Genomic DNA, 57,671 nt, shown 5'->3' with positions numbered 1-57,671 from the left:
CCACCACATCACCCCCGCGGTGATCGCCAGCGCGGCGCCGACCGCGCAGGCGGCGGCGCCGAGCTTGAGTCCCTGCCTGAACAGCGAGAACACGCCGCCGATGAGGAACAGCCCGATGAACACCATGACGATGGCGATCGTGTTGTCGGTCACAGCACGCCCTTGGTGCTCGGCACGCCCGTGGCGCGCGGGTCGAACTCCGACGCCTCGCGCAGCGCCCTGGCCAGCGCCTTGAACTGGGCCTCGACGATGTGATGCGCGTTGCGGCCATAGGGCACGCGTACGTGCAGGCAGATCGCCGCCTGGGCGACGAACGACTCCAGGACGTGGCGCGTCATCGTCGTGTCGTAGTCGGGCCCGATCATCGGCGCCATGCCCTCGGGCTCGGTGTGCACCAGGTAGGGCCGGCCCGACAGGTCGACGGTCACCTCGGCGAGCGACTCGTCCAGCGGGCACGACGCATTACCGAACCGCCTGATGCCCGACTTGTCGCCCAGTGCCTCGCGGAACGCGGAGCCCAGCGCGAGCGCCGTGTCCTCGATCGTGTGGTGCGAGTCGATGTGCAGGTCGCCCTCGGTCTTGACGGTCAGGTCGAACAGCCCGTGCTTGCCGAGCTGCGCCAGCATGTGGTCGAAGAAGCCGACCCCGGTCGAGACGTCGACCCGGCCCGTGCCGTCGAGACCCACCTCGACCAGGACCGAGGTCTCCTTCGTCGCGCGCTCGACGCGACCGACCCGGCCCACCGGCCCACCTTCGTCGGGGCTGTGAGCCGCAGAAGCGCCGTTTCCGTTGGTTGGCTCGCTCACAGCAGGACTCCCTCCAGGGCGGCGCGGAACGCCGCCATCTCCTCATCGGTGCCGATCGACACCCGCAGCCATTCTGGCGGGCCCACCTCGCGGATGAGCACACCGCTCGCCAGCAGGGCCTCCCACACCTTCCGCCGATCGGTGAAACGCCCGAACAGCACGAAGTTGGCGTCTGAGTCGGCGACGGTCAACCCCTTACCGCGCAGCCAGGCCACGATGTCGTCGCGCTCCTGCCTGAGCGCGTCGACCGTGGCGAGCAACTCGGCGCGGTGCCGCAGCGCCACGCGGGCCGCCGTCTGCGTGAGCGTCGACAGGTGGTAGGGCAGCCGCACCAGCAGCAGCGCGTCGATCACGGCCGGGTGCGCGGCCAGATAGCCCAGACGGGTGCCCGCCATGGCGAACGCCTTGGACATGGTCCGCGTCACGATCAGCCTCGGGTGCGCGGGCAGCAGGGTGAGCGCCGAGGGCGTGCCTTCCCGAGCGAACTCCGCGTAGGCCTCGTCGACCACGACCATGCCCTTGGCCGCGTCGAGCACCCGGCTGATCGTCTCCATCGGCAGCGCGGTGCCGGTCGGGTTGTTGGGCGAGGTCAGGAACACGATGTCGGGCCGGTGCTCCTCGACCGCGGCGACCGCCTTGTCCGGATCGAGCGAGAAGTCGGCCTCACGGGCCCCCGAGATCCACTCCGTGCTGGTGCCGGTGGTGATGATCGGGTGCATCGAGTAGGACGGCTCGAAGCCCAGCGCGGTGCGCCCGTAGGAGCCGAACGCCTGCAGGATCTGCTGAAGGATCTCGTTGGAGCCGTTGGCCGCCCAGACCTGGTCCTTGGTCAGCCCGTGACCCAGGTAGCCGGCCAGATCGGTGCGGAGCGCCTCGGCGTCCCTGTCGGGGTAGCGGTTGAGCTCGGCCGCGCTGGCGCGCACCTCCTCCGCCAGGTCGGCGACCAGGGCCGGGGAGGGCGGGTAGGGGTTTTCGTTGGTGTTGAGCCTGACGGGCACGTCGATCTGCGGAGCGCCGTAGGGCGTGCGGCCCCGCAGGTCGTCGCGGATCGGCAGGTCGTCGAGCGTCACGTCAAGATTCACGCGGGGATTCACGCGGGGATTCACGCGGGGATTCACTGGGCCTCGTTTCGCGATGGGACCTGCCAGTCGAAGCGGGCGCGGATGGCGGCGCCGTGCGCCGGGAGGTCCTCGGCGTCGGCCAGCACCGTCACGTGCCCGGCCGCCTCGGCCAGCGCCTCGCGTGTGTAGTCGACGACGTGGATGCCGCGCAGGAACGACTGCACCGACAGGCCGCTGGAGTGGCAGGCGCAGCCGCCCGTGGGCAGCACGTGGTTGGAGCCGGCCAGGTAGTCGCCGAGGGACACCGGGGCGTAGGGGCCCACGAAGATCGCGCCCGCGTTGCGGACCCGCGCCGCGACGGCCGCCGCGTCGGCGGTCTGGATCTCCAGGTGCTCGGCGGCGTAGGCGTCGACGACCTTGAGGCCGTCGTCGATGCTGTCGACCAGCACGATGCCGGACTGCCGGCCGCCGAGCGCCTCGGTGATGCGCTGGGCGTGCTTGGTGACGCCGACCTGGCCCGGCAGCTCCTTCTCCACGGCCTCGGCCAGCCGGGCGCTGTCGGTGACCAGCACGGCCGCGGCGATCACGTCGTGCTCGGCCTGGCTGATCAGGTCGGACGCCACGTGCACCGGGTCGGCCGTCTCGTCGGCCAGGATCGCGATCTCCGTCGGTCCCGCCTCGGAGTCGATGCCGATGCGGCCCTTGAGCAGGCGCTTGGCGGCGGCCACCCAGATGTTGCCGGGCCCGGTCACCATGCTCGCGGCCGGGCACTCCTCGGTGCCGTAGGCGAACATCGCCACCGCCTGGGCGCCGCCCACGGCGTAGACCTCGTCCACGCCCAGCAGCGCGCAGGCCGCCAGGATCGTGGGGTGCGGCAGCCCGCCGTGGTCGCGCTGGGCCGGGCTCGTCACGGCGAGCGACTCCACGCCCGCCTCCTGGGCCGGGACCACGTTCATGACCACGCTCGACGGGTAGACGGCGCGCCCGCCGGGGACGTAGAGGCCCACGCGGTCGACCGGCACCCACCGCTCGGTCACGGTGCCGCCCGGCACGACGCGGGTCGTGACGTCGGCGCGGCGCTGGTCGCGGTGGACCAGCCTGGTGCGCCGGATCGCCTCCTCCAGCGCGGCCACGACCTCGGGCCGCAGCTCCCGCAGCGCCGCCTGGATCGTCTCCTGGGGAACTCGGGCCTGCTGGATCTCGACACCGTCGAATTTGGCGGTCAGCTCCCGTACGGCTGCCGCCCCGCGATGGCGGACCTCGTCGCAGATGGGCCGCACCTTTTCCAGGGCGGCCTCGACGTCGAGCTCGGCGCGGGGCAGCACGTCGCGCAGGTTCGCCGGGAGGGAACCGCGCATGTCAATACGGGAAATCACCCACCCAGTTTACGGAGTCCCCTCCCTGAATCCGGTTCTGTCCAGCATCCGGGACGGGGGCGGGTCGTCCCGAATGCCCCACTCTGGGAGTTCCCGAGCGCCACACCATGCTCGGCTTTAGGTGCATTTGTCCTGATATTACGAATCTAGTACGCCAGCGGCATAAGGCCCGGACAGCCGTCTCCCGGCTTGACCATCTGCAGACCCCCGCCCCCAGGTGCCGATCTTGCCGCAGGGGTATGCCAGGGGTCATGGCGCGGCTGCCCGTCTATGCGCCGATGCTGGCTCAGCTCGGCTCCCTGCCGTCGGTACGCGGGGACAAGTGGGCCGTCGAGATGAAATGGGACGGCGTACGCGCCCTCGTCTACCTGGAGGACGGCGGCGTCCGCCTGCTGTCGCGCAACGGCAAGGACGTCACCGCGGCCTACCCCGAGCTGCAGCTGATGGCGGGCGCCACCGGCGGGCGGCCGGCGGTCGTCGACGGGGAGATCGTGGCCTTCGACGACGCGGGACGGCCCAGCTTCGGCGCGCTGCAACCCCGCATGCACCAGCGCCACCCGGCCAAGGTCGCCGAGCTGGCCAGGGCGGTACCGGTGACGTTCATGGCGTTCGACCTGCTGCACCTCGGCTCCGGCAGCACCATCGGCCGGCCCTACACCGAACGCCGTGAGCTCCTGGAGCACGTCCTGACGCCCGGCTTCCGCTGGCAGGTGCCGGTGTGGTTCCACGACCACGCGGACGGTGCGCTCGAGTCCTCTCGCCGGCTCGGCCTGGAGGGCGTGGTGTGCAAGCGCCTGTCGTCGCCCTACCGGCCGGGCCGGCGCAGTTCCGAGTGGACGAAGGTCAAAAACCTCACGGCCGTCGAGGTGATCATCGGCGGCTGGAAGGCCGGCGCGGGCCGGCGCGCGGGCACGATCGGCTCCCTGCTGCTCGGCGCGCACGACCGGGACGGGCGGCTGCGGTTCGTCGGCCACGTGGGCACCGGCTTCACCCAGGCGATGCTGGACGACCTGTACGAGCGCCTCACCCCATTGGAGCGGCCCGAGTCACCGTTCGCCGCACCGGTCCCCCGCGAGCCCGCCCGCGACGCGCACTGGGTCGAACCGCGCCTGGTGGGCGAGGTCCGGTACGCCGAGCTGACCGGCGACGGCCGCCTGCGCCACCCCTCGTGGCGCGGCCTGCGGCCCGACCGCGAACCGGACGAGATACGCCTGGACACCGGCGACTGGGCCGCCGGCTGAGCCGATCGCTACGCGCCGGCAGCGGGCAGCGGCTCCCGTACGGCGGGAGCGGGGTCCTTCAGCGTACGGGCCAGCAGCCAGGCCAGGGCCGGAAAGACGATCAGACCGGCGAGCGCGACCCGGAGCGAGGTCGCCTCCGCCACCGCCCCGACGAGCGGGCTGGTCAGGCCACCGGCGCTCACCGCCAGGCCGAGCGTGACGCCGCTGGCCGTGCCCAGACGATTGGGCAGGAAGTCCTGGCCCAGCGTCACATGCAGCGAGAACGGCGCGTACAGGGTGATCGACGAGGCCGCGATGAACACGTACGCGAAAGGACCCGGCGCCAGCACCACCCCGGCGATGGCGGGCACGGCGGCCGCGTACGCCAGGCTCATGGTGCGCACCCGGCCCCAGCGCCCCGCCAGCCGGCCGCCGAGCAGCGTCCCCACCGCACCCCCGGCGAACAGCACGAACAACGCCACCGCCCCCGCCGCGCCCCCACCCATGTACAGGGCGACGAACGCGCTCAACCCCACGTACGCGATCGACCGGAAGACGATCACCAGGGTGAGCCGGACGAACGACGGCCAGTCGTCCCGCCCGGCGGAACGGGCGCTCGCCCGAGCCGCCTCACCGTGGCGGGAGAGCGAGCGGATCACGGTGAGCGTGAGCAGCGCGCCCACCACGGCGGGGATGACCAGCAACGGCGAGGCGCCGAGCCCCCACAGCGACAGCAGCGGCGTGACGACGATCGGCGCGGTGGCGAAGCCGAGCGTGCCGCCCAGCGAGAACCAGCTCATCCGCACGTGACTGCCCTCGCTGGCGATCCTGGCCAGGCGGGCCGACTCCGGATGGTAGGCCGCCACGCCGAGACCCGACAGCGCCACCGCCAGCCAGGTGAGGGCGTACACGTCGGTGACACCGCTGAGCGCCACCCCGAGCCCGGCTGTGAGCATGCTGACCGGGATCAGCCACGGCATCCGCCGGCGGTCGGTGAGCGCGCCGAAGACCGGCTGGACGATCGAGGACAGCAGCGTCGCGGCGAGCACGATGCCCGACGCGGCGACGTACCCGTAGCCGCGCTGCGCCACCAGGAAGGGCACCAACGCCGGCACCGCCCCCTGGTACACGTCCACACCGGCATGGCCGACGGCCAGCATCACGACCTTGTTCGCCTTCACCCTCTGATCGTCGCCCCGGGATGACCTGGCCCGCTTCCGATAAAATGCCAACCCATGATGGAAATCCGCCATCTTCCGGAGGCACCCACCGGGATCCGGCCGCTCGCGCCCGGCACCGGGATCGACGCGCACCGCCACGACACCCACCAGATCACCTACGCCTGCCGGGGCGTCCTGTCGGTGACGACGAGCGCGGGCACCTGGGTGGCTCCGGCCAACCGGGCGATCTGGGTGCCGGCCGGTACCGTCCACGAGCACCGCGCGCACGGCGACACCGACCTGCGGCTCGTCGGCCTGCCCATCACCGACAACCCGCTGCGCCTCGACCGGCCCGCCGTGCTCGCCGTCGGCCCGCTGCTGCGCGAGCTGATCATCGCCTACACCGCGGACCCCGGCGACGGCCGAATCGCCTATACCGCCGACCCCAGCGACGGCGGCGCTGAGCGGCAGCGGCTGCGGGCCGTCCTGCTGGACCAGCTCCGCCGCTCCCCCGAGCAGCCGTTCCACCTGCCCACGGCCCGCGATCCCCGACTGGCCGCCGTCTGCGCACTCCTGCACGACGACCCGGCCGACCACCGCACGCTCGCGCAGTTCGGGCGGCTGGCCGGCACCAGCGACCGGACGCTGGCCCGGCTCTGCAGGAGCGAGCTGGGGATGACGTTCCCGCAATGGCGTACGCAGCTGCGCCTGCACCACGCGTTGCTGCTGCTGGCCGACGGGATCGCGGTCACCACGGTCGCGCACCGGTGCGGCTGGGCCACCGCCAGCGCTTTCATCGTCGCCTTCCGGGAAGCTCTCGGGTACACCCCGGGCCGCGCCTTTACAATGTAGATTCGCTACACTGGCGTCCTGTGAGCAGAGCGAAAGCCCAAGGGGGCACTCCGGCCACAGTGGCGCTGACGAAGGCCAAGGCCGAGTTCACCCTTCATCCCTACGAGCACGACGCCAACGCGCAGGCCTATGGCGAGGAGGCCGCCGACGCGCTCGGCGTGCCGCACGAGCGGATCTTCAAGACGCTGGTGGCCGAGGTGGAGGGCGCGCTCGCGGTGGCGGTCGTGCCGGTCTCGGGCAAGCTCGACCTCAAGGCGCTGGCGGCGGCGCTCGGCGGCAAGAAGGCGGCCATGGCCGACGCGGCGAAGGTCGAACGCGTCACGGGCTACGTGGTCGGCGGCATCAGCCCGCTGGGCCAGCGCAAGAGGCTGCCGACCGTGGTCGACGCGTCGGCGCTGGAGTTCGGGACGATCTACTTCTCCGCCGGCAAGCGGGGGCTGCAGATCGAGACCGCCCCCGCCAACCTGATCTCGCTGACGGGGGCCGTCACCGCCGCTATCGGAAGTGCCGGTTGATCCTGTCGCGGCGATGACGCGGCTCCAGGAGATCACGGGGACGCCGCGGTTCCATGACGTCGTCGGGACGCCGAGGTTCCATGACGTCCTCGGGACGCCGGGGGTCTCGGGCGCCCTCGGGACGCCGAGGTTCCAGGGCGGCACCGGGACGCCTTTCCAGGGCGTCACGGCGATGCCGTGGCTCCCGGAAGTCCCGGCGGTTCCATCGCTCCATGAACGTGAAGCGTCCGCGGTGGGTGATCTTCCGGCGCCTGTCGCGGGCGAACCGCTCGTGCTCGTGACGGGCCTTCGCCTCCGCCGCCAGCGCCTCCTTCAGGCCCGGGGTGAAACCGCCGCCGAAGCGGGACATGTCGGGACGGGGAAAGCCCGACGGGGCGGTGTCGCTCAGCGCCTCCTGCATCGAGTCGACCCAGATCGGGCCCGGTAGCGAGGCGCCCTGCACGGAGCCGTAGTACTCGTCGCCGATCTGGACGTTCTGCAGGGGGTAGCGGTAAGCGCCCCTGATGTCCCCGACGCTGACCGCCGCCGCCAGGTCCGGGGTGTAACCGGCGAACCACGCCGAGGTGTAGCCGTTGTTCGTGCCCGTCTTGCCCGCCGCGGGACGGCCGATGCTCTGGCCGCGCATGGTGCCCTCGGTGAAAACACCGCTCAGCACCCAGTTGACCGCGTCGGCCACCGGCCGGTCGAGGGCCTCCTCGCAGGCGGGCGGCACCTGGGTGCGTTCGCCGGCCCGGCCGGTGATCTCCACGATCGCCAGCGGCCGGCAGTACCTCCCCCTGGCCGCGAACGTCGCGAACGCCGCCGCCACCGTCACCGGGTCCATCTCGTTGGCCCCGAGCGTGAACGTGGGCACCTCGCGCAGCGGCGTCCCGTCGGCGCGGGAGATGCCCAGCGCCTTGGCGGTCGTGACCACGTTGCAGAGGCCGACCTTGCGCTCCAGCATCATGTAGAAGATGTTGACCGACTTCCAGGTGCCGGTCTCCAGGCTGTGCGGGCCGCCGGCGCCCTCGCCGGAGGCGTTGTAGATGGTCGTCTTCGGGTCGTTGACGCGCCGGCCCCGGCAGTCGCGATAGCCCTGATCGGGCGTCAGCTCGCCGGGGGTCTGAAACCCGTCCCCGAACCGCCAGCCCTGCTTCAGCGCCGTGGCCAGCGTGAACACCTTGAACGTGGAACCGGCCTGGAACCCCATCCCGCCGCCGTGCGTCATGTCGGCCGGCAGGTTGAAGGTGGTCCTGGCGCCGTTCTTCTTGTTGCCCGGGTTGCGGCCGAAACGCTTGCTCGCCGCCATCGCCATGATCCGCCCGGTGCCCGGCTCGACCATGGCCTCGGCGGCCACCTGGGTGTCGTCGGGGTGCACCCGCTGCCGGATGGCGTGCTCGGCGGCCCGCTGGGCCACCGGGTCGAGGCTCGTACGGATCACCAGCCCGCCCGTGCTCATCCTGGCCTGCCGTTTGGCGGCGGTGTTGCCGAAGGCGGGATTGGTCAGGAGCTCCCGCTGAACGTAATAGCAATAGAACGGGTAGCTGCTCTGGGCACAGCCGCCGGGCTCCGGATGGAGCTTGAGACCGAGGCCGGTCCGCTTGGCCGCGGCCGCCTCCTGCTGCGAGATCGCGCCCACCCCGGCCATCCGGTCCAGCACGATGTCGCGCCGCTGCCGCAGCCGGTCAAGGTGCCGGTCACCCAGCGAGGGGTCGGTCGAGTACGGCACGCGCACGGCCCCGGCGAGCGTGGCCGCCTGGGCCAGGGTGAGGCGGGCGGCCGTGGTCGAGAAGAACCGCCTGGCCGCCGCCTCGACGCCATGAGCGCCCGCGCCGAAGTACGCGATGTTCAGATATTTCTCAAGAATCTCGTCCTTGCGGTACTTCTCCTCCATCGCCAGCGCGTACCGCAGCTCGGTGATCTTCCTGGCCAGGTTGGGCGCGCGGGCCCGGTCGCGCTCGGCGTCAGTTCGGGCGCCTTCCACCAGGATGTTCTTCACCAGTTGCTGGGTGAGGGACGAGCCGCCCTGCTTGATCCCGCCCGCCTGCGTGTTGGTGAGCAGTGCCCGGATCGTGCCCTTGACGTCCAGACCGCCGTGTTCGTAGAACCGGGCGTCCTCGATGGCCACGATCGCCTTGCGCATCACCTGCGCCACCTGATCGAGCCGGACCGTCGTCCGGTTGGCCTCGTAGAACTGGGCGAACTGCTTGCCGTTCCGGTCGAGGAGGCGGGTCACCTGGGACAGCGGCTCCTCACGAGGGGCGGGCGGCAGGTCGACGAACGTCATGGCGACGTTCTTGGCGGACAGGCCCGCCCCGGTCACGACCGGGGCGGCCAGCGCCGCCGCCAGGACCCCGCCGATCGCCCCGGCCACGGCGAGCACGCCGACGGATCTGAGCACAGTCACTCAGTTGATCTGCGGCCGGGAAGCCATCGGCAAACACCGGCCTCGCGCGTCTTTACTGTTGTCTGCGGATATTCAGACCAAGTGACGCGAACTGCTCGAACGGCTGGTGATAGCCGCGCTCGATGTGGTTGACGCCGCGCAGCGTCGAGGTCCCGTCCGCCACCGCGGCGGCCAGCACGGCCGAGAACCCGGCCCGGATGTCGGGCAGCGTCACGTCCGCGCCCTTGAGCTGTGACACGCCCCGTACGACGGCCGAGTGCCTGGCGTTCGTGTCGTGGTAGCGGCAGGCCGGGCCGCCCAGGCACTGGTCGAACACCTCGATCTCGCAGCCCATCTTCTGCAGCGCCGGAACGTACACCAGGCGGTTCTCAAAGACGGTCTCGTGCAGCACCGACATGCCCTGGCTCTGCGTGAACAGCACCATGAGCGGCGTCTGCCAGTCGGTCATGAACCCGGGATGCGTGTCGGTCTGCACGGCCGCCGCGCGCAGCCCCTCGGGCGGCGCGGTGGCGCACAGGTATTCGTCGTTGATGTCGAACTGGGCGCCCATCCTGGCCAGCGTGGTGATCGCGGTGACCAGCCGGTCCTGCGGGCAGCCGTGCACCCGCACCTCGCCGCCGGTGATCAGGCCCGCCGCGAGATAGGAGAACGCCTCGATGCGGTCGCCCGCGAGCCAGATGGAGGCGCCGTGCAGCCGCTCCACGCCCTCGATGACGATCCTGCGATCGGGCGAGAGCTCGATCCTGGCACCCATCCGCTGCAGGAACAGCGCCAGCTCCACGACCTCGGGCTCCATCGCCGCGTTCTTCACCACGGTCTTGCCCTCGGCCAGCACCGCGGACATGAGGATCGTCTCGGTCGCACCGACACTCGGATACGGCAGCTCCAGCCGGGTTCCGTTCAGCCGCTTGGCCTTGGCGAAGATCCCGGTGTCGCCCACCTCGACCTCGGCGCCCATCGCGCGCAGCGCCTCGACGTGGAAGTTCACCGGCCGCCGGCCGATGGGGTCGCCGCCGACCAGTGGCACGAACGCCTCCCCCGCCAGGTGCAGCAGCGGGCCCAGCATGAGGATCGGGATGCGGTTGAGCCCGGTGAACGCGTCGGGCACCCGCGGCCTGATCTCCGGCCCCTGACCGATGCGGATCTCCGTCCGGGTGATCTCCACGTTGATGCCCAGCGCGTCGAGCATCGCCGCCGTGATGCCGACCTCGCCGACCTCGGGGACGTTGTGGATGGTGCTCTCCCCGGTGCCCAGCATGGCGGCGACCATGTGCTTGGACACCGCGTTCTTGGAGCCGCGTACTTCGACGTCACCCCTGAGGGGACCGGAAGGTTCGATCAGCCAGACCTTGTCTTCAATCACGAAGCGAGCCTAGCCGGGAGATACGATCGAGCTGATTAAGACGTAAATGTGAGGGGGAGCGGCGTGGCGAGGCATGTTCGCGCATTTGCGGTTACTGTCCTCATCCTCGCCGCTCTGGCAGTGCTGGCCGGGCTGCTGTGGTCCCACCTGTCCCCCCGCGCGCCGTACCAGGTCACGGCGCAGGGGCCGGTGTTGGCGGACCCCACCACGCAGGCGCTGATCGCCGCCGACGGATGGTACGCGGTGATCACCGGCGGGCTCGGGCTGGCCTGCGGGGCGCTCGCGTGGTTCCTCGGCCGGCGGCACCAGCTCGCCGTGCTGCTGGGGCTCGGCGTCGGCGGGGTGCTGGCGGCGTTCCTCACGCTCTGGGTGGGTTCGACGTTCACGTTCGGCGTGGTGGCCGTGGAGGCCGCGGCCGAGCCCGGGGTGAAGGTCGTCCCCGGGTCGCTGGCACTGACCGCCACGGGCGTGATCGTGTCCTGGCCGCTGGTCGCGGTGGGCTTCTTCGGGCTGCTGGAGGGCATGCACGGGTATCGCGAGTCGCCGCTGCGCAAGCCGTACGGGATCGGCTGACGGCGCCCCTCAAGGGGCCGCTGGTCAGAGGGGCCAGGTCGGCGGACGGACAGGTCCTCGGACGAGCCGGCCGTCGGAAGGGCCGGCCGTCGAAAGGGCTGGTCAGAGGGGCGGGCGGCGCAGGCCGTGCTCGGTGGCCCGCTCGAAGCCGCGGGCCACGCGCAGCACCGTGGCGTCGGCGAACGGCCGGCCGATGATCTGCACGCCGACCGGCAGCCCTGACGGCGTGAATCCGGCCGGGACCGACGCGGCGGGCGCGTGCAGGACGCTGATCCAGTACGCGGAGCGCATCCACGCCAGGTAGTCGGGCAGCTTGACCCCGTTGATCTCGCTCACGTAGGGGTGCTCGACGGGGAACGGCGGCACCTGGCTGACCGGGGCGATCAGCACGTCATAGGTGTCGAAGAAGGCCGCCATGCGGTGGTAGAGGCCGCTGCGCAGGCGTTCGGCCCTGGCCAGGTCGGCGCCGGTGAGCTTGCGGCCCTGCTCGACATTCCAGGTGGTGTTGGCGCCCAGCCCGTCGAGCTCACCGAAGGCGAGCGTGTAGTACCACGCCCGGTAGATGCGAAAGGCGTCGTCGGCGTCCGACAGGTCCAGCTCGACCTGCTCGACGCGCGCGCCCAGTCGCTCGAACACCTCGGGCGCCGTCGCGGTGACCGCCGCCGTCTCGGGGTCCACCGGCAGCCCGCCCAGATCGGGACTCCAGGCCACGCGCAGCCCGGCGACGTCGCGCTCGTCGGGGGTGAAGTCCTCGGTGATCGAGTACGGAGAACGAGCATCGAATCCCGAAATAACCGACATCATCAGGGTCAGGTCGTCGACCGTCCTGGCCATCGGCCCCTGAACGGAGAGCGTGTACCAGGCGGCCTGGTCCGACAGGGCGGGCACCCGGCCTGGCGTCGGCCGTAGCCCCACCACGTTGCAGAACGAGGCCGGATTGCGCAGCGACCCGCCCATGTCGGAACCGTCGGCGAGCGGCACCATCCCGGACGCCAGCGCCGCCGCCGCCCCGCCGCTGCTGCCCCCGGCGGACCTGGACAGGTCGTAGGGGTTGCGGGTGGCCCCGAACACCTCGTTGACCGTGTGGGAGCCGGTGCCGAACTCCGGTGTGTTGGTCTTGCCCACGAGGATCGCCCCGGCCGACCTGAGCCGCTCCACGATCACGTCGTCCTTGTCGGGGACATGATCGGCGTAGATCGGCGACCCGTAGGTGGTGCGGATGCCCTTGGTGTCGACGAGGTCCTTGTGCGCCACCGGCACCCCGTGCAACGGCCCGGTCGCCTCACCGGCGTCGGCGGCCTTGGCCGCGTCGAGCGCCTGCTCGGCGACCAGCGTCACGATGGCGTTGACCTGGGGGTTGACCTGCTCGATGCGGTCGAGGTGGGCCTGGAGCAGCTCGACGGCGCTCACCTGGCGGGTCCTGACCAGGTGGGCCATCTCGGTCGCGGTCAGGTAGTGCGGTGCGGTCACGATCCGATTGTCGCTCACACCCCCCGGCGGTCACGATCCGGTCGTCGACCCCGCGCCCAGGCGGTCACCGTTCCGGTCGTCGCTCACGCGCCCAGGCAGGCGGGACCGAGGAGCTGTTTGAGGTCGCCCATCAGTGCCGCCGACGGCGCCACCCGGAACCCGTCGCCGACCCGCATGACCGTCGCCCTGGACCCGTCGTACACCCGCAGATGCACCTCCGACGTGCCGGGATGCGCGGCCAGGATCTCCTTCAGTCGCCCCACCACCGACGGCGTGCAGCGGGTCAGCGGCAGGCTCACCAGCAGCGGCCCGCGCGGCTCCCGCGATAAGTCGGGCACCGTGACCTCCATCGCGATGATCTTGGCCACGTCCTCCCGCTTGTCGAGACGCCCCTTGACGAAGACGAGCGCGTCCTCGGCCAGGATCGTCGAGCTCAGCTGGTAGGCCGACGGGAAGATCAGCACCTCGATCGCGCCTTCGAGATCCTCGAGCTGGGTGAGCACCCAGGTGTCGCCCTTCTTGGTGCGCTTGCGCTGCAGGCCGCTCAGAATGCCGCCGACCGTGACGATCTGCCCGTCGGCGCGGCTGTCGTCCTGAAGCGCGGCAATGGAGCAGTCGGCCCCCGAGGCGAGGATGTGCTCCAGGCCGAACAGCGGGTGGTCGGAGACGTACAGGCCGAGCATCTCCCGCTCGAACTGCAACAGCGTGCGCTTGTCCCACTCCCCCACCGGGATCCGCACCTCGAACGTCTGGTCCTCGACGGCGCCGAACAGGGAGTCCTGACCGATGGCCTCGTGCTTCTTGATGTCGACGATCGCCTCGACGGCCTGCTCGTGCACCAGGACCAGCCCCTTGCGCTCATGGCCGAGCGAGTCGAAGGCCCCGGCCTTGATCAGCGACTCGATCACGCGCTTGTTGCAGACGGGCGCCGGGACCTTGCGCAGGAAGTCCGTGAAGTCGGTGAAGCGGCCTTTCTGCCTGCGCGCGGCGATGATGCCGTCGACGACGTTGCCGCCCACGTTGCGGATCGCCGACAGGCCGAAGCGGATGTCGGCGCCGCGCGGGGTGAAGTCGAAGTCGGAGTCGTTGACGTCGGGCGGGAGCACCTTGATGCCCATCCGGCGGCACTCGTGGAGGTAGAGGGCTGACTTGTCCTTGTCGTCCTTGACGCTCGACAGCAGCGCGGCCATGTAGGCGGCCGGGTGGTTGGCCTTGAGGTAGGCGGTCCAATAGGCGATGAGGCCGTAAGCGGCGGAGTGGGCCTTGTTGAAGGCGTAGTCGGAGAAGGGCAGCAGGATGTCCCACAGCGTCGTGATCGCCGCAGTGGAGTAGCCGTTGGCCCGCATGCCGCTCTCGAAGGAGGCGAACTGCTCGGCCAGCTCGGACTTCTTCTTCTTGCTCATCGCCCGCCGCAGCAGGTCGGCCTTGCCGAGCGAGAACCCGGCGACCCGCTGCGCGATGGCCATGACCTGCTCCTGATAGATGATCAGGCCGTAGGTCGTGTCGAGGATGTCGGCCAGCGACTCCTCGAACTCGGCGTGGATCGGCGCGATCTCCTGCTGGCCGGTCTTGCGCAGCGCGTAGTTGGTGTGCGAGTTGGCGCCCATCGGGCCGGGCCGGTAGAGCGCGATGAGCGCGGAGCAGTCGTCGAAGCTGTCGGGCTTCATCAGCCGCAGCAGCGAGCGCATGCCGCCGCCGTCGAGCTGGAACACGCCCAGCGTGTCGCCCCGGCCGAGCAGCTCGTAGGTCTTGCGGTCGTCGAGCGGCAGCGTCAGCGGGTCGATCCGCTCACCGGACGTCGCCTCGATCATCTTGAGACAGTCGTCCATGATCGTGAGGTTGCGCAGGCCCAGGAAGTCCATCTTCAGCAGGCCGAGCGCCTCGCAGGCCGGGTAGTCGAACTGCGTGATGATCGCGCCGTCGGACTCGCGGCGCATGACCGGGAGGTAGTCGGTGATCACCTCGGCCGACATGATCACGCCCGCTGCGTGCACGCCGGTCTGCCTGATCAGGCCCTCCAGGCCCCTGCCGAGGTCCATCGCCGCCTTGACGTCGGCCTCTTCGGCGTAGAGCCGGCGCAGCTCGCCCGCCTCGGCGAAGCGGGGGTGACCCTCGTCGAAGATGCCCGCCAGCGGGATGTCCTTGCCCATCACCGCGGGCGGGAACGCCTTGGACACCCGGTCGCCGAGCGCGTAGGGGAAGCCGAGCACGCGGCCGGCGTCCTTGATGGCGGCCTTGGCCTTGATGGTGCCGAACGTGACGATCATGGCGACCTTGTCGGCGCCCCACTTCTCCGTCACGTAACGGATCACCTCGGCCCGCCTCCGCTCGTCGAAGTCGATGTCGACGTCGGGCATGGAGACCCGGTCGGGGTTGAGGAACCGCTCGAAGATCAGGCCGTGCGGCAGCGGGTCGAGGTCGGTGATGCCCATCGCGTAGGCCACCAGCGAGCCCGCCGCCGACCCTCGCCCCGGACCGACCCGGATGCCGTTCTCCTTGGCCCACATGATGAAGTCGGCGACCACGAGGAAGTAGCTCGGGAAGCCCATCTGCTCGATGACGCCCATCTCGTACGCGGCCCGACGGCGATGCTCGTCGTCGAAGCCTTCCGGCCAGCGCCGGTCCATGCCTTCCCAGACCGTCTTACGGAAGAACTCCCGCTCGGTCATCCCCTCGGGGACCGGGTAGACCGGCAGCAGATTCTTGAACGCGAAGAACCCGGTCGGATCGACCCTCTCGGCCACCAGCAGCGTGTTGCGGCAGCCCTCGGCCCACAGGTCGGAGGAGTCGACCGCGCGCATCTCGGCGGCGCTCTTGAGGTAATAGCCGCTGCCGTCGAAGCGCAGCCGGTCGGGATCGGACAGCTGCCTGCCGGTCTGGACGCACAGCAGGGCGTCGTGGGAGGCGGCGTCGGAGGCGTAGGTGTAGTGCGAGTCGTTGGTGACCAGCGGCGGCAGGCCGAGGTCGCGACCGATCGCGCTCAGCCCGTCGCGGACCCGGCGCTCGATGTCGAGGCCGTGGTCCATGATCTCCAGGAAGAAGTTGTCCCTGCCGAAGATCTCCTGATATTTCGCGGCGGCGGCGCGCGCCTCGTCGTACTGGCCGAGCCGCAGCCTGGTCTGGACCTCGCCCGACGGGCAGCCGGTGGTGGCCATCAGCCCATCGGCGTGCTCGGCGAGGATCTCGGCGTCCATCCTTGGCCATTTGCGGACGAAACCCTCGGTGTAGGCGCGCGAGGACAGCCGCATCAGGTTGTGCAGGCCGACCTTGTCGCGCGCCCAGATCGTCAGGTGGGTGTAGTGGCCACCCGCGGAGACGTCGTCGCGCCGCTGGTGCGGCTCGCCCCACAGCACCGGCTGCTTGGTGTGGCGCGACTCCGGCGCCAGGTATGCCTCGGTCCCGATCACCGGCTTGACGCCCGCCGCGGTGGCCCGCCGGTAGAAGTCGTAGGCGCCGTGCAGGTTGCCGTGATCGGTGATCGCGATCGCCGGCATCCCCAGGTCGCCGGCCCGGCCGACCAACTGCTCCAGGCGCGCGGCCCCGTCGAGCATCGAGTATTCGGTATGGACATGCAGATGCACGAACGAGTCGCTGGCCGACATGGAGCGGCGCCTCCCCTCTGAATCGTGGCGTGCGCTCCGACTTTAGTAGCCGCCACCGACAGTCCTGGAGTCGTACAGAACGGGTGTCCTCACCGTGAAGGCAGGTCGCGGCGATCACCGGTCGATTAGGGTACGAACTGTTGCCGGCGTTCGCCATGCGAGGCGGTTAGAACTGTTGTTGGATTTCTTCGACTCGCTTGGTTGCGACGGATGGTAATCGTGGGGTAATTCTCTGTCACAGCCGGGTGCCTGACTGGCGCTCGGTCCCCGCCCCTGTTGGTGTCCGTATCAACGGGACAGCGTCCGGCGGGGCGGTGGCCCAAGAGGCGCACTTCCTCCAGCAGTGCGCAGTCAGGCCCTGACAACGCGGTTCTCACCCACGGTCCGCCCGGCTTGCCGGACGGACGCGGCTTCGGCTTCCACCGGATCACTGCCCGGCATCGGCTGGGTGCGACGAGACTACGCCGACGTCCGTTTTACTGAGGTAAACACAGGGAACCGAAGACGCTTCCTGGCGGAGTTGTCACCACTTGGGGGAGGCCGCGCTGAACGGGACGAATGGGAAGATCGTCCAGATCGCCGCGGCCGCTCTGCTCGGCGCCACGCTCGCTCTCGCGGGCGCTCCCCTGGGTCTGTACACCTCGCTCGCCTGCGCCACCATCGGCGCGGGCTGCCCCGCCGGAGGGCCGTCGCCCGGCCGGCTCCCGGTCCTGACCCGCCTGTCTCCGGTGCAGGCCGCGCAGAGCGGCACGTACGTGGCGCTCGGCGACTCCTACTCCTCCGGCGAGGGTGTGTACGACCGCGCCGCGCGGCCGATCAACAGCGGCGCCGACCGGTGCCACCGCTCGCCGGGCTCCTACGTCCCGCTCGTCGCGGGCGCCCACCGGTTCGGCGGCGGCAGCGCCTTCTGGGCCTGCAGCGGCGCCACCACGCGCCAGCTCTTCTCCGGCCAGTACGGCCAGCAGCCGCAGATCGAGCGCGTGGGCGCGGCCGCCAGTCTGGTGACGCTCAGCATCGGCGGCAACGACGCCGGGTTCACCAGCGTGCTCACCGGCTGCATCGTCAAGCTGCCCTGGTCCTCGGCGTGCGTCGACCAGCAGTCGGAGGTGGCCAAGCGGATCGCGGGGCTGCGGCCCAGCATGACGAAGGTGCTGCGGGAGCTCAGGAGCCGGGCGCCGAACGCGCGCATCATCGTGCTCGGCTATCCCCGGCCGTTCCCCGCCGCGCCCCCGGACGGGGTCGACAACCTGACCGTGGAGGACCAGCGGTGGCTCAACGGCATGACGCGGCAGCTGAACGACGTCGTGGCGCGGGTGGCCGGGGAGTTCGACCGGGAGATCGTGGCGTTCGGGGGGACGGGGAGCGTCGAGTACGTGGACGCCTATGACGCGTTCGCCGGGCACGAGGTGGGACGGCCTGACCCGTACGTGAACGGGCTGGCGCTGAACCTGGACGAGTTCGTCGTCAACAGCCGCAGCTTCCATCCGACGGGCGCGGGCTACCGGCGGTTCGCCGAGCTGATCAACGCCCGGATCGCCGCCGGGCCGGGGCGCCCGATGAACAACTTCCACCTCACGACCCCGAGCACCGGCGACGGCCGCTTCTAGCCTCGCAGAGGGAATCCCCCAAAAGGACACCAGCCACAACGGACCGCCTTCTCCCCTCCCCCGCAGGGGGCATCCCTCAAGGGACATCAGCCGCGACGGATCGGCACAGGGATCGAGGCGGTCATGTGACGAAACACCCGGGGCCCCTTCGGACGGCCCTCCAGGAGGGCGCAAGCAACGTGGCAGAGGCCCCTTCGGGGGTGTATGAACACCCAGCGAGCCTTCGTCGCCCCTACGCCGTCGTTTCCGGTCGGTGGCTCCGGCCGTTGGCCGATCGTTCCTCGGCCAGGCTCAGGCCCGCCTCTATGACGGCGTTCATGATGGGGACCAGCCGGGCCTCGCCCAACTCGGGGGCGTGCTCGGCCATCCGGGCGACGAGCGCCCGCTCGCGCGCCATGTCGCGGCCCGCGAAGCCGCCCACCGGCTTGAGGGTCTGTACGATCCCGGCGAGCGCGGCGCGGCGCTCCAGGAGCGTGGCCAGCGCCGCGTCCACCCGGTCGATCGCCTGCCTGCACTCGGGCAGCGTGGCGGGCGCCTCGGGACGGACCAGCGCTCCGACGAGCGCCACCGCCTCCTCGGCCAGCCGTACATCGGCCTCCCCGCGCTCTTCCGTCCGGCGGGCGTCACCTGTACCCCCGACGGGGCCGCCCACGATCAGGCCGTCCGCGCCCGCCGCCACCGCCGCCGCCGACAGCCCGAGGTCCGCGCTCACGTCGGCGAGCACCGGCCGCCCCGACGCCGCCCGCGCGGCCCGCAGCAGCCCCAGGTCCAGCCGTCCCGTCTCGCACAGGATCACCCGGTCGTCGCACTCCAGGGCGCAGTAGTCGGCCAGCCCCAGCCACTCCTCCAGCGTCGCCGACGCCCGGCGCTCGACCACCACCGGCAGGCCCAGCCCGGCCACGGCCCGCACCAGGGGGATGTCGCGCGTCCACGCCGCCCCGACGACCACGCCGTCGGCCGCCCCGGCGATCGCCGGCAGGTCGGCCGCCGAGCCCGGCTCGACCAGCGTCACCCCGTCACGCCGGGCTTCCACCCGGTCCCACCCGTTCGGCCCGCCCGGCCCAGTCGCCCCGCCGGGCACGCCAGGCCCTGTCGCCCCGCCCAGCCCGGTCGTGCCCAGCCCGGTCGCGCCGTTGCCCGGCCCGCGCAGGCTGATCCGGCGGTCGATCACCACCGCCGGGCCGTCGCCCACCCGCAGGCCGCCCACGGTCACCACGTGCCGTTCCAAGGTCGATGACATCTCGGCTCCCCACATCGGCCGGCTCCCCTGGAACCGGCAGGAAATCAAAAAGGCAGAGACGATGGCGTCTCTGCCTGTTGCCGACTCCGGGTGGTCGCTAGCCGACGACCGGCCCTCCCGGAGCCGGCTCGGTAAACGCGTAGCGACAAGTCATGTCTAGACTTTACACCGGCCCTCCACCTGCTGGACTCCCCCTCTCACATAGCGGACTAGCCTTCAGGCGAGTCGCCGTTGATCCCTCGCTATGGGAGTATTTCCTGGCCTAGAGGAGGGTACGAGGCCGTTGATGTCGGATCGCAAGCGGGACGGACGCCGCATCGCCGGTCGTTACCAGCTGCAGGAACCCATCGGCAGAGGTGGCATGGGCATCGTCTGGCGAGCCCATGACGAGCTTCTCGACCGCACGGTCGCGGTCAAGGAGGTCAGATACGCCGCCGCGCTGGGTGACGAGGTGCAGCTGCTGAACCGGCGCACGATGCGTGAGGCGAGGGCAGCGGCCAGGTTCGAGCACCCGAACGTGATCGTCGTACACGACGTGATCGAGGAGGACGGCCGGCCCTGGATCGTCATGCAGCTCGTCCAGTCACGCTCCCTGGGAGCAGTGATCAAGCAGGATGGGCCATTGCCGCCCAAGCGGGTGGCCGAGATCGGCCTGGCCGTGCTCGACGCGCTGCATCGCGCGCACGAGTCCGGCGTCCTGCACCGGGATGTCAAGCCGGAGAACGTACTGCTCGCCGATGACGGCCGGGTGGTGCTCACCGACTTCGGCATCGCGACGCTGGAGACGGAGACGCAGCTCACGGTGACGGGGCTGGCGGGCACTCCGGCGTTCATCGCGCCCGAGCGGCTCAAGGGGCTGCCCGCGCGGCGCGAGTCGGACCTGTGGTCGCTCGGCGCGACCCTTTACACGGCGGTGGAAGGCCGCTCGCCACACGAGCGCGGCATGGCGCTCGCGACCATGCACGCCGTATTAACCGACGAACCGGACCCGGCTCCCCACGCCGGGCCGCTCAGCGGCGTGATCAGCGGCCTGCTGACCAAGGAGCCGGTGCAGCGCCTCGGCTACGAGGAGACCGGGGAGTTGCTGCGGGCCGTCATCACGCAGCAACGGTCACGGAAGTCCTCGGCGTCCGCGCCCGCGCCGACCGCGGTGATCCCGCCGGCCGTGGACGAGACCCCGACCGACCCCAACCTGCTGGCGGCGGCCGCCGACGCCCCGCCCGAGACCGGTGCGCGGCTCACCCCGGCGACCGGCGCGCATTCCGAGGAGCCTCCCCAGTCCACCCAGAACGCCGTCCGGCCCGACGGCCGACGGTGGGGCCCGATCGTCGGCGTGATCGTCGCGGTCGTGCTCGTGGCGGGCCTGGGCGGCTATCTCGGCCTGCGCTCGGCCAAGGACAGCCCGGAGGACGGGACGAAGTCCGCGTCCGTCACGCCTCCTGTCAAGGACTCGGCCAAGCCGACCGCGGCGACCGCCGACCCGCCGAAGACCACGCCGAGCAGCGCGGCTCCATCCGCCACGCCGACCGTCAGCCCGTCCGCCGCGCCGACGCCAACGCCAACGCCGAAGCCCACCGAGACGGCCGCCGCGGTGCCCGACGGCTGGAGAATGTACACGAACAAGAAGCTGAAGTTCTCCGTCGCGCTGCCGAAGGGCTGGACGAGGTACCGGCACAACAGCAACCAGATCGCCTTCCATGGCAAGGGGGCGGGCAGCAACGCGTACATCATGTTCGAGATGACGACGAACCCCGGCAAGGACCCGCTCAAGGACTGGAAGAGGCAGGAGAAGACCGCCAAATACGGGTTCGGCGGCTACGACAAGATCAGCATCAAGGCGGTCGACTTCCGCGGCTGGCCGGCCGCCGACTGGGACTTCACCTGGAACACGAACACCGGCCCGACCAAGGTGCGCAACCGCGGCTTCGTCGCCAACGGCCGCGGCTACGCGATCTACTGGCACAACCTCGAGAGCCGGTGGAAGAAGGACAAGCACTTCTTCGACACGTTCGCCGCGACCTTCACCCCGGCCAAGTAGGCTTCCCTGCGTGGAAAGGCAGGTCAGCAACCGATATAGGCTCATCGAACCGCTTGGCGAGGGCGGGATGGGCGTGGTATGGCGTGCCTACGACGAGCTGCTCGACCGTACGGTAGCGATCAAGGAGGTCCGCTACACCGGCGTCGGTGAGGACAAGCGGGCCGAGCTCAACCGCAGGACCATCAGGGAGGCCAGGGCGGCGGGCCGCCTCGACCACCCCTCGGTGATCGTCATCCACGACGTCGTCGAGGAGGACGGCCGCCCGTGGATCGTCATGCAGCTGATCCGCTCGCGGTCGCTGGCCGAGGTGATCCGCGAGCACGGCCCACTGCCGGTCGCGCAGGCCGCGGCGATCGGCGGCAGGGTGCTCGACGCGCTGCGGGCCGCGCACGCGACCGGGGTGCTGCACCGCGATGTGAAGCCCGAGAACGTGCTGCTCGCCGATGACGGCCGGGTGGTGCTCACCGACTTCGGCATCGCCTCGCTGGAGGCCGAGGCCGGTCTGACCGCCACCGGTGGCCTGGTGGGCACGCCCGCCTACATGCCGCCCGAACGCCTCAACGGCGAGCCCGCCCGGCCCGAGTCCGATCTGTGGTCGCTGGGCGCGACGCTGTACGCGGCCGTCGAGGGCGCGCCGCCGTTCAAGCGCGACTCGTGGGCGGCGACGGTCGCGGCGGTGCTGCGCGACCTGCCCGGGCAGCCGGTCAGGGCAGGCGTGCTCGGCCCGGTGATCATGGGCCTGCTGCAGCGGGACCCGGCCGCGAGGATGCCCGCCGACGAGGCCGCCCACCTGCTCCGGACCGCCGCCGCCGAACCTATGGTGTACGGATATGCCGGACCTCAGACCCCGCAACCCGGCGGCCCGGTAGCCGGGGGGTTCGGGCCCGCGGGAGCCCAGGTACCCGGCGGATTCGGGCCTGCGGGAACCCAGGTACCCGGCGGGTTCGCGTCCGCGGGAACCCGGGTACCCGGCGGATTCGGGCCCGCGGGGACCATGCCCGTACGGACCCGTCGGCGCGGGTGGCTCATGGCCGTGCCCGCGGTCGTGATCGCCGTCGCGGCGCTGGGCACGGGCGGCTGGTACGTCGTCACCTCCCAGCAGTCCCCCACCGGCACGCCCACCCCCACCCCCAGCGCCACTCCGACCCCCACCTCCAGCGGGACGACGACGCCATCCCCCACCCGCACCGCCGAGCCGACCGCGACGCCCAGCCCGCCGCGGCTGCCCGCCGGTTGGCGCCGGCTCGTCAACTCCGCCGGGGACTTCTCGATCGGCCTCCCCAAGGACTGGCAGGCCAAGAAGAACCCCGACAGGGACAGCATCACCATCACCGGCCCCGGCACACCGGGCCAGATGATCGTCGAGTGGACCGTCCCCGAGAAACCTTCGGCCGACCCCGAGCGCCGCTGGGTGGAGCTGGAGAAGGAGATCCAGGCCAAGGGGGAGTTCGACGGCTACAAGCGGATCGGCATCCGGGCCACGTCCTACCTCGGCCGGCCGGCCGCCGACTGGGAGTTCACCAGGAAGCGCGGCAGCATGCTGATCCACGTGATCAACCGCGGCTTCCGCACCGCCGACGGCCGCCACTTCGCCCTCTACTGGGACACGGCCGACTCATGGTGGGACCAGGACCGGCACTACTTCGACGAGTTCGTCAAGACATTCAGGCCCCAGTGAATGACCCAGTGAATGACCCAGCGAACGACCCGGTGAACGAGGCGGCGAAGGAGCGGGCGCGCTTCTGGCGCCACCCGGCGCTGCCCCAGCTGGACCTGCTCAAGGCCCACTACGTCACCCACCGCTTCACCCGGCACGTGCACGACGGCTACGCGATCGGACTCATCCTCGACGGCGTGGAGGAGTTCGAGTATCGCGGCGACCTGCACCGGGCGGGCGCGGGCGAGGTGGTGCTGGTCAACCCGGAGGCGGTGCACACCGGCCAGGCGGGCACGGCGGACGGCTGGTCGTACCGGATGCTCTACCCATCGGTGGAGGCGCTCTCGGGGCTCGCGGCCGAGCTCGGCCTGCCGTACACGACGCCGTACTTCCCCGAGCAGGTGGTGCGGGACCAAGCGGTCGCGGCGCTGCTCGGCCGGGCGCACCTGGCCGCCGAGCGGGGCGACGCGCTGGCCGCCTCGTCGCTGATGCGCGGCTTCTTCTCCCGCCTGCTGATCCGGCACGCCACGCCGCGCCCGTCCGCCGTCCTGCCCGCCGAAGGCGGACGAGCGGTCGCCGAGGCGCTGGAGGTCCTGCACGAGAGCCTGGTGGACCCGCCGTCCCTGGACGATCTCGCGCAGGCCGTCGGGGCGCGGCCGTTCCCGCTGCTGCGCGCGTTCAAGGCCGCGACCGGCCTGCCGCCCCACGCCTACCTGATCTCCATGCGGATCCAGCGGGCCCGCCGGCTCCTGGACTCGGGCGTAAGGCCGGCGCAGGTGGCCGCCGAACTGGGCTTCACCGACCAAGCCCACCTGAACCGGCACTTCAAACGCATCGTGGGCGTGCCACCCGCGGCCTACCAACGGTCAGCAGGAACGTACAAGACCGGCGATTTCCTCTTCACCTAGCCTCACGTCTCATGGGACAGACAACACACCGTTCCGCCGCGATACGGGACGGTCTTGGCGTGGGCCTGGCCGTAGGGCTGTCCGGGCTCGCCTTCGGCGCCGCGGCGATCACCGCGGGCCTCAGCGTGGCGCAGGCGTGCGTACTGAGCCTGCTGGCCTTCACCGGCGCCTCGCAGTTCGCGCTGGCCGGAGCGGTGGGCGCGGGCGGCGACCTGGTGGCGGCCGCCGCGGGCGCGCTGCTGCTGGGCGGCCGCAACACCCTGTACGGGCTGCGCCTGGCCGACCTGCTCCGGGTACGCGGCCCGCGCCGGCTGCTCGCCGCGCAGGGCGTGATCGACGAGACCACCGCCGTCACACTCGCCCAGCCCTCGCCCGAGGCGGCACGCACCGCGTTCGCGACCACCTTCGCCAGCCTGTACGTCACCTGGAACCTCACCACGCTGGCCGGGGCGCTCGGCACGTCGTTCCTGGGCGATCCGGGCGCGCTGGGGCTGGACGCGGTCGGCCCGGCGACCTTCCTGGCCATCCTGTGGCCGCGCCTGACGGGCAGCGCCCAGATCAGGTGGCTGGCGGTGGCCGGCGCGGCGGTCGCGCTCTGCGCGACGCCGTTCTTCCCTCCGGGCGTGCCCGTGCTGCTGTCGGCGGTCGTCGTTCTGGCGGTGCTGGTCCGATGACGCTGTGGTGGGCGATCGCGGCGGTGTGCGCCGGGTGTTACGCCCTCAAGCTGGCCGGGCTGGCGGCACCGCGCCGGGTGCTCGACCATCCCCGGGTCCGCCGCTTCGCCGAACTCGTGCCCGTGGCGCTGCTGGCCGCCCTGATCGCGGTGCAGATGTTCACCGAGCACGGCGAGCTCCACTTCGACGCCGCCCGCACGGCCGGGCTGGGCGCGGCCGTCGTCGCGCTCCTGCTGCGCGCCCCATTCCTGGTGATTCTGGCGACAGCAGCAATAGTGACCGCGCTTGTCCGGGTTTTTATCGGGTAGACGGCGGAGCATGTCCGATTCTGCGCTGCTGGTCGGCGGACGTTACCGACTGATCAGAACCATCGGCCAGGGTGGGATGGGAACCGTCTGGCAGGCCCACGACGAAGTACTCGGCCGAGACGTGGCGGTCAAAGAGATCCATCCCCCTCCTGACCTGACCGACCCCGAGCGAGACGTCTTCTCGGTGCGTACCTTCCGCGAGGCCAGAGCCGCGGGACGGGTGGCGCACCCCGGCGTCGCCACCGTCTACGACGTGCTCGAAGAGCACGGCCACCCGTGGATCGTCATGCAGCTCGTCCACTCGCGCACCCTCGGCGATCTGGTGCGCGAGGACGGCCCGATGGCACCGGCCGAGGCCGCCGACATCGGGCTGCAGTTACTGGAGGCGCTGCGGGCCGCGCACGCCGCCGGGGTCCTGCACCGCGACGTCAAACCGGACAACGTGCTGCTCACCCCGGACGGCCGGGCCGTTCTCACCGACTTCGGCATCGCCACCACCGAGGGCGAGGCGCCTGTCACGAGGACCGGGGTGCTGGTCGGCACGCCCGCGTTCATGGCGCCGGAGCGGGCGGCCGGCGGTGGGGCCCAGATCGCCTCGGACCTGTGGGCGCTGGGCGCGACGTTGTACTACGCCGTCGAGGGCGAGTCGCCGTTCCAACGCCCTCACGCGCTGGCCACGCTGGGCGCGGTGCTGCACTCCGAGCCCGCCCCGATGGCCCGCGCGGGCATGCTGGCCCCGGTCATCCTCGGGCTGCTGCGCAAGGACCCGGCCGAGCGGATGACGCTGGACGAGGCCGAGCAGCGGATCCACCGGCTGCTGATCGGCAGCTCACCGGAGGAGACCGCGCCGGTGAACGTCCCGGCGCCGCCCACGGTGCCCAAACGGGACCCGATGCCGCAAACAGGAGCCATAGCCGCGCCCGTCGCGGCAGCCGGATCCGACGCGGGCCCGGCGCCATCCGGGTGGCGTCGCAGACCGCCGCTCACCGCGGTCGCGGCCGGCACGCTCGCCCTCGTCGTCCTGACCGCGGGCGCGGCGTGGTGGACGAACCGGCAGTCCCAGGCCCGCCAGCCGGTGACGACGGTCCCGGCCGTGGTGCGTACGACCAGCGTCCAGCCTTCGGGCCCGACCCCCTCGGCGACGCCCACGCAGACCGAGACGCACGAGCCGACCACCGACCAGAACCAGGTACGGCAGAGCGCCCCGCCCTCCAGCGACCGGACCGGCGAGCCCACCCCGGCCCCGACCGGAACGCCGACGAAGAAGGAGCCCACGAAGGAGCCAACGAAAAAGAAGGAGCCGACGAAGAAGCCCTCGGCCACGCCCGCCAAGAGCAAGACCCCCAAGAAGAGCACCAAGACCTCGGCGAAGGCCAGCGAAGAGCCCGACGAGCCCGTCGACGTCCCTCCGGCCGACAACGCCGACTAGGGCGCCGTCCCACACCAGGGAAGGGCGCCGGTCAGGACTCGTCGCGTACGGCGTCCAGGGCCCGCTGGAGGTCGGCGGGGTAGTCGGTGGTGAACGTCAGCCACTCGCCCGAGCTAGGGTGCTCGAACCCGAGCGACACCGCGTGCAGCCACTGCCGGGTGATGCCCAGCCGGGCGGCGAGCGTCGGGTCGGCGCCGTACATCAGGTCGCCCACGCACGGGTGACGCAGCGCGGACATGTGCACCCGGATCTGGTGCGTACGGCCGGTCTCCAGCTTGATGTCCAGCAACGAGGCCGCCCGGAACGCCTCGATGGTGTCGTAATGGGTGACCGACGGCTTGCCCCCGGCGACCACGGCGAACCGGCCGTCGCCCGACGGGTGCCGGTCGATGGGCGCGTCGACAGTGCCCCTGAACGGGTCGGGATGTCCCTGTACGAGCGCGTGGTAGCGCTTGTCGACCGTGCGTTCCTTGAAGGCGCGCTTGAGGTGGGAGTAGGCGTGCTCGCTCTTGGCCACGACCATGGCGCCGGTCGTGTTGGCGTCGAGGCGGTGCACGATGCCCTGACGTTCGGCCGCGCCGCTGGTGGCGATCGTGTGGCCGGCGCCGAGCAGGCCGCCGATCACGGTCGGGCCGGTCCAGCCGACGGTCGGGTGGGCGGCCACCCCGATCGGCTTGTTGACCACGACGATGTCGTCGTCCTCGTACACGATCGACATGCCGGGCACCGGCTCGGCGACCGGCATGGGCGTACTGACCGGCGGAGGGAGGGTCACGTCGAGCCAGGCGCCCGCGTGCACCCGGTCGGACTTGGCGGGCGCGTGCCCGTCCACGAGCACCTCGCCCGCGACGATCAGCTCGGCGGCGCGGGTGCGGGAGAAGCCGAACAGGCGGGAGATCGCGGCGTCCAGCCGCTCGCCCTCCAGCCCGTCGGGCACCGGGAGGCTACGCTGGTCAGCCACGCTTGCCGCCCTCCCTGGTGCCGTCGATCTGGTAGCCCCGCCAGGCCAGGATCACCGCGAGGATCCCGCCGCAGACGATCGCCGAGTCGGCCACGTTGAACACCGGGAAGTAGTCGATCACCGGGAAGTGTCCGGGCAGCACCTCGATCCAGTCGACCACGTGCCCCTGGAACTGCACGGACCTGCCGATCCCGGACGGGTAGCGCAGCAGCCGGTCGGTCAGGTTGCCCAGCGCCCCGCCGAGCAGCAGCCCCAGCGTGATCGCCCACGGTAGGCTGCGCATCTTGCGGGCCGTGCGGAGGATGGCCACCACCACACCCGCCGCGATGAACGTGAAGATGATCGTCATTCCGGTGCCGATGCTGAAGGCGGCACCGGAATTGAAGATCACCCGGAACTGCAGGACGTCCTGGATGACCACCATGGGCGCCTTGCCCTCAAGCGTCCGCAGGACAAGCGTCTTGGTGATCAGATCGGTCGCATAGATCACGACCGCCAGCACGACGAGGACCGCGAAGAGGCGGCCGCGTCGCCCCCCTACCGGCGCTCCTCCTTCTGCTTGCAGGCCACGCACAGCGTCGCCCTCGGGAACGCCTGCAGACGTTCCTTGCCGATCGGCTTGTGGCACGATTCGCACACTCCATAGGTCCCTGCGTCGATCCGGGCGATCGCACGTTCGTTCTGCGCGACGAGGTCGCGCGCATTCAGGGTAAGGGCGATCTCGCGTTCGCGCTCATACGTCTTGGCACCCGCGTCGGCCTGGTCGTCACCGGCCCCCTGGGTGACGTCACCCGAGGCGATCTCGGACTCATGGCGAAGAATGTCGGTGTTGAGCTCGTCGATCTCGCTCTGCAGCCGGCCGCGGACGTCGGCGAGCTCCTCCTCAGACCACATCGACGGTGTAGCGGTCTGCGTGACTGGCGCCATGGCTACCTCCCCATGCTGGAACAAGGCCGTAAATGGTGCGGGCAGCTTAGGTCCCCCATAACAGAACAGCAAACGACCCGCCGGACGATTTACCTCTCCCGTAATATCCCGCCCCGCTCGTTCAACTCCTCCTCAGAGGCGCCCATTCCCACAACTTTGTCGGGGTTTACGAGTTCACTACCTGCCGACCGCGAACCCGGAAGCTTTGCGGTCCACTCTGCGTTATGGTGTGAAGCTGCAAGGCGTTGATGGGGCCCGTCTGTGACGGACATCACCCCGGAGCCGCCGGAAGAACGGCTCTCGCGAGCTCACTAGACCCGGCCGCAGACCAAACGAAGAGGGCCTCACCTGAGGTCAAGAAGGGTGGTACCGCGGGGCCGCACGGCTTCGTCCCTTCACGCTCACCTGTCAGCCAGTGATCGCGTGGAGGCCCGCCCGAGATGTCTTCCCCTTCTTTCCGCCCTCTTCCCGCGCAGGTCGACCTGCCCGCGCTCGAGCGCGAGGTCCTCGACCGCTGGCGGGACGGGAAGATCTTCGAGCGCTCCGTCGAGCAGAACGACGGCAACCCCTCCTGGACCTTCTACGAGGGCCCGCCCACCGCCAACGGCCTGCCCGGCGTCCACCACGTCGAGGCCCGGGTGTTCAAGGACCTGTTCCCCCGCTACAAGTCGATGCGGGGCTTCAGCGTGCCGCGCAAGGCGGGCTGGGACTGCCACGGCCTGCCGGTCGAGGTCGGCATCGAGCGGGAGCTCGGCCTGAGCGGCAAGAAGGACATCGAGGCGTACGGCATCGCGGAATTCAACGCCAAATGCCGCGAGTCGGTGCTGCGCCACGTCGACGCCTTCGAGCAGATGACCGAGCGGATGGGTTATTGGATCGACCTGTCCACCGCCTACCGGACCATGGACCCGTCCTATATCGAGTCGGTCTGGTGGTCGCTCAAGGTCATCTTCGACAAGGGCCTGCTGTTCCGCGACTTCCGCATCACCCCTTACTGCCCGCGCTGCGGCACCGGCCTGTCCGACCATGAGCTCGGCCAGCCCGGCGGCTACGAGACCGTCTCCAGCCCGTCGGTCTACGTGCGCATGCCCGTCACCTCCGGCCCGCTGAGCGAGCTCGGCGCCGCCCTGCTGGTGTGGACGACGACGCCGTGGACGCTGGTCTCCAACACCGCCGTGGCCGTACACCCCGAGGTCACCTACGTCGCGGCCCGCACGGCGGACGGCGAGGTGCTGGTCGTCGCCGAGCCACTGCTGTCGGTGCTCGGCGAGGGCGCCACCGAGGTCGCCCGCTTCACCGGCCGCGACCTGGAGCACACCTCCTACACGCGGCCGTTCGAGCTGGTCGACATCCCCGGCGCCCACTACGTGGTGCTCGGCGACTATGTGACGGTCGAGGACGGCACCGGGCTGGTCCACCAGGCTCCGGCGTTCGGCGCCGACGACCTGGCGGTGACCAAGCGCTACGACATGCCGGTCGTCAACCCGATCGGCCCCGACGGCCGCTTCCTCGACGACGTGCCGATGGTCGGCGGCCAGTTCTTCAAGGACGCCGACGAGGGCCTCACCGAGGACCTGCGGGCCCGCGGCCTGCTGTTCCGCGGCACTCACTTCGAGCACAGCTACCCGCACTGCTGGCGCTGCCACACGGCGCTGCTCTACTACGCGCTCCCCTCCTGGTACATCCGGACCACCTCGGTCAAGGACCAGATGCTGGCCGAGAACGCCAAGACCAACTGGTACCCCGACACCATCAAGTGGGGCCGGTTCGGCGAGTGGCTGCGCAACAACGTCGACTGGTCGCTGTCGCGCTCGCGCTACTGGGGGACCCCGCTGCCGCTGTGGGTCTGCTCCGCCGACGAGTCCCACGTGACGTGTGTCGGGTCGATGGAGGAGCTGGGCACGCTGGCCGGCCGCGACGTCTCCGCGCTCGACCCGCACCGCCCGTACGTCGACGACGTCACCTTCCCCTGCCCGACCTGCTCGGCCGAGGCCCGCCGCGTGCCCGACGTCATCGACGCCTGGTACGACTCCGGGTCCATGCCGTTCGCCCAGTGGGGCGAGCGGGGCAAGCCGGAGGGCCTCTACCCGGCGCAGTTCATCTGCGAGGCCACCGACCAGACGCGTGGCTGGTTCTACTCGCTGATGGCCGTGGGCACGCTGGTGTTCGGCCAGTCGTCCTACGAGAACGTGCTCTGCCTCGGGCTCATCCTGGCCGAGGACGGCCGCAAGATGAGCAAGCACCTGGGCAACATCCTGGAGCCCATGCCGCTGATGGACGAGCACGGCGCCGACGCGCTGCGCTGGTTCATGGCCTGCTCCGGCTCGCCGTGGGCGGCCCGCCGCGTGGGGCACAACGCCCTTGAGGAGATCGTCCGCAAGGTCCTGCTGACGTACTGGAACACGGCCTCGTTCTTCACCCTCTACGCCAACGCCGAGTCGTGGACGCCCGAGCGGCTGGCGCAGGCGACCCCCGCGGCCGAGCGGCCGCTGCTCGACCGCTGGGCGCTGGCCGAGCTGCACCGCACGGTGGCCGAGGTCACGGGCGCGCTGGACGAGTACGACACCCAGCGGGCCGGGCGCCGGCTGGCCGAGTTCCTGGACGACCTGTCCAACTGGTACGTGCGCCGCTCGCGCCGCCGCTTCTGGCAGGGGTCGGCGGACGCGTTCGCGACGCTGTACGAGTGCCTGGAGACGGTCACGCGGCTGATGGCGCCCATCGCGCCGTTCGTCACCGACTACCTGTGGGACGTGCTGCGCGGCGAGGGCGCGCCCTCCTCCGTACACCTGACCTCCTGGCCCGCCGTACGCGAGGACCTGCTCGACCCCACGCTGTCGGAGCGGATGGCGCTGGTACGACGGCTGGTCGAGCTGGGCCGCTCGGCCCGTGCCTCCTCCGGCGTCAAGACCCGGCAGCCGCTCGGCCGGGCCCTGGTCGGAGCGCACGGCTGGCCCTCACTCCCGTCCGAACTGCGGGATCTGATCGCCGACGAGCTGAACGTCCAGGCTCTCGAGGACATGTCCGGCTTCAGCGCCGATCTCGTGTCCTACACCGTCAAGCCCAACTTCCGGGCCCTCGGTAAGCGGTTCGGCTCGCAGACCAAGCTGGTGGCGGCGGCCGTCGGCGCGGCGGAGGCCGCCTCCCTGGCGCCCACCCTCCGCTCCGGCGCCTCTGTCACGGTGGACGTACCGGAGCTCGGCGCGGTGTCGCTCGGCCCCGATGACGTGATCGTCACCGAGCAGCCGCGCTCGGGCTGGGCCGTCGAGACCGGCGCCGTCGACACGGGCACCGGCGAGACGGTGGCGCTCGACCTGGAGCTGACGGACGAGCTGCGCCGGGCCGGTCTGCTGCGCGAGGTCATCCGCCTGGTCCAGGAGGCCCGCAAGTCGACGGGCCTGACCATCACGGACCGGATCTCCCTGTGGTGGTCGGCCGCCGACCCGGACCTGGCGCAGGCGCTGCGGTCGGGGTGGCAGGCGGTGGCGGAGGAAGTACTCGCCACGACCGTCACGGAGGGGATCGAGGATGGGCTGCCGTCGCACTCGGAGACGGACCTGGGGCTGACGTTCCAGCTGCGCCGCGCCTGACGAGCCGTATGGGGTGGGACGTGTCTCTTGGACGCGTCCCACTCGGCTGACGGGCTACCCGCCTGGCCGCGTCCCACTCGGCTTCGCGCCTGGTGGCCCCTCTGGGCCGATCGACCATCGGGCTCACCCGAGGCCGAAGCTCGGATCGAGGCCGGTCAGGTCGGCGCTGGCGGTCCACACGCGCGCCGCGAGATCGGCGTCGGCCAGGTGGCCTCGCAGGGGTTCGAGGGTGGGCAAGCCGCGGATCCCGAACACCCGCGGCCCCCACAGCTGGCCGCCGCCCACGGACGGGTCGAGGACGGCCCGGACGGCGGGCCAGGCGGCGGCCTCCTTGCCCTGGAGGAGGAGGCCGGCCGGCAGACCACGCAGCCGTTCACCGGTGGTCCTCAGGTGCACCGGCGGGCGTGACGGGGTGAGGGAGTCGAGCGCGCCGCCGGGGTGGGTGAGCACGCTCAGCGTCGTCCTGCCGGCGGCGCGCAGGCGGCGGTCGAGTTCGAGCCCGAAGAGCATCTGCGCGAGTTTCGATCGCGCGTACGTTCGTTTCGGCCGATAATCGCGCGTGCTCTGGAGATCGTCGAGATCCAGGCTCTCGGACTTGGCCGTGAAGCTGCCGGTGGTGACCACCCGGCTCGCGGACGCGGCCGTCAGCAGGGGCGCCAGCCACCAGGTCAGGGCGAAGTGCCCCAGGTGATTGGTGGCGAACATCAACTCGTTGCCGTCCTTGGTCTCGCGCCGCGGCGGCTGGTCGAGCAGCACCCCGGCGTTGCAGACGACCGCGTCCAGCCTGTCCAGTCCCAGCGCGTCCACGGAGGCTTTGAGCGAGGAGAGATCGGCGAGGTCCAGCGGGATGTGACGGACGCGCGCGCCGGGGATGCGGGCGCGGATCAGGACCTGAGCCGCTTCGGCCTTGGCGGTGTTCCGGCTGCCGAGGATGACGGTGGCACCGGTGCCGGCGAGTTGTTCCGCGACGAAGTATCCGATGCCCGCGTTGCCGCCGGTGACCAGGAAGTTCTTACCGTCGGCGCGCGGCAGGCGGCGCACGTCCCAGGGGTCTGGGCTGTGGGGGTTGGTCATGTCCGGCTCCTTACATGGGGAGGTCGTCGTGTCGGCTGGCACGGCCAGGCGCTTACCGACCAAGAAACTATAATCACTATAGTTTCAGATGCATTCTAGTTTTGGGATACAGTGGAGGCATGGCGACGACGATGGGGCGCCGCGAGCGCAAGAAGGCACAGACCCGCCGGGCGTTGTCGGACGCGGCGTTGCGGCTGTTCTCCGAGCATGGCTACGACGGCGTCACCGTCGCTCAGATCGCCGACGAGGCGGACGTCTCGATCGCCACGCTGTTCGCGCACGTACCGGACGGCAAAGAAGCGCTGATCTTCGACGACGGCGCCGAACGACACGTGTGGCTGGTCGCCGCGATCCACGACCGTCCCGCCGGTCAGTCGGTGCTGGAAGCCCTGCGCCGCTGCCTGGCCGGCCGGGGACCCTTCACCGAAGACCTCCCGCCCGACCTTCGGCGCAAACGCGACCTGATCGTGAGCACGCCCGCCCTGCGGGAATACTCACGCAAGCTCTGGATAGCGAGCGAGGGCGCCCTGGCCGAGGCGATCGCCACGGAGAGCGGCCGCGACCCCGCCGACATGACGGTCCGCGCGCTCGCCCGCTACGTCCTGGAGATCCCGGAGCTCGCAGGCACGGAAGCAGACCCCTTGGCCGCGATGCACGCCATCTTCGACCTCCTCCAATCCGGCTGGCCCGAATCACCCACGGACACCTGACCGGACCCCGCCCGACCGGGCCTCACCTGACCGGGCCTCACCCGGTCCGCTCGCACCGCACCCCGCCTAACCGGGCCTCACCCGGTCCGCTCGCACCGCAACTCGACCCGGTCCGTTCGCTCTGCCGCTGAACCCGGCCGCTCGCTCCCCCGCTCGGCCTGGGCCGTGCGATCCTCAAGGGCTGCCGGGGTGATCTCCCAGGCGAAGGGCCTCGGTGGCCAGCCCGGCCCGCCGACGCTCTCGCTGGCCAGCCCGCCTGCGATCTACTTGCCCGCCGGTCCGGCCTCCACGACCGGCGGCCCGACAAACCGCAGTGCCCAGCACCCGGACAACCTCTGCGTTGGCCGCTGAACCAACGTCGAGGCTTACGCCCGGCCTCACCTAGCTGACGGACTCGCGATCGTTCTGGCAGACCGAGCAGCTCGTCAGACCGGCCGACTCGGCCTGCGAAATCGTCATGGTCTCCACACCCGTTTCACCCGCGCCCCGGATGAGGGGGCAGGCGGTGCTGTGGTAGCGGCGGGTGCCGACGATGACCTTCACCGTGGCCGACCGCCCGCTCTTCCCCGCGCCTTCACTGTCGGGTTTGCCGCCCTTGGCTGTCGCTTCTTTGGCGGGGTCGGCGTCTCCCCCGCCAGAGGACCCCTTGGCAGACGCGGCGCTGTCCGACTTAGTGGACGAGGCGCTATCCGGCTTGGCGGATGCGGGCTCGGACGCTTTGGCCACTGTCTTGGCGCTCTCGGCCGCCTTGGCGCTCTCCGCAGGTCTGCTCGTCGCAGGCGTCGTACCGGCAGCGGGTCTCCCACTGGCCGGGCGCGACCCACTCGCCGGCCCAGCGCTCTCTGCCTTGGACGCAGCCTCGGAAGCGGCTCCGGACTGCACCGGCATGATCACGGTCCCGCCCACCGACTCGGACCGCTCTCCCTTGGCCCCGGACGTCTCTCCCTTGGCCCCGGACCGCTCTCCCTCCGAGCCGGACGTCTCCCCTCCGGATCCGGGCCGCCCCGGCTTACCGGACGCGGCCGGCCCCGTCGGCAGGGGGCCCTTGGGCTTGGCCGCGGACTCGGCCGACGAGGCGGGACGCTCGGGCGCCACGGCCGGGCGCTCAGGCCGGTCCGACGAGGGACTCCAGCCGGCCTTGCCGGGGCCGGGACGCTGCGGCGCGGGATCTCCCGCCGGTACGGCACGCTGAGGCGCCGTCGCGGGCCCAGAGTCGTCGAGGTCCGGCGCGGCACCTCGGTCCGGTCCGCCACGGCTCTGACCGGCGGCCTCTGCCGCGACGGACGAGGGGCGCTCTCCGGGCCGACCTGCTCCCGACTTTCCGGGCGTCTCCGGCCTTCCGGGCGTCTCCGGCTTGTCGGTCGCCCCAGGCTGGCGGCTTCCGGGCTTGCCGGTCTCGGTACGGCCGATGCCGGACGGGCCGGACGACGGCTGACCGGACCCAGGCTTGCCGGACGCTGACTGACCGGATCCAGGCTTGCCCGACGCTGACTGGCTGCTCCCAGGCTTGCCCGACGACGGCTGCCCGCTCCTGGTCTGCCCGGACGACGACTGACCGGACGACGGCTGACCGGACGACGGCTGACCCGACGACGGCATGGTGGTGATGTACGGGGCCAGCCTCGGGCCGGCGGAAGGGTCGGGCGACGGGGGTTCCGTGCGGTCCTTGCCGGGCCCTGAGGCGGCCGGCTTGGTCGTGGCGCTGGACGACGGCGCGGGCTCCGCGGGGCGGGCGAACCAGCCGGTCGGCTCGGCCGGGGCATCGGCGGGGTCCGGGGCGGGGGTGGCGGCCTTCGAGTCGGGCTTCGGCTTCGCCGGGCCGCCGGACACCGGGGGGCGCAGGTCGCGCGTGGCGCCGGGCGCCTCGGCCCGGAGGTCCGCGGGGACCTTGGGAGTCTGCGAAGGCTCGGGGCCACGCTTGGGAGCCGATGAAGGGCCGGAACCAGGCTTGGGGGCCGATGAAGGCGCGGATCCGGGCTTGGGACCGCCGACCGGCGCGGGGCCCATGGGGGACACGGAGCCGGTAACGGGGCCGGAAGCGGACGCGGCGCCGGTAGCAGAACCGGGGCCAGAAGCGCCGGCCAAGGGGGTGACGGCGGGCTCAACGCCGCCGGGCTTGGAGGCGGCAGCGGGCTCGGGGCCGGCGGCAGGCGGCAGCTGCCGTCCGCCGAGCGCTGCATCCGGCAGGCACGCCGTACAGGGCGTGAAGCCCTCCTCGCGCGCCTCCTCGTACGTGAGCTCCTCTTGATCCCGTCCGATCAGCTGGCGGCAACCCGGGACGTGATAGCGCTTGCGTCCGGGGATCACCAGGACGAGCGCGTCCGGGGAGATCCCGCGCACCGCGGGACGGCGTTGCGTCGGCGCGGTGGCCGTCTGCTGGAGCGTCTGTGGACGCGGCGACGGCGGCGCTCCCATCGGGGCCCCCAGGGGACCCGGCTGGGTCTGGCCATGCGGCAGGCCGGCCGGCGCGTGCCCCACCGGCGGGGTGGCCGGCGCAGCGGCCCGCCCACCACCGGGAAACAGCTCGTGACGCCGCAGCAGCGCCCCGATCACCAGGAACAGCGCGGACAGCACGCTGACCACGATGGACCACATGATCAGGAACGGCTTTGCCAGAACGAAGCCCGCGATCAGCAAGACAACCGCCGCGAGCACCAAACCAGCACTGATTAGGATCACAAAGGGCTCTTTCGAGTGACGGGTCCTTGATGACCCGCTACTTTACCGGCGGTCGTTGTGCGGACCGTCACCGCCGGGGAAAGCGCCCTGCGGGGAGTCACCGCCGAACGGGTTGGGACCACCGGGGAGAGGCTGCTGACCACCCTGAGGCACCGCGTGCGACATGGCCGGAGCCGCCGCCGAGGGACCGCCGCCGGTCATGACCGGGAAGCCACCGCTGCCTTCCGCGGAGACGTTCAGCTCGGCGAGCTGGTTCTCCAGGTAGAGCTTGAGACGGCTGCGGTATTCGCGTTCGAAGCTGCGCAGCTCCTCGACCTTGCGCTCCAGCTCGTCACGGGTCTGGACGAGGGAACCCATGGCCTGACGGTGACGCTCCTGTGCGTCGCGCTCGAGCGTCTCGGCGCGGGCACGGGCGTCGCCGATGACCTGCTCGGCCTGGCGGCGAGCCTTGGTGAGGATCTCGTCGGCCTCGCGGCGGGCGCGGGTGACCGTCTCGTCCGCCTCGCGGCGGGCGTCGGAGATCGCCTGGTCGGCGGTCTGCTGGGCCAGCGCGAGCACGCGGGCCGCGGTGTCCATGTTGTCCTCGGCCGGAGGCATGTTCATGACGGGGACCGGCTGAGGCTGCTGCTGCGGCTCGGGAACCTTCATCGGCTCCGGCTGCGGCGGCATCATCATCTCGGGCTTCGGCTGCTCCTGCACCGGAGCGGAGGCCATGGGCATGCTCATGCCCCCGGGCACCTTACCGCGCAGGCACTCGGCCAGCTTGGCGCGGAGCTCCTCGTTCTCTTGGATCAGGCGGTCGAGCTCAGCCTCGACTTCGTCGAGGAAGGCGTCGACCTCTTCCTCGTCGTAGCCCGGCCGTAGCCGAGTGGTACTGAACTGCTTGTTCCGCACATCAGCGGGCGTCAGCGGCATCTTTTGGTCTCCTTGGCGCGCTTGGAGTCTGTCCGGAGGGACGGTTAACCCGAATCACTTCAGCGCGGACACGAGTTGGATCACGACCGGTGCACCACGGCCTCCATCACCGCGGGCCCAGTGATCCGGCGATCTGGATCAAGAGCAGAACGATGATGAAGAGGACTGTGAAGCTTAGGTCAAAGGCCACCGTACCCAACCGGAGCGGGGGAATGAAACGGCGGAGGAACTTGAGAGGTGGGTCGGTTGCGGTGTAGGTGGCCTCGGCGAGCACGAGCACGACGCCCGAAGGGCGCCACTGACGGGCGAACGCCTGGACCGTCTCAAAGATCATCCTGCCGATGAGCAGCACCAAATAGAGAGACAGGACTACGACCAAGATCTGGCTTACGATCCCCACGGTCTGGCCGCGCCTCCACTTCTGATGTGCCCGCCGGGCCTCGGTGAGGCCTGGTTGGGTGCGATAGACATACAGAGACTCTAACTCTGGTTGAAGAACCCGCGTTCCGCGATTCGAGCCTTGTCCTCGGCGGTCACCTCGACATTGGCTGGGGACAACAGGAACACCTTGTTGGTAACACGTTCAATGCTGCCATGTAGGCCAAAGACCAGACCTGCCGCGAAATCGACCAGGCGTTTTGCGTCGCTGTCAACCATCTCGGTCAGGTTCATGATGACCGGGGTGCCGTCGCGGAAGTGCTCGCCGATCGTCCGGGCCTCGTTGTAGGTCCGGGGGTGGAGGGTGGTGATGCGCGCCAGATCGGTCGTACGGCGCTCCAGGACGGTCGTGGATGGCCTCGGCGCGGGGACCCCGGAGTCTGCCTCGTCGTCGCGTTCCTGGACCGCTACGGCCCGCTCCTCGCCGGTCCGCGGGGGCTCGTCCTCGTAGGCGTACTCGTCCGGGTAGGTCTCATACCTCTCGTAGCGGTCGTCCTCCACGAGACCGAGGTAGACCGCCATCTTGCGCATCGCGCCGGCCATCGCTACGTCGTCCTCCTGCTCATGGTCGCACTCGCTCGGGCCTGTCGCCGGGTCCGAGGCGGCAGCCGTACCCCCTTGGAGCTCACCGCTGATCGACCTCTACTGGTGGTAGCGGGCCTGTAAGACCCACTTGACGGGACATTACCTGACGAAGGGCTTGCGACGACCGAGCAACGCCGTACCGACCCGAACGTGTGTCGCGCTGTGCGCGACGGCCGCGCCGAGGTCATCGCTCATGCCCGCCGACAGCATCGTGGCACGGGGGTGGCGCTCGCGTACGGCGGCGGCCAACTCTCGCAGCCGGGCGAACGCCTTGCCCGGGTCCTCCCCCAGCGGCGCCACGGCCATCACCCCGCCCAGCCACAGGTGCGCGGCCTCGGCGATCAGGTCGGCGATCTCCGGCACGTCGGCGGGCCTGGCGCCGCCCCTGGCCGGGTCGTCGTCGAGCGCCACCTGTACGAGGCAGCCGACCTGGCGCCCCTGCTTCCCGGCCTCCCGGCTGATCACCTCGACCAGCCTGGGCCGGTCGACGGAGTGGATCACATCGGCGTAGGAGACCACTGAACGGACCTTGTTGGTCTGCAACTGGCCGACGAAGTGCCAGGTCAGGGGGAGATCCCGGCATTCGCGCGCCTTGGGGGCGGCCTCCTGGTCGCGGTTCTCGCCGACCTCGCGGACACCGAGCTCGCACAGCAGGCGGACGTCGGAGGCGGGATAGGTCTTGGTCACGGCGATCAGGGTCACCTCACTCCGATCACGCCCGGCCGCCCGGCACGCCTCGGAGATCCGCCGCTCCACCTCCGCCAGCCCCGCCGCGATCTCATCCCGCCGCGCCCGATCGGTCTCGTCTCGCCGCGCCGGGTCACTCTCGTCTCGCCGCGCTCGGTCGCTCTCGTCTCGCCGTGTCCGATCACTCTCGTCTCGCCGTGTCCGGTCGGCCTCGTCACGGCGCGCTCTGTCCGTCTCGTCACGGCGCGTCCCATCACTTGCGGCTTGCCGCGTCCGGCCGGTCTCGTCCGTACTCACGCTCACGTCCACCTCTTCGCTCCGCTCGGGTATCTCTCTGCCGCAGGGCGCGCCTCCCATGTGGTGCGGCACTGTTTTTCTGGTACGGCAAGCCCGGTGGGCCCCACCCGCCGCACGGGGCCGGGGGCCTCCAGGAAGACGGCCGCTGATCCCGCACGGGGCCGGCCGCCGTGACGAGGCACGTGAGTCCGGTCACCCCAGCTCTACACGACTCCCGACCACCACGGCCACCTGAGTCGGACCACCCCGGCTCCATGCGAGTCCAACCACCCCGGCTACGGAAGGTCCCGGCCCCCGGCCGCGCGACTCCTACCACCCCGGCCGCGTAAGTCCGATCACTTCCGCTACGTGAGTCCGGCCACCCCCGACGGCGTGAGTCCAGCCATCCCCGCCACGTGGGTCCGGCCACCCTCGCCACGCGAGTCCAGCCACCCCCGCTACGTGGGTCCAGCCGCCCCCGGCCGCATGAATCTCGGCCACCCCCGCCACGTGGGTTCGGCCGTCCCGGTTACGTGAGTGAGATCACCCCGGCCCGGCGAGCCAGATCACCCGGCTGGAGGAACCGGCCCCGAACGCGGCTGCGCCGCTCCATTCCCCCGGTGAAGGGCCGTCGAGGCCCGGTGAGGAAGGAGCGGCGGAGAGTCGGGCTACTTGAGGAAGTCGGGGACGTCGAGTTCCTCCTCCTGCTCCTCGAAAACCACCGGACGGCGTTTGGCGGGCTCCGACATGCGGGAGGTGATGGGCGTGGGCGGATTGGCGGGCTCGGGCGTGGGCCGCGGGATCGAGACGGGGCCTGAGGGCTCGTCGGCGATCGGCTCGTGGGCCGCCGGCTCGGGCGCGCTCTCCACCGGACGCACCGGCTCGGGCCGATGGTCGGAGCGGAAGTCGGACCGCTGGTCCGGGCGCGGCGGTTCGGGACGGAGGTCGGCGCGCGGCTCGGGCAGGGGCTCAGGGCGAGGCTCGGGCCTGAAGTCGGAGCGCGGCTCAGGGCGAGGCTCCGGCCTGAAGTCGGAGCGCGGCTCGGGACGCAGTTCGGGCCGGGGCTCGGGGCGCTGGTCGAAACGCTGCGGCGCGGGCTCAGCCTTCACGCTGGGCGCCGAGACGCTGGGGCGTACCGGCGACGACGCGGGCGGAGCCGTGGACGGGGCGGCGGGACGGCTCTGCGGGCGCGGGAGCGGCTTCTCCGCCGGCGGCGGCACGTCGTCGAACCCGGCGGCGATCACGGTGACGCGGACCTCGTCGCCGAGCGCGTCGTCGATGACCGTACCGAAGATGATGTTGGCGTCCAGCGCGGCCGCCATCGATACGAGCTGGGCGGCCTCGTTGATCTCGAACAGGCCGAGGTCGGAGCCGCCGGCGATCGACAGCAGCACGCCGTGGGCGCCGTCGATGCTGGCCTCCAGCAGCGGGCTGGAGACCGCCATCTCGGCCGCGGCGACCGAGCGGTCGTCACCGCGCGCGTGGCCGATGCCCATCAGCGCCGAACCGGCGCCCGACATGACCGACTTGACGTCGGCGAAGTCGAGGTTGATCAGGCCGGGCGTGGTGATCAGGTCGGTGATGCCCTGCACACCCGACAGCAGCACCTGGTCGGCCGCCTTGAACGCGTCGAGCACGCTCACCTGCCGGTCGGAGATCGACAGCAGCCGGTCGTTGGGGATCACGATCAGCGTGTCGACCTCGTCGCGCAGGGTCTCGATGCCGGCCTCGGCCTGCGAGGCCCTGCGACGGCCCTCGAAGCTGAACGGCCGGGTCACGACACCGATCGTGAGCGCGCCGAGCGATCGGGCGATGTTCGCCACGACGGGGGCGCCGCCGGTGCCGGTGCCGCCTCCCTCGCCCGCGGTCACGAAGACCATGTCGGCCCCCTTGAGGACCTCCTCGATCTCCTCACGATGGTCTTCGGCCGCCTTGCGCCCCACATCGGGGTTGGCGCCGGCTCCCAGCCCGCGGGTGAGCTCGCGGCCCACGTCGAGTTTGACGTCGGCGTCACTCATCAGCAGCGCCTGGGCGTCGGTGTTTATCGCGATGAACTCGACGCCCTTGAGTCCCTCCTCGATCATCCGGTTGACGGCGTTCACTCCGCCGCCGCCAATGCCGACGACCTTGATGACCGCGAGGTAGTTCTGCGGTGCTGCCACGACGAGGGGCCTTTCCGCTCGTTGACTTGCCATTTCGGTGCGGATCGTCTCCGCGTTCTCTGCTTCGTTAACTCTCAACCTCAAGTTGAGATTCAGATTTATGTCAACCTGAGGATTGATACGGACAGTAGGAGTTACGCTCCGGGCGGGTCAACTAACCGCGCCGCAAGCACGTCCGGCGTGTCGCGGGCTGTCCGTTTCGCTCCGTCGTCCCGCCAGGTCGGAACCCTCCTCTGCCACGCGCCGTGTTACAGGCTCTCACGCCGGAAGCCCCATCCCGGACAGACTCGGCCATCGGCGGGCGGCGTGATCGGCGCGCTCTGACGGGTGCGCCGCCCTTTATGCGACGCATATCCCATAGGACGCGCCAGCCCCACCCCCGGATCACGCCGTACGACGGCTCTGTTGGCGGCACGGTGGAATCCGGGCGCTTGACCGTCACCACGTCGGTGGGGTCCAGCTCCGGCACTTGGCGGCCACCACCTCGGTGGGGTCCAGCTCCAACGCTTGAGCGTCACCACGTCGGTGGGTGCGGGACTCGAGCGTCACCACATAGGGAATCCGGCTCACTTGAGCGTCACCACGTCGGGTGAGCTCACGTCGTAGACGCTGGCCTTGCGGCGCAGGAGGGTCTTCAGGATGCGAGCCTTGTCCGCGCCCCGGTCGGCCCCGCCCCAGACGACGCTGCGGCCGTCGGAGAGCTCCAGCGACACGCCCTCGGGCGAGGAGGCCCGGACCCCCCGTACCTTGGCCGCGAGATCGTCGGGCAGCGACTGGATCACCCGCAGCGCGGCCATGGTCGTGGGGTCGCCGGCGGCCGGGCGGTCCACCTTGAGCGTGGGCAGACCGGGCGGGACCGTGTTCTGGATCTCGATGACGACGCCCCCCTTGTCGATCAGCGCCGCCTTGCCCCCGGCCGTGATCGCGGCGATCGGCTCGCGCTCGACCACCTCGATCTTCAGCGTGCCCGGCCAGACCCGGTCGACCTTGGCCGAGGCGAGCTGCCTGATCTGCATCACCCGGGCCTCGACGCCGGCCAGATCGACGGTGGCCAGTGGGTGCAACTCGGGCACTCCGGCCTGTTGCTCGATGCGCTCAGCAGGCACTGTGACATTTCCCACGATGTCGATCGATCGTACGCCGAGCACGGGCGAGAAGAAGATCAGCCAGACGGCGCAGCCCACCACTCCGGCGGTCAGCAGTACCAGAAAAGCGTTGCGCGCCTTCATCGCCCTCCCAGGGTCGCCCACCTTGCGCAACCGGCACGCCGTGCGCCATCGAACCAACGCCGCAAGAGTCACCGCCACACACGCCGCGCGCCACTGAACCTACGCCGCGTCCGGCCACCGCCCACGGCGCCACGCCAGAGTCCCACCGCCAGAACCCCCGCCGCCCGGCCGCCTGTGGCCGCCGGGCGTGAGGGACTGCGGGGTCATACGGCGAAGAACCACGCCACGCGTAGCGGACCACGGCGTCGTCCCGCGCGAAGCCACGCCACGCAGAACCGACCGAAGAGCCCTCCCGCGGAGTCACACCAGGCGCAGCGGACCGCGGAGTCGACCCGCAAAGAGCCACGCCACACACAGCCGACCGCAGAACCGTCCCGCGCGAAGCCACACCCGATGTGGCCGGCCGCCGAATCAGCCCGCGGAGAGCTGCTCAAGGATCTGCGGTCCGAGCTCCGTCACGTCGCCCGCGCCCATCGTCAGCACGATGTCGCCACCACGGGCCCGAGCCGCCACCAGGGCCGGCACCGAGGCCCGGTCCGGGGCGTAGACCACCTGCTCGGCGGGCAGTCGCACGCGGCCCGCCACCATGGCCCCCGACACGCCGGGCTCGGGGTCCTCGCGGGCGCCGTAGACGTCGAGCACGATCGCCTCGTCGGCCAGCCCGAGCGCCGTCCCGAACTCCTCGGCGAAGAACCTGGTGCGCGAGTAGAGGTGCGGCTGGAAGATCGCGATGACCCGCCCGTCGCCCGAGTAGGAGGCCACCACGTCACGCGCGGCCCTCAGATCGGCGGCCAGCTCGGTCGGATGGTGGGCGTAGCTGTCGAACACCGCGACCCCGCCCGCCTCGCCCTTGGCCTCGAAGCGCCGCTTGGCCCCGGTGAAGGTCGCCAGCCCGTCTCTGATCTCCTCGAACGGCAGCCCCAGCGCCACGGCCACGGCGACCACGGCGGTGGCGTTGAGCGCGTTGTGCGCCCCGGGGACGGCCAGCCGGACCTCACCCATGCCTTCGATGCCCGGGCCCTCGACGGTGAACGTGGTGCCGAACCCATCGGGCCTGACATCGCGCACGCGGTAGTCGCCCGTCTCCCCGTACGTGATGACCTTGATGCCGCGCGCCCGCGCCACCTCGGCCAGCTCCGCCGCTCCGGGGTCGTCGGCGCAGGCGATCAGCAGCGACCCGACGCGGTCGGCGAAGCGGGCGAAGCTGTCGTGCACGGCCCGCGGATCGCCGTAGTTGTCGAGATGGTCGGCCTCGACGTTCGTCACCACGGCGATGTCGGGGGCGAGCATGAGGAAGGACCCGTCGCTCTCGTCGGCCTCGGCGACGAACACCTCCCCCGACCCCTCGTCGGCCCCCAGCCCGGTGGTGACGAGCTGGCCGCCCACGCAGTAGGACGGGTCGGCCCCGCACTTCTGCAGCGCGACGGTCATCATCGAGGCGGTGGTGGTCTTGCCGTGGGTGCCCGCGACGGCGACGCCGTTGCGCCCGGCCATCACGGAGGCGAGCGCGGCGGCCCGCGGGATGACCCGCAGCCCCTGCTTGAGCGCCTCGCCCAGCTCGGGGTTGGAGTCACGGATCGCGGTGGACACCACCACGGTGTCGACGTCCCTGATGTGGGAGGCGGCGTGGCCGATGTGCACGATCGCGCCGAGCTCGCGCAGCTCGTTGACCTGATCGGTGCTGCGCGCGTCGCTGCCGGACACCCGCACCCCGCGCTTGAGCAAGATGCGCGCGATCCCGGACATCCCCGCGCCGCCGATGCCGATGAAGTGCACGCGCCCCAGCTCTTCTGCGGCGACGGGATCGACCAGCTTGACGAGACTCATCGGGCTATCTCCAACACTTTCCTGGCCAGAATGATATCGGCGTCCTTCCGTCCCAGTCTGGAGGCGGCCTCCGACAGGGCCACGACCCGCTCGGGACTGTGGAGCACGGGAAGGACGTTTTTGACGATCCAATCAGATGACAGGTCGGCGTCGCCGACCACGAACCCGCCACCGCCCGCCGCGATGCGCTCGGCGTTGATCCGCTGCTCGCCGTTGCCGTGCGGCAGTGGCACGTAGGCGGCGGGCAGCCCGACCGCGGTGAGCTCGGCGCAGGTCAGCGCGCCGCTGCGGCACAGCGCGAAGTCGGCGGCGGCGTACGCGAGATCCATGCGGTCGACGTAGGGCAGCAGGACGTATTGGGGGTCGCCGGGCGGCGGCTCGCGCTCGACGGTGTTCTTGGGGCCGAGCACGTGCAGCACCTGCACGCCGGCCGAGCGCAGGACCGGCGCGGCGGCCAGCGCGGCCTCGTTGAGCGACCTGGCCCCCTGCGAGCCGCCGAACACCAGCAGCGTGGGCCGGTCGGTCTGCAGCCCGAACCAGGAACGGGCCTTGTCGCCCATCGACAGCCGGTCCAGCGAGACGATCTCCCGGCGCAGCGGGGTGCCGATGTATTCGGCCTTGCCCAGCACGTGGTCGGGGAAGCCGGTGAAGACGTGCTCGGTGAGCCGGGCGCCCAGCCGGTTGGCCAGGCCGGGCCGCGGGTTGGCCTCGTGCACCACGATCGGCAGGCCGCGCCGCTTGGCCGCCAGGTAGGCCGGCGTCGCCACGTAGCCGCCGAAGCCCACCAGGACGTCGGCCTGGACGCGGTCGAGTATCGCCGCCACCGCGTTGACCGCCCCGGCCAGCCGGCCGGGCACGGTCAGCAGCCGGGGCGTGATCGCCCTCGGCAGCGGCACCGCCGGCACCAGCTCGAGCTCGTATCCCCTGGCCGGGACCAGGCGGGTTTCGAGGCCGCGTTCGGTGCCCACGCAGGTTATGCCGATGCGCTGGTCATAATGGCGCAGCGCGTCCGCAAGGGCGAGAGCCGGCTCGATGTGCCCGGCCGTCCCGCCACCGGCGAGGACCACCCTCATCTAGGTCACTCCCTAACGTCTCACTCGGCCTTTGGTCGTTCCCCCCAGGCCAAGCCAGCTTAGGGCCCGTACGGCCGGTCCGGGGCCACGAGCGGCCAGAGCCTCGCGCGCGCCCGGCTCACGTTTCGCGAACGACAACAGCATCCCCAGGGCGGCGAGGGTCGGCAGGAGGGCCGAGCCCCCGTAGGAGACCAGGGGCAGCGGGATGCCGGTGATGGGCACCACGCCGAGCACCGCGCCCATGTTGATGATGGCCTGGCCGACGATCCAGGCCACGATGGCCGCGGCGGCCAGCCGTACGAAGGAGTCCTTGACCCGGGCGGCGACCCGCAGGCCCGCGTAGCCGAGCAGCCCGAAGAGCACCACCACGGTCAGGGTGCCCATCAGCCCGAGCTCCTCGCCCAGGATGGCGAAGATGAAGTCGCTCTCGCCGTGGGGCAGCCAGCTCCACTTGGCCCGGCTGCTGCCCAGGCCGAGCCCGAACCAGCTGCCGGAGCCCATCGCGATCTGCCCTTGTACGGCCTGGTAGCCGTCGCCCTGGGCGTCGGCCCACGGGTTGAGGAAGGCGCCGATGCGCGCCATGCGGTACGGCTCCACCTTGATCATGATCAGCGTGGCCAGCACGGCGAGCGCCAGGATGCCGCCGAACAGCTTCACCGGCGCGCCCACCACCCACAGCAGCGACAGGAAGACCATGAACAGCACCAGCGTGGTGCCCAGGTCCCGGCCGAACATGACCATGACGGCCAGGAGCGCGGTGCCCGGCATGAGCGGGATGAGCAGCTGCCGCCACTCGATGCGGCCCTGCCGCGCCCTGCGGGCCAGCAGGTCGGCCCCCCAAAGCGCCAGAGCCAGCTTGGCGGGCTCCGACGGCTGGATGCTGTAGGAGCCGACGTCGATCCACCGCTGCGCGCCCAGCTGGGACGAGCCGATGAACAGCACCATGACCAGGCCGATGAACGACAGCGCCATCAGCGGGTAGCCCGCCCAGCGGAAGAACTTGTGCGGCAACCGGGAGCAGACCCACATGAGTGTCAGGCCCAGACCTGCCGACAACGACTGCTTGATGAACCAGGTGAACGGGTTGTCGGTCTTCTGCATCGCCTCGATGCTGGAGGCCGACAGCACCATCATCAGCCCGAGCGCGAGCAGCAGCCCGCTGCAGCCGATGATGAGGTAGTAGGTCGCCAGCGGCTTGTCCAGCAGTTCCTTGAGCACGGCGAGCTGGTCGCGGATCCAGCCGGTCGGCCCTTCGACCGCGCTCTGCCGTGGCCGCTCCGGAGCCTGTGGAGAGGTGGTCGTGCTCACGTGGCCGCCTCCAGGCCGCGTACGGCTCGCGCGAAGGCCTCCCCTCGGGCCGGGTAGTTGGCGAACATGTCCAGCGACGCGCCGGCCGGCGACAGCAACACGGTGTCTCCGGGGGAGGCGAGCCTGGCGGCTTCGGTGACGACACGATCCATCGCACCAGTGTCTTGGCCGGAGATGTCCACGACGGGGACATTCGGCGCGTGTCGCGCCAGAGCTTCGGCGATCCGGGCGCGGTCCACGCCGAGCAGCACCGCGCCGCGCAGCCTGGGCGCCGCCTGGCGTACCAGGTCGTCCACGTCGGCGCCCTTGAGCTGGCCGCCCGCGATCCACACGATCGACGGGTAGGACGACAGCGCCGCGGCGGCGGCGTGCGGGTTGGTGGCCTTGGAGTCGTCGACGTAGTCGACCTCGCCGATCCGCTCGACGTGCGCCATGCGGTGCGGGTCGGGCACGAAGTCGCGCAGGCCCTTGCGTACCTCGTCGGGGGTGACGCCGAGCGTGCGGGCCAGCGCGGCGGCGGCGAGCGCGTTGGCCACGTTGTGCGGCGCGAGGGGGCGCACGTCGGCGAGGGTCGCGAGCTCCTCGGCGGCCTCGGCGGGGTTGGCCACGAACGCCCGGTCCACCAGCAGGTCCTCCACCACGCCCAGCTGGCCGGGCCGGGGCACGCGCAGCGTGAAGCCGACCTTGTCCGGGTAGGGCGCGGCCAGCCGCGACGCCTCGGGGTCGTCGGCGTTGTAGACCACGGTGCCCGCGCGCTCGAAGATGCGCCCCTTGGCCGCGGCGTACGCCTCCATCGAGCCGTGCCAGTCGAGGTGGTCGGGCGCCACGTTGAGTATCGCGGCGGCGTGCGGGGCGAGCGTGCTCGACCAGTGCAGCTGGAAGCTCGACAGCTCGACGGCCAGGGCGTCGTACGGCTCCCCCACGGCCTCGACCACGGGCAGGCCCACGTTGCCCACGGCCAGCGCCTTGCGCCCGGCGGCCAGCAGGATGGAGGTGAGCATGCGGACCACGGTCGTCTTGCCGTTGGTGCCGGTCAGCGCGAGCCACGGGGCTGCCTGGGCGGGGCGCAGCCGCCAGGCCAGCTCCACCTCCCCGACCACCTCCACGCCCGCCTCCAGGGCCGCGGCGATCAGCGGATGGTGCGGCGCCCAGCCGGTGGTGACGAGCCGGGTGACGCCCGCCGGCAGCTCCATCGGGCCGAAACGCACCTCGACGCCGAGCCCGGCGAGCTCGGCCGCCACGGCGCGCCGGCGGTCGTCCTCGGCGGCCTCGACCACGACGACGGGCTCACCCCGCACGGCCAGCACCCGCGCCACGGCGGTGCCGGAGACACCGAGCCCGGCCACGCAGGTTAGGGCCATTACTTGGGCATCCATTCGACGTAGAACAGCCCGAGCCCGAGTGCCGCGCAGAGACCGGCGATGAGCCAGAAGCGGACCACGATCGTGGTCTCGGCCCAGCCCTTGAGCTCGAAGTGGTGCTGCAGCGGCGCCATCCTGAACACCCGTTTACCGGTCATCTTGAAGAACCCGACCTGGATGATCACCGACATCGTGATGATCACGCACAGCCCGGCCAGGATGATGAGCAGCAGCTGGGTACGGGTGGCGATGGCCAGCCCGGCCAGCACGCCGCCCAGGGCCAGCGAGCCGGTGTCGCCCATGAAGATCTTCGCGGGCGGGGCGTTCCACCACAGGAACCCGATCAGCGCCCCGAGCACGGCCGCGGCCACCACCGCCAGGTCGAGCGGGTCCCGCACCCAGTAGCAGTTGGGGCCGAGCTGGTCGATGCAGTTGTTGCGCAGCTGCCAGTTGCCGATCAGCACGTACGCCCCGAGCACCACCCCGGTCGCGCCACTGGCCAGGCCGTCGAGGCCGTCGGTGAGGTTCACCGCGTTGGAGAACCCGACGATCATGATGAGGACCCAGATGGTGAAGCCCACGATGCCGAGCGAGGGCCCGAAGTCGCGCAGGAACGACAGCCTGGGCTCGGCGGGGGTGATGCCGTAGACGTTGGCCTGCTGGGTCACCAGCACCGCGAAGACCGCGCCGATGACGAGCTGGCCGAGCGCCTTGGCGCCGCTGCGCAGGCCGAGGCTGCGCTGCTTGTAGATCTTGATGAAGTCGTCGAGGAAACCGACCGCGCCGAGTCCGGTCATCAGGAACAGCACCAGCATCCCCGAGACGGTCGGCGCCGACAGCGTCGCCAGGCGGGAGGCGCCGTAGGCGAGCAGCGAGGCCAGCACGATCACGGTGCCGCCCATGGTGGGCGTGCCCCGCTTGCCGTGGTGTCCGGACGGGCCCTCCTCGCGGATCTCTTGGCCGTAACCGCGCCTGGAGAACAGCCGGATGGCCAGGGGCGTCCCGAGCATCGACAGGATCAGCCCCACCGCACCGGCGATGATGATGTCGGTCACTGCGTGGCCCCCCCGAGCAACTGCTCGGCCGTGCGCTCCAGACCCATCGCCCGGGGCCCCTTGACCAGCACCGCGTCACCCGGCCGCAGCCAACCGGCCAGCTCGGCGGCCGCGGCGGCGGCGTCGGGCACGTGCAGGATGAGCGTCTGGGGCGGCTGCGCGGGTGCTCCCGCCATCGGCGGGCCTCCCGCGAGCGCGAGCGGCGGACCCGCGGCGGAGGCCGCCTGAGCGGCCGCGTAGGCGCCCTGAAGCACCGGCTGGGCGTCGGGGCCGGCGACGATGAGGCCCGCCAGTCCGGAACCGCCCGCCAGGCGGCCCAGCTCCTCGTTGAGCGCTGCGCTGTCCTCGCCCAGCTCGCGCAGGGCGGCGATCACGGCGAAGCGGCGGCGGCCCTTGCCGAGCACGCCGAACGCCTCGAACGCGGCCCGCATCGAGTCGGGGTTGGCGTTGTAGGCGTCGTTGACGATCGTGACCCCGTCGGGGCGGTCGGTGACCTCCATCCGCCACCGGCTGCGCGGCGTGGCCTCCGACAGCTCCGCGGCGATGGTGGCGACGGGCAGCCCGAGCTCGTAACCGGCCGCGGCGGCGGCCAGGGCGTTCTCCACGGCGTGCGCGCCGTACAGCTTGAGGCGGACCTGACCGGAGCCCGAGGGGGTGCTCAGCGTGAACGAGGCGCGCCCGCGCTCGTCGACGACGACGTCCTCGGCGCGGATGGCGGCGGCCTCGGAGCGGCCGAACAGCGTGACCCTGGCGTCGGTGCGCGAGGCCATCTCGAGGACCAGCGGGTCGTCGGCGTTGAGCACGGCCACGCCGGTGCGCGGCAGCGCCTCGACGAGCTCGCCCTTGGCCTTGGCGATGGCCTCCTTGCCGCCGAACACGCCGATGTGGGCGGTGCCGACGTTCAGCACCACGCCGATCCGCGGCGGCGCGATGCGGGCCAGGGCCTGGATGTGGCCGATGTTGCGGGCGCTGAGCTCCAGCACCAGGTAGCGGGTGTCGGCGTCGGCCCTGAGCACGGTCAGCGGGTGGCCGAGCTCGTTGTTGAACGAGCCGACGGGCGCGATGGTCGGCCCGATCCGTCCGGTCAGCCTGGCCAGGAGGTCCTTGGTGGAGGTCTTTCCGGCCGAGCCGGTCACGCCGATCACGGTGGCCTGGGGCAGCGCGGCGGCGTGGGCCGTGGCCAGGTCGGCCAGCGCGGCGGCGGCGTCGGGGACGATCACCGTGGGGGCCTCGACCGGCCTGGTGGCCAGCACGGCGACGGCGCCGGCCCGGATGGCCTGGGCGGCGTAGTCGTGGCCGTCGACCCGCGCGCCCTTCAGGGCGACGAACAGGGATCCCGGTTCTACGCCCCGTGAGTCGATCACGACGGGACCGCGCACCACGGCGCGAGGGTCGGCCATGCCCGACAGGGCGCCCGAGGTTATCTCGGCGATCCTGGCCAGAGGCAACGGGATCATGCGTGCTTCCTGCTTTCCTTGCGTGCGTCGATCGCTCCGGCGACCACTTCGCGATCGTCGAAGGGGATCACCTCACCTGAAACGTACTGGCCCTGCTCGTGACCCTTGCCTGCCACGACGATCACGTCGCCACGTCCGGCCCGGCCGATCGCCAGGTCGATCGCGGACGCGCGGTCGGGCTCAATGATCACATGAGCGCGGTCGTGCTGCGGAACGCGGAGCGCTCCTTCCATCATCGCGGCCAGAATGTCCAGAGGATCCTCGGAACGAGGATTGTCGCTCGTGAATATGGCCACATCGGCCAACCTCGCCGCGGACTCGCCCATGACGGGCCGCTTGCCCGCGTCGCGCTCGCCGCCGCAGCCGAGCACGACGACCAGCCGGCCCGCGGTGACCTCGCGCAGCGAGCGCAGCACCGACTCGACCGCGGCGGGTTTGTGCGAGTAGTCGACGATCGCCTGGAACTCGTCGCCCGCCTGCGTGATGCGCTGCATGCGGCCGGGGACGCCGACGAGCGTGCCGACGCCGTGGACGGCGGTCTGCAGCGGCACCCCGGCCTCGACCAGCGTGACGATCGCGCCGAGCGCGTTGGCGACGTTGAACGGGCCGGGCAGCGAGATCTGCGCGTCGGCCTCGACGCCACCGGGACCGGTCACCCGGAAGGTGCTGCCGTCGGCGCCCAGCCGCACGTCGAGCGCCCGCCAGAGGGCCTCGGGCGCGCCCAGCGCGGAGAACGTGGTCATCGGCACCTTCGCCACCGACAGCAGCTCGCGGCCATAGGGGTCGTCGATGTTCGTCACGCCCACGCGGGCCAGCTCGGGCTGGAAGAGCCGGGTCTTGGCGGCGAAGTAGTCGTCGAAGTCCTTGTGGAAGTCGAGGTGGTCCTGCGACAGGTTGGTGAACAGGGCCACGTCGTAGTGGAGGCCGTCGACCCGGCCGAGCGCCAGGGCGTGGCTGGAGACCTCCATGGCCGCCGCGGTGACCCCCGCCTCGCGCATGAGCGCGAACAGGCCGTGCAGCTCGGTCGCCTCGGGAGTGGTCAGCCTGGGCTCGAAGCGCAGGTCGCCGGCGCGGATCTCGACGCCGCCCACCAGCCCGGTGGTGTGGCCCGCGGCCCGCAGGCCGGCTTCGAGCAGGAACGAGGTGGTGGACTTGCCGCTGGTGCCGGTGACGCCGAGCAACTGGATGTCGTCGGCCGGCCGGCCGTAGACCCAGGAGGCGACCTGCCCGAGCACGGCTCGGACGTCGGGCACGACGAGGACGGGCAGGCCCGTGGCGGCGGCGGCCGCGCGGCCGCCGGGATCGGTGAGGACGGCCACGGCGCCTAGCGCCATGGCCTCGGCGGCGAAATCGGCGCCGTGGGACCGGTTGCCCGGCAAGGCCACGTAAAGATCTCCGCGCCGCACGTGGCGGGAGTCGATCGTGACACCGGTGAGCGGGGCGTAGGGCGACCGCGACGTGCCGGAATCGGCGTCGAGCATGGTCGCCAGCCCGGTCAGCGGGCGGGGCGGACTGGTCGTTGGACGCATAGACGACGGGGGACGCACGGCCGCAGCGTACCTTCCCTGGTCACTGTCCCGCGCGCGTCCGCACCGTGGGTGCGGCCGAGCCGGAGGGCGGAATCTTCTTGCTCTTGATGGCGAACGTCATCACGTCCTTGAAAACAGGGGCCGCCACCTGGCCCCCGAAGTGGTCCTTCGTGGGATTCTGCAGCACGGACAGCACGACCAGCCGCGGCGCGTCGGCGGGGGCGAATCCGGCGAACGACGCCGTGTAGCCGTCATAGCGGCCCAGCTGCGCGTCGTAGCGGTTGGCGGTGCCGGTCTTGCCCGCCACCCGGTATCCCGGGATGGCGGCCAGCTCGCCGGTGCCCTCGGCGCTCACCGCGGTCTCCAGCATGGTGGTGATCTCCTTGGCGGTCTTGTCGCTGACCACCCTGGTCTCCTTACCAGGAGCGGACGGTACGAACCTGCCCGACTCGTCCGTCGTGCCGGCGACGATCTGCGGCTCGATCTTGACGCCGCCGTTGGCGATGGTCTGGTAGACGCTGGCCATCTGCAGCGCGGTCACGGACACGCCCTGCCCGTAGGCGATCGTGCAGCTCTGGCTGCCCGACCAGTTCTTGTAGTCGGGCAGCAGGCCGGCCTCGGCGTTGGGCACGCCGCCGCCCGGCCGCGCGCCGAAGCCGAAGCTCTTCAGCATCTCGTAGAGGCGCTGGCTGCCGACCTTGCGCGCGGCCATGATGGTGGCCACGTTGCTGGACTCGGCCACGGCCTGGCGGTAGGTCATCGGCTCCGGCTTGTGCGGGTGGGCGTCGTGCAGCACCCGGTCCGCGCACCTGATGTTGTCCTTGACCTGGAAGACCGTGTCGGGCGAGACCACGCCGGCCTCCAGGGTGGCGGCGGCGGTGATCACCTTGTTGGTGCTGCCTGGCTCGAAGACCTCGGAGGCGGCCCGGTTGACGTAGAGGGACGCGGGGCCCTTGCGCCAGTTGTTCAGGTCGAGCTCGGGGGCGTTGGCCATGGCGATGATCTGCCCGTTGCGCACGTCCATGACGATGACCGTGCCGCTGCTCGCGCCGGAGTCGCTCACCTGCTTGGCCACCGCCTGCTGGGCGGCCCACTGGATGTCGCGGTCGATGGTCAGCCGCACGTCGCGGCCGTCGACCGGGACCGTGCGCTGGCTGCTGGTCATGGGGATGCGCTGGCCGTCGCGGCCGGTCTCGACGCGCTGCTGGCCGTCTCGCCCCTTCAGCAGGGTGTCCCGCGCCTGCTCCATGCCGCCCAGCCCGCTCTGCTCGTCGCCGACGAACCCGATCAGGCTGCCCGCCAGGTCACCGCCCGGGTAGACGCGGCGGTAGGTCTTCTTCGTGGTCATCGCGGGCACTTCCGCCTTGAGCAGGCGGCTGGCCACGAGCGGGTCGGCGTCCCTGGCCAGGAGCTGGTACTGGGTGTCCTTCTTGGCCAGCTTGGCGGCTATCTCCTCCTGGGGCCGGCCGAGCTGCGCGGCGAGCACGGCGGTGATCTTCGGCCGCACCTCATCCTTGATCTTGCTGGGGTCGATGGCGATCTCGCGGGCCTCGACGGTGACGGCCAGCGCGTGGCCGTTGACGTCGGTGATGGACCCGCGCTTGGCCGGGATCTCCTCGGTCTGCGTGCGCTGGCCCACGGCCCGCGCCTCGTAGACCTTGGAGTCGAGGCCCTGCATCTGGACGAGCCGCCCGCCGAAGATCGACAGGATGAACGTCATGCCGATCAGGCCGATGTTGATGCGCCGGCGCGGGTTGCCCAGGCGCAGCACGGGCGACGGCTTGGGCGGGCGCGGGGGCGCCGGGGGCCTGCGGGGCGGCCCCTCGCCGCCGCGCCGCCCGGGCTGCACGCGCGTGTGCTCGTCATCGCGGGTACGGCGAAGCCTGCCGCCGTCGCCGGGACCCTCGTCGCGGGCCCGGCGCACGTCACGGGGGACCTCTTCGCGGGTACGGCGGAGCGGCCCGTCGTCCTGGCGGGCCCGGGAGCGCTCGTCCCTGGCCGGGGGGATGCGATCCCTGGGGCGGCCGGCCTCCGGGCGCGGACGCACGGAACGCTGGCGGGCACGCTCCTTGGCGGCGTCGTCCCCGTCCTGCCGGGAACGCCCCCTCGGCCCGTCACCACCCTGCCGAGGCCGGGCACGCGGGCCGTCGCGGTCGTCCTCTCGGGATCTACCGCGCGGACCGTCACGCTCGTCCTCGCGAGAGCGGCCGCGGGGCCCGTCAGCCGGGTCCTGCGGGCGCCGGGCCCCGCGGTCGTCCCCGTCGTCGCGGCCTTCGTCCCTGACGAACGGCCCGAACGGGAGGTCGAGCGGGTCCGGCCGCTTTCTCGGCTCCTTGGGTGGATCGTCGGGCCGGCCCGCCCCCTCCGAGCGAGCCGACCCCGCTTGCCGCCCCTGCCGCCCCGGCCCGCCGGGGGTACGGCGAGAGGCGCCGGGCCCTCCCTGGGAACCGGCGCCGCCGCGGCCGGGACCCTGCCCCCTGCCGCCTGTGTCTCTCACCGTCCCTGGTCCACCTGGCTGGTGTCGGCGCCCGCCTCGGTCAGCACGTTGGGCTTGTCCCAGTCACGGTGCTGACCCTGCATCTCGGCCTGGTCGGCGACCGGGCCGGGACCCATGTTCGTCTCGTTGACGAGCTTGGCGTCCTCGTTGGCCTGCCGTGCCACCTCGATCTCTTTGCGCAGGTTGGCCGCGGTGTTGGAGTCCTGCGCCAGAACGACGTTGAGCAGCAGCAGGCTCATCAGGCCGCCGCACATCAGCCCGACGACCAGCAGCACGAACGGGGCCCGCTGGCGCCCCCGCGACGGACGTCGCTTGAGTGCCGGGCGCGCCCGCTCCTGGCTCGCCGAAGTCCCGCCGGGACCGGTCGTCTCGGGACCGTCGGGGCGCGAACGCGGGATGGGCTTGGACTGGTGAGGCACGCCGGGCCTGCGCGGGCCGGGCTTGGGCGCCGTCTTCTGCGGGACGCCGCGGACGGCCGCGCCCCGCCTGCTCTCCTGCTCAGTCCTGGTGGTCAACACGGATCCTCTCTGCCGCCCGTAGCCGGGCCGAGGTCGCCCGCGGGTTGCGGGCCAACTCTTCTTCACTTGGGAGCTCGGCTCCCCTCGTCAACAGGCGGAACCGCGGCTGATGAGCCGGCAGCGGGACGGGCAACCCAGGGGGGCCGGTGTCCTTGGTTCGCGCCGCGAGGACCTGCTTGGTGAGCCGGTCCTCCAGGGAGTGGTAGGAGAGCACGACGACTCGCCCACCGAGCACCAGCGCGTCGAGGGCCGCGGGCAGCGCCGCCTCCAGGGCGGCGAGCTCCGCGTTGACCTCGATGCGCAGCGCCTGGAAAGTTCTCTTGGCGGGGTTGCCCCCAGTGCGCCGAGTAGCGGCTGGAATCGCCTGACGAACGATCTCGGCCAACCGCTTAGTCGACGTTATGGGGTCCTTGGCCCTTTCCTGGATAATTAGGCGCGCGACACGCGGTGCGAACCGTTCCTCTCCGTAATCGCGGAGGATGCGGGTTAGCTCCGCGGCCGAGTAGGTATTGACCACCTTCTCCGCTGTGAGCTCTTGATCCGTATCCATCCGCATGTCGAGCGGAGCGTCATAGGAATAGGCGAACCCGCGTTCGGCCTCGTCCAGTTGCGGCGAGGACACCCCCAGGTCGAACAGCACCCCGTCGACGGTGGCGCGGCCCGTACGGGCGAGCACGTCGGCCAGTTCGTCGGACGAGGCGTGGACCAGCGTGGTCCGGTCGGCGTAGGGGGCGAGCCTGCGCGTGGAGAACTCGATCGCGAACGGGTCGCGGTCGATGCCGATCAGGTGCAGAGACGGATGAGCGGCGAGCAGGGCCTCCGAGTGGCCACCGAGGCCGAGGTTGGCGTCGACGACGACGGGCTCCTGGCCGGTCAGCGCCGGAGCCAAGAGCTCCAGAACGCGGTCGAGCATGACCGGAACGTGACCGCCCGTGCCTGCGTTGTCGTACATCTCCAACCCCCCTCTCGCGTCCTTGCTCGCGGATGACGCGTCCGGACGATCATCGGCCCACCTGGCCCCCACCCGGCGCCGTCCGGCCAGGTCCCCATCCGCACCCTCTTCGTGGACGCCCGCCATCTGACACCGGGGAAGGTGCATCAGCTGGCCGGCAGTGGTTGCGGGTGGAGACCTCGCCGAACGACATCTCCGACGGATCGACCGTGGCTCTACAGAATCCCTGGCAGCACCTCCTCCGACAGATCGGCGAATGCCTGCTCCTGCGCGTCGAGATAGGTGTCCCAGGCTTGGGCGTCCCAGATCTCCAACCGGGTGTTGGCCCCGATGACCGCGCAGTCACGCACGAGGCCCGCGTATTGGCGCAGGCTCTGCGGGATCGTGATGCGCCCCTGCTTGTCAGGCGTCTCGTCGGACGCGCTGGCGAAGAAGACGCGGCTGTAGTCGCGCACCGCCTTGGCGGTGACCGGGGCGGTGCTGAGAGCCTCGGTAATGCGCTGGAACTCCTCTACGGGAAAGACGTAGAGGCATCGCTCCTGGCCTTTGGTGATCACAAGACCCTCCGCCAGCTCCTCACGGTACTTAGCCGGCAGGAACAGCCGTCCCTTGTCGTCCAGACGCGGCTGATGGGTGCCGAGGAACATCGGCCCCACCTCCCGTGCCTAGCGAAGCGCTCAGCGCTGGCGCACCGGGCCCTCCACTGCGCACCACCATACTCCACTTCTCCCCACCGTCAACTGATTCCCAGCCGCTTCGTCACTAGATCGCCGCGCGTTAGTGCAGGTCAGAGCCATGCCGTCGGGTGGGGGGCGGTGGGGCGCGGTCCAACCCTCATGGGCGTGTCGAGGGTTGGAATGACCATGGAATTAGCGGATCAAGCGCTTCACGAAGCGCCGCGTGGTGGAAAGTGGAGCGCATCGCGGTGGCCACTGTCACGGGATTCGCACCCGTATGGCACAAGAACCGCAACTGGGGGCAGGTTCTCTGGAATATCGGTAAAAGTCGCCCAAGAACCCCCAGCGTCGTAGGGTCGTACACACAATGGAAAAGGAATGGCATGGCTCCCGCAATCACGCCCTGGCACGCGGGACTGCCGTAGCACTTCTCATGGAGGCCTGGTGGCAGTAACCCATGACGTCCCTAGCCGGCTCGACGAGCTGGTCTCCACCGCGCACCGGATTCGGCAGGCGATCGAGTCGGTGATCGAGGGCAAAGGGGACGCCGTCCGCCTCACCCTGACTGTCCTGCTGGCCGAGGGCCATCTGCTGATCGAGGACGTGCCGGGAGTCGGCAAGACCATGCTGGCCAAGGCACTGGCCAGGTCCATCGACTGCCCGGTCCGGCGCATCCAGTTCACGCCGGACCTGCTGCCCAGCGACATCACCGGTGTGAGCGCCTACAACCAGCAGACCCGGGAGTTCGAGTTCAAGCCGGGGCCGGTGTTCGCCAACATCGTGGTGGGCGACGAGATCAACCGGGCCTCGCCCAAGACGCAGTCGGCGCTGCTGGAGTGCATGGAGGAGCGCCAGGTCACGGTCGACGGAGTGACCTACCCGCTCGACGCGCCCTTCATGGTGATCGCCACGCAGAACCCGATCGAGATGGAGGGCACCTAT

Annotated in this window: 47 protein-coding genes (3 of these 47 running past the window's edge); 14 read left to right on the top strand and 33 right to left on the bottom strand. The window is 71.0% G+C overall.

What is annotated here, in order from left to right; translation table 11 throughout:
- Positions 1-4, bottom strand: partial view of an imidazole glycerol phosphate synthase subunit HisH gene (gene hisH, locus ACGFJ2_RS25705; RefSeq protein ID WP_357945479.1) — the start only. Its footprint begins 632 nt before the window's first position; 4 of the gene's 636 nt are visible here — the first part of the coding sequence; its start codon is at positions 2-4; its stop codon lies beyond the left edge, outside the window.
- Positions 1-153, bottom strand: the 5' portion of a protein-coding gene (locus ACGFJ2_RS25700; protein ID WP_357945477.1) for a hypothetical protein. Its footprint begins 3 nt before the window's first position; 153 of the gene's 156 nt are visible here — the first part of the coding sequence; its start codon is at positions 151-153; its stop codon lies off the left edge, out of view. Before ACGFJ2_RS25700 ends, hisH begins: the two co-directional genes overlap by 7 nt.
- Complete coding sequence (hisB, locus tag ACGFJ2_RS25695; RefSeq protein WP_358181222.1) at positions 150-743, bottom strand: imidazoleglycerol-phosphate dehydratase HisB; 594 nt, start codon at positions 741-743, stop codon at positions 150-152. The genes ACGFJ2_RS25700 and hisB overlap by 4 nt, the downstream gene beginning before the upstream one ends.
- Positions 744-802: 59 nt before the next feature.
- Positions 803-1,888: a histidinol-phosphate transaminase gene (locus ACGFJ2_RS25690; protein ID WP_393472212.1), complete on the bottom strand. Its 1,086-nt coding sequence runs from the start codon at positions 1,886-1,888 to the stop codon at positions 803-805.
- A 32-nt stretch (positions 1,889-1,920) separates the two neighbouring features.
- Positions 1,921-3,243, bottom strand: coding sequence for a histidinol dehydrogenase (gene hisD / locus ACGFJ2_RS25685; protein ID WP_393472209.1), 1,323 nt, complete (start codon positions 3,241-3,243; stop codon positions 1,921-1,923).
- A 251-nt stretch (positions 3,244-3,494) separates the two neighbouring features.
- Between hisD and ligD the strand changes: the two genes are divergently transcribed.
- A complete protein-coding gene (gene ligD, locus ACGFJ2_RS25680) occupies positions 3,495-4,484 on the top strand; it encodes a non-homologous end-joining DNA ligase (RefSeq protein ID WP_357945467.1) in 990 nt (329 codons plus the stop codon).
- Between the two features lie 8 nt (positions 4,485-4,492).
- On the opposite strand, the gene ACGFJ2_RS25675 is transcribed toward ligD, so the two are convergent.
- The gene (locus ACGFJ2_RS25675; RefSeq protein WP_393472206.1) at positions 4,493-5,644 is read right to left on the bottom strand and encodes an MFS transporter; all 1,152 of its coding nucleotides are present in this window, start codon (positions 5,642-5,644) and stop codon (positions 4,493-4,495) included.
- Between the two features lie 54 nt (positions 5,645-5,698).
- Between ACGFJ2_RS25675 and ACGFJ2_RS25670 the strand changes: the two genes are divergently transcribed.
- Together ACGFJ2_RS25670 and ybaK are read left to right on the top strand one after the other, a co-directional pair.
- Positions 5,699-6,475 carry a helix-turn-helix transcriptional regulator gene (locus ACGFJ2_RS25670; RefSeq protein ID WP_357945463.1) on the top strand — a complete coding sequence of 259 codons (777 nt, stop codon included), beginning with the start codon at positions 5,699-5,701 and terminating at the stop codon, positions 6,473-6,475.
- Positions 6,476-6,495: 20 nt separating this feature from the next.
- Positions 6,496-6,990 carry a Cys-tRNA(Pro) deacylase gene (gene ybaK / locus ACGFJ2_RS25665; RefSeq protein ID WP_358181048.1) on the top strand — a complete coding sequence of 165 codons (495 nt, stop codon included), beginning with the start codon at positions 6,496-6,498 and terminating at the stop codon, positions 6,988-6,990.
- Here the strand turns inward: ybaK and ACGFJ2_RS25660 are convergent.
- Together ACGFJ2_RS25660 and murA are read right to left on the bottom strand one after the other, a co-directional pair.
- Positions 6,971-9,370, bottom strand: coding sequence for a transglycosylase domain-containing protein (locus ACGFJ2_RS25660; RefSeq protein ID WP_393472201.1), 2,400 nt, complete (start codon positions 9,368-9,370; stop codon positions 6,971-6,973). The genes ybaK and ACGFJ2_RS25660 overlap by 20 nt on opposite strands.
- Positions 9,371-9,428: 58 nt before the next feature.
- On the bottom strand, positions 9,429-10,739 hold the full coding sequence (gene murA / locus ACGFJ2_RS25655) for a UDP-N-acetylglucosamine 1-carboxyvinyltransferase (RefSeq protein ID WP_357945456.1): 1,311 nt from the start codon (positions 10,737-10,739) through the stop codon (positions 9,429-9,431).
- A gap of 63 nt (positions 10,740-10,802) precedes the next feature.
- On the opposite strand from murA, the gene ACGFJ2_RS25650 reads away from it, so the two are divergent.
- On the top strand, positions 10,803-11,312 hold the full coding sequence (locus ACGFJ2_RS25650) for a hypothetical protein (RefSeq protein WP_357945454.1): 510 nt from the start codon (positions 10,803-10,805) through the stop codon (positions 11,310-11,312).
- Positions 11,313-11,414: 102 nt separating this feature from the next.
- Here ACGFJ2_RS25650 and ACGFJ2_RS25645 read toward each other — a convergent pair whose 3' ends face one another.
- Both ACGFJ2_RS25645 and dnaE read right to left on the bottom strand, forming a co-directional pair.
- Complete coding sequence (locus ACGFJ2_RS25645; RefSeq protein ID WP_393472198.1) at positions 11,415-12,782, bottom strand: amidase; 1,368 nt, start codon at positions 12,780-12,782, stop codon at positions 11,415-11,417.
- Between the two features lie 83 nt (positions 12,783-12,865).
- On the bottom strand, positions 12,866-16,384 hold the full coding sequence (dnaE, locus tag ACGFJ2_RS25640; RefSeq protein WP_393472195.1) for a DNA polymerase III subunit alpha: 3,519 nt from the start codon (positions 16,382-16,384) through the stop codon (positions 12,866-12,868).
- A 530-nt stretch (positions 16,385-16,914) separates the two neighbouring features.
- Here dnaE and ACGFJ2_RS25635 point away from each other — a divergent pair.
- Positions 16,915-17,991, top strand: coding sequence for an SGNH/GDSL hydrolase family protein (locus ACGFJ2_RS25635; protein ID WP_393472192.1), 1,077 nt, complete (start codon positions 16,915-16,917; stop codon positions 17,989-17,991).
- Between the two features lie 232 nt (positions 17,992-18,223).
- Here ACGFJ2_RS25635 and ACGFJ2_RS25630 read toward each other — a convergent pair whose 3' ends face one another.
- Positions 18,224-19,231, bottom strand: a complete 1,008-nt coding sequence (locus ACGFJ2_RS25630) for a chorismate mutase (protein WP_393472189.1) — start codon at positions 19,229-19,231, stop codon at positions 18,224-18,226.
- Positions 19,232-19,517: 286 nt separating this feature from the next.
- Here ACGFJ2_RS25630 and ACGFJ2_RS25625 point away from each other — a divergent pair, with 286 nt between their 5' ends.
- From ACGFJ2_RS25625 to ACGFJ2_RS25600, 6 genes are read left to right on the top strand one after another with little or no spacing between them, the layout of a single operon-like run.
- Positions 19,518-21,269: a protein kinase gene (locus ACGFJ2_RS25625; RefSeq protein WP_357945441.1), complete on the top strand. Its 1,752-nt coding sequence runs from the start codon at positions 19,518-19,520 to the stop codon at positions 21,267-21,269.
- A gap of 10 nt (positions 21,270-21,279) precedes the next feature.
- Entirely contained in the window at positions 21,280-22,947 is a 1,668-nt protein-coding gene (locus ACGFJ2_RS25620) for a serine/threonine-protein kinase (RefSeq protein ID WP_393472185.1), read from the top strand.
- Positions 22,948-22,955: 8 nt separating this feature from the next.
- Positions 22,956-23,834 (top strand): AraC family ligand binding domain-containing protein, encoded by an 879-nt coding sequence (locus ACGFJ2_RS25615; protein WP_393472183.1) that lies wholly within the window; start codon positions 22,956-22,958, stop codon positions 23,832-23,834.
- A gap of 11 nt (positions 23,835-23,845) precedes the next feature.
- Positions 23,846-24,508: an AzlC family ABC transporter permease gene (locus ACGFJ2_RS25610; protein WP_393472180.1), complete on the top strand. Its 663-nt coding sequence runs from the start codon at positions 23,846-23,848 to the stop codon at positions 24,506-24,508.
- Positions 24,505-24,816 carry an AzlD domain-containing protein gene (locus ACGFJ2_RS25605; RefSeq protein WP_357641961.1) on the top strand — a complete coding sequence of 104 codons (312 nt, stop codon included), beginning with the start codon at positions 24,505-24,507 and terminating at the stop codon, positions 24,814-24,816. Before ACGFJ2_RS25610 ends, ACGFJ2_RS25605 begins: the two co-directional genes overlap by 4 nt.
- A 10-nt stretch (positions 24,817-24,826) precedes the next feature.
- Positions 24,827-26,245 carry a protein kinase gene (locus ACGFJ2_RS25600; RefSeq protein ID WP_357945433.1) on the top strand — a complete coding sequence of 473 codons (1,419 nt, stop codon included), beginning with the start codon at positions 24,827-24,829 and terminating at the stop codon, positions 26,243-26,245.
- 31 nt (positions 26,246-26,276) lie between these two features.
- On the opposite strand, the gene ACGFJ2_RS25595 is transcribed toward ACGFJ2_RS25600, so the two are convergent.
- Genes ACGFJ2_RS25595 through ACGFJ2_RS25585 form a run of 3 tightly spaced genes read right to left on the bottom strand, consistent with a single transcriptional unit; the run spans position 26,277 to position 28,133 of the window.
- Complete coding sequence (locus ACGFJ2_RS25595) at positions 26,277-27,206, bottom strand: RluA family pseudouridine synthase (RefSeq protein WP_358181066.1); 930 nt, start codon at positions 27,204-27,206, stop codon at positions 26,277-26,279.
- Positions 27,199-27,780 carry a signal peptidase II gene (gene lspA / locus ACGFJ2_RS25590; protein WP_363989004.1) on the bottom strand — a complete coding sequence of 194 codons (582 nt, stop codon included), beginning with the start codon at positions 27,778-27,780 and terminating at the stop codon, positions 27,199-27,201. The genes ACGFJ2_RS25595 and lspA overlap by 8 nt, the downstream gene beginning before the upstream one ends.
- Complete coding sequence (locus ACGFJ2_RS25585) at positions 27,744-28,133, bottom strand: TraR/DksA C4-type zinc finger protein (protein WP_357945428.1); 390 nt, start codon at positions 28,131-28,133, stop codon at positions 27,744-27,746. The genes lspA and ACGFJ2_RS25585 overlap by 37 nt, the downstream gene beginning before the upstream one ends.
- Before the next feature lie 440 nt (positions 28,134-28,573).
- Between ACGFJ2_RS25585 and ileS the strand changes: the two genes are divergently transcribed.
- On the top strand, positions 28,574-31,720 hold the full coding sequence (ileS, locus tag ACGFJ2_RS25580; protein WP_393472174.1) for an isoleucine--tRNA ligase: 3,147 nt from the start codon (positions 28,574-28,576) through the stop codon (positions 31,718-31,720).
- Positions 31,721-31,843: 123 nt separating this feature from the next.
- On the opposite strand, the gene ACGFJ2_RS25575 is transcribed toward ileS, so the two are convergent.
- Complete coding sequence (locus ACGFJ2_RS25575; RefSeq protein ID WP_393472171.1) at positions 31,844-32,794, bottom strand: SDR family NAD(P)-dependent oxidoreductase; 951 nt, start codon at positions 32,792-32,794, stop codon at positions 31,844-31,846.
- A gap of 119 nt (positions 32,795-32,913) precedes the next feature.
- Between ACGFJ2_RS25575 and ACGFJ2_RS25570 the strand changes: the two genes are divergently transcribed.
- Positions 32,914-33,504, top strand: coding sequence for a TetR family transcriptional regulator (locus ACGFJ2_RS25570; protein WP_357945420.1), 591 nt, complete (start codon positions 32,914-32,916; stop codon positions 33,502-33,504).
- 381 nt (positions 33,505-33,885) lie between these two features.
- Here ACGFJ2_RS25570 and ACGFJ2_RS25565 read toward each other — a convergent pair whose 3' ends face one another.
- The 18 genes from ACGFJ2_RS25565 to mraZ form a co-directional block, all read right to left on the bottom strand.
- Complete coding sequence (locus tag ACGFJ2_RS25565; protein WP_393472168.1) at positions 33,886-36,183, bottom strand: hypothetical protein; 2,298 nt, start codon at positions 36,181-36,183, stop codon at positions 33,886-33,888.
- 42 nt (positions 36,184-36,225) lie between these two features.
- Complete coding sequence (locus ACGFJ2_RS25560; protein ID WP_357945415.1) at positions 36,226-37,098, bottom strand: DivIVA domain-containing protein; 873 nt, start codon at positions 37,096-37,098, stop codon at positions 36,226-36,228.
- Between the two features lie 106 nt (positions 37,099-37,204).
- Complete coding sequence (locus tag ACGFJ2_RS25555; protein WP_357945412.1) at positions 37,205-37,498, bottom strand: YggT family protein; 294 nt, start codon at positions 37,496-37,498, stop codon at positions 37,205-37,207.
- Between the two features lie 80 nt (positions 37,499-37,578).
- Positions 37,579-38,079, bottom strand: coding sequence for a cell division protein SepF (locus ACGFJ2_RS25550; protein ID WP_225291780.1), 501 nt, complete (start codon positions 38,077-38,079; stop codon positions 37,579-37,581).
- Between the two features lie 141 nt (positions 38,080-38,220).
- Positions 38,221-38,898: a YggS family pyridoxal phosphate-dependent enzyme gene (locus ACGFJ2_RS25545; protein ID WP_393472730.1), complete on the bottom strand. Its 678-nt coding sequence runs from the start codon at positions 38,896-38,898 to the stop codon at positions 38,221-38,223.
- An 854-nt stretch (positions 38,899-39,752) separates the two neighbouring features.
- Complete coding sequence (gene ftsZ / locus ACGFJ2_RS25540; protein WP_393472164.1) at positions 39,753-41,246, bottom strand: cell division protein FtsZ; 1,494 nt, start codon at positions 41,244-41,246, stop codon at positions 39,753-39,755.
- Positions 41,247-41,812: 566 nt separating this feature from the next.
- The gene (locus tag ACGFJ2_RS25535; protein WP_393472161.1) at positions 41,813-42,475 is read right to left on the bottom strand and encodes a cell division protein FtsQ/DivIB; all 663 of its coding nucleotides are present in this window, start codon (positions 42,473-42,475) and stop codon (positions 41,813-41,815) included.
- Between the two features lie 411 nt (positions 42,476-42,886).
- Complete coding sequence (murC, locus tag ACGFJ2_RS25530; RefSeq protein ID WP_357945405.1) at positions 42,887-44,302, bottom strand: UDP-N-acetylmuramate--L-alanine ligase; 1,416 nt, start codon at positions 44,300-44,302, stop codon at positions 42,887-42,889.
- Entirely contained in the window at positions 44,299-45,375 is a 1,077-nt protein-coding gene (gene murG / locus ACGFJ2_RS25525; RefSeq protein ID WP_357945402.1) for an undecaprenyldiphospho-muramoylpentapeptide beta-N-acetylglucosaminyltransferase, read from the bottom strand. Before murG ends, murC begins: the two co-directional genes overlap by 4 nt.
- Before the next feature lie 12 nt (positions 45,376-45,387).
- Entirely contained in the window at positions 45,388-46,683 is a 1,296-nt protein-coding gene (gene ftsW / locus ACGFJ2_RS25520; protein ID WP_358181081.1) for a putative lipid II flippase FtsW, read from the bottom strand.
- Entirely contained in the window at positions 46,680-48,044 is a 1,365-nt protein-coding gene (gene murD, locus ACGFJ2_RS25515; protein ID WP_393472157.1) for a UDP-N-acetylmuramoyl-L-alanine--D-glutamate ligase, read from the bottom strand. The genes ftsW and murD overlap by 4 nt, the downstream gene beginning before the upstream one ends.
- The gene (gene mraY, locus ACGFJ2_RS25510; protein WP_357945394.1) at positions 48,044-49,099 is read right to left on the bottom strand and encodes a phospho-N-acetylmuramoyl-pentapeptide-transferase; all 1,056 of its coding nucleotides are present in this window, start codon (positions 49,097-49,099) and stop codon (positions 48,044-48,046) included. The genes murD and mraY overlap by 1 nt, the downstream gene beginning before the upstream one ends.
- Positions 49,096-50,556: a UDP-N-acetylmuramoyl-tripeptide--D-alanyl-D-alanine ligase gene (murF, locus tag ACGFJ2_RS25505; RefSeq protein ID WP_358181086.1), complete on the bottom strand. Its 1,461-nt coding sequence runs from the start codon at positions 50,554-50,556 to the stop codon at positions 49,096-49,098. The genes mraY and murF overlap by 4 nt, the downstream gene beginning before the upstream one ends.
- A complete protein-coding gene (locus ACGFJ2_RS25500) occupies positions 50,553-52,085 on the bottom strand; it encodes a UDP-N-acetylmuramoyl-L-alanyl-D-glutamate--2,6-diaminopimelate ligase (RefSeq protein ID WP_357945388.1) in 1,533 nt (510 codons plus the stop codon). Before ACGFJ2_RS25500 ends, murF begins: the two co-directional genes overlap by 4 nt.
- A 40-nt stretch (positions 52,086-52,125) precedes the next feature.
- The gene (locus ACGFJ2_RS25495) at positions 52,126-54,582 is read right to left on the bottom strand and encodes a penicillin-binding transpeptidase domain-containing protein (RefSeq protein WP_358181089.1); all 2,457 of its coding nucleotides are present in this window, start codon (positions 54,580-54,582) and stop codon (positions 52,126-52,128) included.
- Entirely contained in the window at positions 54,579-55,097 is a 519-nt protein-coding gene (locus tag ACGFJ2_RS25490) for a hypothetical protein (RefSeq protein ID WP_358181092.1), read from the bottom strand. The genes ACGFJ2_RS25495 and ACGFJ2_RS25490 overlap by 4 nt, the downstream gene beginning before the upstream one ends.
- The gene (gene rsmH, locus ACGFJ2_RS25485) at positions 55,081-56,052 is read right to left on the bottom strand and encodes a 16S rRNA (cytosine(1402)-N(4))-methyltransferase RsmH (RefSeq protein WP_357945382.1); all 972 of its coding nucleotides are present in this window, start codon (positions 56,050-56,052) and stop codon (positions 55,081-55,083) included. The genes ACGFJ2_RS25490 and rsmH overlap by 17 nt, the downstream gene beginning before the upstream one ends.
- Positions 56,053-56,267: 215 nt before the next feature.
- Complete coding sequence (mraZ, locus tag ACGFJ2_RS25480; RefSeq protein WP_214637671.1) at positions 56,268-56,699, bottom strand: division/cell wall cluster transcriptional repressor MraZ; 432 nt, start codon at positions 56,697-56,699, stop codon at positions 56,268-56,270.
- Between the two features lie 408 nt (positions 56,700-57,107).
- Between mraZ and ACGFJ2_RS25475 the strand changes: the two genes are divergently transcribed.
- Positions 57,108-57,671, top strand: the 5' portion of a protein-coding gene (locus ACGFJ2_RS25475) for an AAA family ATPase (protein WP_393472151.1). The gene runs 480 nt beyond the window's last position; the window shows 564 of its 1,044 coding nt (coding positions 1-564); it begins with the start codon at positions 57,108-57,110; its stop codon lies off the right edge, out of view.

Source organism: Nonomuraea sp. NPDC049028 (assembly GCF_043197735.1).
In the GTDB taxonomy this organism is placed as follows: Bacteria; Actinomycetota; Actinomycetes; order Streptosporangiales; family Streptosporangiaceae; genus Nonomuraea.
Note: the sequence above shows the minus strand (reverse complement) of the source record. Positions and strands in the feature narration are given on the sequence as shown.

What these genes read in the sequence shown, in the direction of transcription:
- ligD (WP_357945467.1), top strand. Translation starts at nt 3,495, where the DNA reads ATGGCGCGGCTGCCCGTCTATGCGCCGATGCTGGCTCAGCTCGGCTCC.
- ACGFJ2_RS25670 (WP_357945463.1), top strand. Translation starts at nt 5,699, where the DNA reads ATGATGGAAATCCGCCATCTTCCGGAGGCACCCACCGGGATCCGGCCG.
- dnaE (WP_393472195.1), bottom strand. Translation starts at nt 16,384, where the DNA reads ATGTCGGCCAGCGACTCGTTCGTGCATCTGCATGTCCATACCGAATAC.
- ACGFJ2_RS25630 (WP_393472189.1), bottom strand. Translation starts at nt 19,231, where the DNA reads ATGTCATCGACCTTGGAACGGCACGTGGTGACCGTGGGCGGCCTGCGG.
- ACGFJ2_RS25625 (WP_357945441.1), top strand. Translation starts at nt 19,518, where the DNA reads ATGTCGGATCGCAAGCGGGACGGACGCCGCATCGCCGGTCGTTACCAG.
- ACGFJ2_RS25610 (WP_393472180.1), top strand. Translation starts at nt 23,846, where the DNA reads ATGGGACAGACAACACACCGTTCCGCCGCGATACGGGACGGTCTTGGC.
- ACGFJ2_RS25605 (WP_357641961.1), top strand. Translation starts at nt 24,505, where the DNA reads ATGACGCTGTGGTGGGCGATCGCGGCGGTGTGCGCCGGGTGTTACGCC.
- ACGFJ2_RS25600 (WP_357945433.1), top strand. Translation starts at nt 24,827, where the DNA reads ATGTCCGATTCTGCGCTGCTGGTCGGCGGACGTTACCGACTGATCAGA.
- ACGFJ2_RS25585 (WP_357945428.1), bottom strand. Translation starts at nt 28,133, where the DNA reads ATGGCGCCAGTCACGCAGACCGCTACACCGTCGATGTGGTCTGAGGAG.
- ileS (WP_393472174.1), top strand. Translation starts at nt 28,574, where the DNA reads ATGTCTTCCCCTTCTTTCCGCCCTCTTCCCGCGCAGGTCGACCTGCCC.
- ACGFJ2_RS25575 (WP_393472171.1), bottom strand. Translation starts at nt 32,794, where the DNA reads ATGACCAACCCCCACAGCCCAGACCCCTGGGACGTGCGCCGCCTGCCG.
- ACGFJ2_RS25570 (WP_357945420.1), top strand. Translation starts at nt 32,914, where the DNA reads ATGGCGACGACGATGGGGCGCCGCGAGCGCAAGAAGGCACAGACCCGC.
- ACGFJ2_RS25560 (WP_357945415.1), bottom strand. Translation starts at nt 37,098, where the DNA reads ATGCCGCTGACGCCCGCTGATGTGCGGAACAAGCAGTTCAGTACCACT.
- ACGFJ2_RS25550 (WP_225291780.1), bottom strand. Translation starts at nt 38,079, where the DNA reads ATGGCCGGCGCGATGCGCAAGATGGCGGTCTACCTCGGTCTCGTGGAG.
- ACGFJ2_RS25535 (WP_393472161.1), bottom strand. Translation starts at nt 42,475, where the DNA reads ATGAAGGCGCGCAACGCTTTTCTGGTACTGCTGACCGCCGGAGTGGTG.
- murC (WP_357945405.1), bottom strand. Translation starts at nt 44,302, where the DNA reads ATGAGTCTCGTCAAGCTGGTCGATCCCGTCGCCGCAGAAGAGCTGGGG.
- murG (WP_357945402.1), bottom strand. Translation starts at nt 45,375, where the DNA reads ATGAGGGTGGTCCTCGCCGGTGGCGGGACGGCCGGGCACATCGAGCCG.
- murD (WP_393472157.1), bottom strand. Translation starts at nt 48,044, where the DNA reads ATGGCCCTAACCTGCGTGGCCGGGCTCGGTGTCTCCGGCACCGCCGTG.
- murF (WP_358181086.1), bottom strand. Translation starts at nt 50,556, where the DNA reads ATGATCCCGTTGCCTCTGGCCAGGATCGCCGAGATAACCTCGGGCGCC.
- ACGFJ2_RS25500 (WP_357945388.1), bottom strand. Translation starts at nt 52,085, where the DNA reads ATGCGTCCAACGACCAGTCCGCCCCGCCCGCTGACCGGGCTGGCGACC.
- rsmH (WP_357945382.1), bottom strand. Translation starts at nt 56,052, where the DNA reads ATGTACGACAACGCAGGCACGGGCGGTCACGTTCCGGTCATGCTCGAC.
- mraZ (WP_214637671.1), bottom strand. Translation starts at nt 56,699, where the DNA reads ATGTTCCTCGGCACCCATCAGCCGCGTCTGGACGACAAGGGACGGCTG.